The organism is Streptosporangium becharense (assembly GCF_014204985.1).
Lineage (GTDB): Bacteria > Actinomycetota > Actinomycetes > Streptosporangiales > Streptosporangiaceae > Streptosporangium > Streptosporangium becharense.
The window spans coordinates 3,610,277-3,666,510 of record NZ_JACHMP010000001.1 but is presented as its reverse complement, the minus strand read 5'-3'; the positions used below and the strand labels follow the sequence as shown (position 1 = coordinate 3,666,510).

General features: G+C 70.5%; 55 protein-coding genes (2 of these 55 running past the window's edge). 20 read left to right on the top strand and 35 right to left on the bottom strand.

Translation table 11 applies throughout. From position 1 onward, the window contains the following. On the top strand, positions 1-101 hold the final stretch of the coding sequence (locus F4562_RS15900) for a hypothetical protein (protein WP_184537222.1). 523 nt of this gene lie to the left of the window's left edge; only the last 101 of its 624 coding nucleotides appear in the window; its start codon lies beyond the left edge, outside the window; its stop codon occupies positions 99-101. Positions 102-545: 444 nt separating this feature from the next. Here F4562_RS15900 and F4562_RS15895 read toward each other — a convergent pair whose 3' ends face one another. The 3 genes from F4562_RS15895 to F4562_RS15885 all read right to left on the bottom strand — a co-directional run bounded on the left by F4562_RS15895 (position 546) and on the right by F4562_RS15885 (position 1,976). After that, on the bottom strand, positions 546-1,010 hold the full coding sequence (locus F4562_RS15895; protein WP_184537223.1) for an SRPBCC family protein: 465 nt from the start codon (positions 1,008-1,010) through the stop codon (positions 546-548). A 316-nt stretch (positions 1,011-1,326) separates the two neighbouring features. Beyond that, the gene (locus F4562_RS15890; RefSeq protein ID WP_184537225.1) at positions 1,327-1,626 is read right to left on the bottom strand and encodes a hypothetical protein; all 300 of its coding nucleotides are present in this window, start codon (positions 1,624-1,626) and stop codon (positions 1,327-1,329) included. A 17-nt stretch (positions 1,627-1,643) separates the two neighbouring features. Beyond that, positions 1,644-1,976 (bottom strand): hypothetical protein, encoded by a 333-nt coding sequence (locus tag F4562_RS15885; RefSeq protein ID WP_184537227.1) that lies wholly within the window; start codon positions 1,974-1,976, stop codon positions 1,644-1,646. 361 nt (positions 1,977-2,337) lie between these two features. On the opposite strand from F4562_RS15885, the gene F4562_RS15880 reads away from it, so the two are divergent. Next, positions 2,338-2,964: a ClpP family protease gene (locus tag F4562_RS15880; protein ID WP_184537229.1), complete on the top strand. Its 627-nt coding sequence runs from the start codon at positions 2,338-2,340 to the stop codon at positions 2,962-2,964. Continuing rightward, complete coding sequence (locus F4562_RS15875; protein ID WP_184537231.1) at positions 2,961-3,551, top strand: ClpP family protease; 591 nt, start codon at positions 2,961-2,963, stop codon at positions 3,549-3,551. The genes F4562_RS15880 and F4562_RS15875 overlap by 4 nt, the downstream gene beginning before the upstream one ends. Positions 3,552-3,577: 26 nt before the next feature. Here the strand turns inward: F4562_RS15875 and F4562_RS15870 are convergent, their stop codons facing one another. The 4 genes from F4562_RS15870 to F4562_RS15855 form a co-directional block, all read right to left on the bottom strand. After that, a complete protein-coding gene (locus tag F4562_RS15870) occupies positions 3,578-3,934 on the bottom strand; it encodes a helix-turn-helix domain-containing protein (RefSeq protein WP_184537233.1) in 357 nt (118 codons plus the stop codon). Between the two features lie 390 nt (positions 3,935-4,324). Next, a complete protein-coding gene (locus F4562_RS15865) occupies positions 4,325-4,948 on the bottom strand; it encodes a DUF6461 domain-containing protein (protein ID WP_184537235.1) in 624 nt (207 codons plus the stop codon). A gap of 821 nt (positions 4,949-5,769) precedes the next feature. Continuing rightward, a complete protein-coding gene (locus F4562_RS15860; protein WP_184537237.1) occupies positions 5,770-6,177 on the bottom strand; it encodes a DUF4189 domain-containing protein in 408 nt (135 codons plus the stop codon). Positions 6,178-6,974: 797 nt separating this feature from the next. Beyond that, positions 6,975-7,943 (bottom strand): helix-turn-helix transcriptional regulator, encoded by a 969-nt coding sequence (locus F4562_RS15855; RefSeq protein WP_184537239.1) that lies wholly within the window; start codon positions 7,941-7,943, stop codon positions 6,975-6,977. A gap of 63 nt (positions 7,944-8,006) precedes the next feature. On the opposite strand from F4562_RS15855, the gene F4562_RS15850 reads away from it, so the two are divergent. Further along, complete coding sequence (locus F4562_RS15850) at positions 8,007-8,393, top strand: VOC family protein (protein WP_184537241.1); 387 nt, start codon at positions 8,007-8,009, stop codon at positions 8,391-8,393. Between the two features lie 162 nt (positions 8,394-8,555). Here the strand turns inward: F4562_RS15850 and F4562_RS15845 are convergent, their stop codons facing one another. The 15 genes from F4562_RS15845 to F4562_RS15775 all read right to left on the bottom strand — a co-directional run bounded on the left by F4562_RS15845 (position 8,556) and on the right by F4562_RS15775 (position 27,728). Further along, positions 8,556-8,762: a hypothetical protein gene (locus F4562_RS15845; protein ID WP_184537243.1), complete on the bottom strand. Its 207-nt coding sequence runs from the start codon at positions 8,760-8,762 to the stop codon at positions 8,556-8,558. Between the two features lie 116 nt (positions 8,763-8,878). Then, positions 8,879-9,289, bottom strand: a complete 411-nt coding sequence (locus tag F4562_RS15840) for a DUF3592 domain-containing protein (RefSeq protein WP_184537244.1) — start codon at positions 9,287-9,289, stop codon at positions 8,879-8,881. A gap of 762 nt (positions 9,290-10,051) precedes the next feature. After that, entirely contained in the window at positions 10,052-10,255 is a 204-nt protein-coding gene (locus F4562_RS15835) for a hypothetical protein (protein WP_184537246.1), read from the bottom strand. 130 nt (positions 10,256-10,385) lie between these two features. Continuing rightward, positions 10,386-10,907, bottom strand: a complete 522-nt coding sequence (locus tag F4562_RS15830) for a GNAT family N-acetyltransferase (RefSeq protein WP_311733786.1) — start codon at positions 10,905-10,907, stop codon at positions 10,386-10,388. A 270-nt stretch (positions 10,908-11,177) separates the two neighbouring features. Continuing rightward, positions 11,178-12,062 carry a hypothetical protein gene (locus tag F4562_RS15825; protein ID WP_184537250.1) on the bottom strand — a complete coding sequence of 295 codons (885 nt, stop codon included), beginning with the start codon at positions 12,060-12,062 and terminating at the stop codon, positions 11,178-11,180. A gap of 177 nt (positions 12,063-12,239) precedes the next feature. Then, positions 12,240-13,385 (bottom strand): alpha/beta hydrolase family protein, encoded by a 1,146-nt coding sequence (locus tag F4562_RS15820; RefSeq protein WP_246473445.1) that lies wholly within the window; start codon positions 13,383-13,385, stop codon positions 12,240-12,242. A 204-nt stretch (positions 13,386-13,589) separates the two neighbouring features. Then, complete coding sequence (locus F4562_RS15815; protein WP_184537252.1) at positions 13,590-16,130, bottom strand: ATP-binding protein; 2,541 nt, start codon at positions 16,128-16,130, stop codon at positions 13,590-13,592. A 138-nt stretch (positions 16,131-16,268) separates the two neighbouring features. Further along, on the bottom strand, positions 16,269-18,452 hold the full coding sequence (locus F4562_RS15810; RefSeq protein ID WP_184537254.1) for a peptidase domain-containing ABC transporter: 2,184 nt from the start codon (positions 18,450-18,452) through the stop codon (positions 16,269-16,271). After that, on the bottom strand, positions 18,449-19,546 hold the full coding sequence (locus F4562_RS15805) for a TIGR04500 family putative peptide maturation system protein (RefSeq protein ID WP_184537256.1): 1,098 nt from the start codon (positions 19,544-19,546) through the stop codon (positions 18,449-18,451). Before F4562_RS15805 ends, F4562_RS15810 begins: the two co-directional genes overlap by 4 nt. Beyond that, complete coding sequence (locus F4562_RS15800) at positions 19,536-20,537, bottom strand: MvdC/MvdD family ATP grasp protein (RefSeq protein WP_184537258.1); 1,002 nt, start codon at positions 20,535-20,537, stop codon at positions 19,536-19,538. The genes F4562_RS15805 and F4562_RS15800 overlap by 11 nt, the downstream gene beginning before the upstream one ends. A 160-nt stretch (positions 20,538-20,697) precedes the next feature. Further along, positions 20,698-20,889: a hypothetical protein gene (locus F4562_RS15795; RefSeq protein WP_184537260.1), complete on the bottom strand. Its 192-nt coding sequence runs from the start codon at positions 20,887-20,889 to the stop codon at positions 20,698-20,700. Positions 20,890-21,324: 435 nt separating this feature from the next. Further along, positions 21,325-24,606: an ATP-binding protein gene (locus F4562_RS15790; protein ID WP_184854776.1), complete on the bottom strand. Its 3,282-nt coding sequence runs from the start codon at positions 24,604-24,606 to the stop codon at positions 21,325-21,327. A gap of 138 nt (positions 24,607-24,744) precedes the next feature. Next, positions 24,745-25,308, bottom strand: a complete 564-nt coding sequence (locus tag F4562_RS15785) for a hypothetical protein (RefSeq protein ID WP_184537264.1) — start codon at positions 25,306-25,308, stop codon at positions 24,745-24,747. Positions 25,309-25,437: 129 nt separating this feature from the next. Further along, positions 25,438-27,015, bottom strand: a complete 1,578-nt coding sequence (locus F4562_RS36345) for a sensor histidine kinase (RefSeq protein WP_221206068.1) — start codon at positions 27,013-27,015, stop codon at positions 25,438-25,440. Beyond that, the gene (locus F4562_RS15775) at positions 27,012-27,728 is read right to left on the bottom strand and encodes a response regulator transcription factor (protein WP_184537266.1); all 717 of its coding nucleotides are present in this window, start codon (positions 27,726-27,728) and stop codon (positions 27,012-27,014) included. The genes F4562_RS36345 and F4562_RS15775 overlap by 4 nt, the downstream gene beginning before the upstream one ends. Positions 27,729-27,873: 145 nt before the next feature. Between F4562_RS15775 and F4562_RS15770 the strand changes: the two genes are divergently transcribed. From F4562_RS15770 to F4562_RS15760, 3 genes are all read left to right on the top strand, one after another. Beyond that, complete coding sequence (locus tag F4562_RS15770; protein ID WP_184537268.1) at positions 27,874-28,440, top strand: hypothetical protein; 567 nt, start codon at positions 27,874-27,876, stop codon at positions 28,438-28,440. Between the two features lie 107 nt (positions 28,441-28,547). Beyond that, positions 28,548-29,708: an acyltransferase family protein gene (locus F4562_RS15765; RefSeq protein WP_184537270.1), complete on the top strand. Its 1,161-nt coding sequence runs from the start codon at positions 28,548-28,550 to the stop codon at positions 29,706-29,708. Between the two features lie 34 nt (positions 29,709-29,742). Beyond that, complete coding sequence (locus F4562_RS15760) at positions 29,743-30,294, top strand: hypothetical protein (protein WP_184537272.1); 552 nt, start codon at positions 29,743-29,745, stop codon at positions 30,292-30,294. A 25-nt stretch (positions 30,295-30,319) separates the two neighbouring features. On the opposite strand, the gene F4562_RS15755 is transcribed toward F4562_RS15760, so the two are convergent. After that, positions 30,320-30,487 (bottom strand): hypothetical protein, encoded by a 168-nt coding sequence (locus F4562_RS15755; RefSeq protein ID WP_184537274.1) that lies wholly within the window; start codon positions 30,485-30,487, stop codon positions 30,320-30,322. Positions 30,488-30,697: 210 nt separating this feature from the next. On the opposite strand from F4562_RS15755, the gene F4562_RS15750 reads away from it, so the two are divergent. The 4 genes from F4562_RS15750 (at position 30,698) to F4562_RS15735 (ending at position 34,455) form a co-directional block, all read left to right on the top strand. Continuing rightward, positions 30,698-31,609 carry an SRPBCC family protein gene (locus tag F4562_RS15750; protein ID WP_221206070.1) on the top strand — a complete coding sequence of 304 codons (912 nt, stop codon included), beginning with the start codon at positions 30,698-30,700 and terminating at the stop codon, positions 31,607-31,609. Beyond that, a complete protein-coding gene (locus tag F4562_RS36340; RefSeq protein WP_184537277.1) occupies positions 31,606-32,775 on the top strand; it encodes a zinc-dependent alcohol dehydrogenase in 1,170 nt (389 codons plus the stop codon). Before F4562_RS15750 ends, F4562_RS36340 begins: the two co-directional genes overlap by 4 nt. A 277-nt stretch (positions 32,776-33,052) precedes the next feature. Continuing rightward, positions 33,053-33,574 carry a COG4315 family predicted lipoprotein gene (locus tag F4562_RS15740; RefSeq protein WP_221206071.1) on the top strand — a complete coding sequence of 174 codons (522 nt, stop codon included), beginning with the start codon at positions 33,053-33,055 and terminating at the stop codon, positions 33,572-33,574. 101 nt (positions 33,575-33,675) lie between these two features. Continuing rightward, on the top strand, positions 33,676-34,455 hold the full coding sequence (locus F4562_RS15735) for an endonuclease/exonuclease/phosphatase family protein (protein WP_221206073.1): 780 nt from the start codon (positions 33,676-33,678) through the stop codon (positions 34,453-34,455). Between the two features lie 210 nt (positions 34,456-34,665). Here F4562_RS15735 and F4562_RS15730 read toward each other — a convergent pair whose 3' ends face one another. Next, positions 34,666-34,974, bottom strand: a complete 309-nt coding sequence (locus tag F4562_RS15730) for a 4a-hydroxytetrahydrobiopterin dehydratase (RefSeq protein WP_184537281.1) — start codon at positions 34,972-34,974, stop codon at positions 34,666-34,668. Positions 34,975-34,993: 19 nt separating this feature from the next. Continuing rightward, a complete protein-coding gene (locus F4562_RS15725; protein WP_184537282.1) occupies positions 34,994-36,220 on the bottom strand; it encodes an NsdA family TPR-like regulatory protein in 1,227 nt (408 codons plus the stop codon). A gap of 418 nt (positions 36,221-36,638) precedes the next feature. On the opposite strand from F4562_RS15725, the gene F4562_RS15720 reads away from it, so the two are divergent. From F4562_RS15720 to F4562_RS15705, 4 genes are all read left to right on the top strand, one after another. Then, a complete protein-coding gene (locus F4562_RS15720; protein WP_184537284.1) occupies positions 36,639-36,968 on the top strand; it encodes a hypothetical protein in 330 nt (109 codons plus the stop codon). Next, entirely contained in the window at positions 36,952-37,335 is a 384-nt protein-coding gene (locus tag F4562_RS15715; protein ID WP_184537287.1) for a hypothetical protein, read from the top strand. Before F4562_RS15720 ends, F4562_RS15715 begins: the two co-directional genes overlap by 17 nt. A gap of 2 nt (positions 37,336-37,337) precedes the next feature. Next, on the top strand, positions 37,338-37,649 hold the full coding sequence (locus tag F4562_RS15710; protein WP_184537289.1) for a hypothetical protein: 312 nt from the start codon (positions 37,338-37,340) through the stop codon (positions 37,647-37,649). A gap of 280 nt (positions 37,650-37,929) precedes the next feature. After that, positions 37,930-39,342 carry an erythromycin esterase family protein gene (locus tag F4562_RS15705; RefSeq protein WP_184537291.1) on the top strand — a complete coding sequence of 471 codons (1,413 nt, stop codon included), beginning with the start codon at positions 37,930-37,932 and terminating at the stop codon, positions 39,340-39,342. 67 nt (positions 39,343-39,409) lie between these two features. Here the strand turns inward: F4562_RS15705 and F4562_RS15700 are convergent, their stop codons facing one another. Beyond that, positions 39,410-41,578 (bottom strand): WD40 repeat domain-containing protein, encoded by a 2,169-nt coding sequence (locus tag F4562_RS15700; RefSeq protein ID WP_184537293.1) that lies wholly within the window; start codon positions 41,576-41,578, stop codon positions 39,410-39,412. Between the two features lie 278 nt (positions 41,579-41,856). Here F4562_RS15700 and F4562_RS36335 point away from each other — a divergent pair, with 278 nt between their 5' ends. Beyond that, positions 41,857-42,879 carry a TRM11 family SAM-dependent methyltransferase gene (locus F4562_RS36335; RefSeq protein ID WP_221206076.1) on the top strand — a complete coding sequence of 341 codons (1,023 nt, stop codon included), beginning with the start codon at positions 41,857-41,859 and terminating at the stop codon, positions 42,877-42,879. 66 nt (positions 42,880-42,945) lie between these two features. Here F4562_RS36335 and F4562_RS36330 read toward each other — a convergent pair whose 3' ends face one another. The 6 genes from F4562_RS36330 to F4562_RS15665 all read right to left on the bottom strand — a co-directional run bounded on the left by F4562_RS36330 (position 42,946) and on the right by F4562_RS15665 (position 50,469). Then, positions 42,946-45,354, bottom strand: a complete 2,409-nt coding sequence (locus tag F4562_RS36330; RefSeq protein ID WP_311733787.1) for a GH1 family beta-glucosidase — start codon at positions 45,352-45,354, stop codon at positions 42,946-42,948. A 67-nt stretch (positions 45,355-45,421) separates the two neighbouring features. Next, the gene (locus F4562_RS15685; RefSeq protein ID WP_184537299.1) at positions 45,422-46,054 is read right to left on the bottom strand and encodes a TetR/AcrR family transcriptional regulator; all 633 of its coding nucleotides are present in this window, start codon (positions 46,052-46,054) and stop codon (positions 45,422-45,424) included. Between the two features lie 193 nt (positions 46,055-46,247). Next, positions 46,248-47,045 carry a DUF4097 family beta strand repeat-containing protein gene (locus F4562_RS15680; RefSeq protein ID WP_184537301.1) on the bottom strand — a complete coding sequence of 266 codons (798 nt, stop codon included), beginning with the start codon at positions 47,043-47,045 and terminating at the stop codon, positions 46,248-46,250. 6 nt (positions 47,046-47,051) lie between these two features. Next, positions 47,052-47,693 carry a response regulator gene (locus tag F4562_RS15675; RefSeq protein WP_184537302.1) on the bottom strand — a complete coding sequence of 214 codons (642 nt, stop codon included), beginning with the start codon at positions 47,691-47,693 and terminating at the stop codon, positions 47,052-47,054. Next, positions 47,684-48,922 (bottom strand): sensor histidine kinase, encoded by a 1,239-nt coding sequence (locus F4562_RS15670; protein WP_184537304.1) that lies wholly within the window; start codon positions 48,920-48,922, stop codon positions 47,684-47,686. Before F4562_RS15670 ends, F4562_RS15675 begins: the two co-directional genes overlap by 10 nt. A 98-nt stretch (positions 48,923-49,020) precedes the next feature. Then, positions 49,021-50,469: an MFS transporter gene (locus tag F4562_RS15665; RefSeq protein ID WP_184537306.1), complete on the bottom strand. Its 1,449-nt coding sequence runs from the start codon at positions 50,467-50,469 to the stop codon at positions 49,021-49,023. Positions 50,470-50,593: 124 nt separating this feature from the next. Between F4562_RS15665 and F4562_RS15660 the strand changes: the two genes are divergently transcribed. Further along, positions 50,594-51,487 (top strand): SDR family oxidoreductase, encoded by an 894-nt coding sequence (locus tag F4562_RS15660; protein ID WP_184537308.1) that lies wholly within the window; start codon positions 50,594-50,596, stop codon positions 51,485-51,487. A 159-nt stretch (positions 51,488-51,646) separates the two neighbouring features. Further along, positions 51,647-52,618 (top strand): asparaginase, encoded by a 972-nt coding sequence (locus tag F4562_RS15655; RefSeq protein ID WP_184537309.1) that lies wholly within the window; start codon positions 51,647-51,649, stop codon positions 52,616-52,618. Between the two features lie 202 nt (positions 52,619-52,820). Here the strand turns inward: F4562_RS15655 and F4562_RS15650 are convergent, their stop codons facing one another. Then, entirely contained in the window at positions 52,821-53,348 is a 528-nt protein-coding gene (locus F4562_RS15650; RefSeq protein ID WP_184537311.1) for a hypothetical protein, read from the bottom strand. A 237-nt stretch (positions 53,349-53,585) separates the two neighbouring features. Further along, a complete protein-coding gene (locus F4562_RS15645) occupies positions 53,586-54,095 on the bottom strand; it encodes a VOC family protein (RefSeq protein ID WP_184537313.1) in 510 nt (169 codons plus the stop codon). Between the two features lie 73 nt (positions 54,096-54,168). On the opposite strand from F4562_RS15645, the gene F4562_RS15640 reads away from it, so the two are divergent. Both F4562_RS15640 and F4562_RS15635 read left to right on the top strand, forming a co-directional pair. Then, on the top strand, positions 54,169-54,651 hold the full coding sequence (locus F4562_RS15640) for a MarR family winged helix-turn-helix transcriptional regulator (protein WP_184537315.1): 483 nt from the start codon (positions 54,169-54,171) through the stop codon (positions 54,649-54,651). A 287-nt stretch (positions 54,652-54,938) separates the two neighbouring features. After that, positions 54,939-55,160 (top strand): hypothetical protein, encoded by a 222-nt coding sequence (locus F4562_RS15635; RefSeq protein WP_184537317.1) that lies wholly within the window; start codon positions 54,939-54,941, stop codon positions 55,158-55,160. On the opposite strand, the gene F4562_RS15630 is transcribed toward F4562_RS15635, so the two are convergent. Continuing rightward, positions 55,129-56,234: the 3' portion of an ROK family transcriptional regulator gene (locus F4562_RS15630; RefSeq protein WP_184537319.1), read on the bottom strand. The gene runs 76 nt beyond the window's last position; 1,106 of the gene's 1,182 nt are visible here — the last part of the coding sequence; the start codon falls outside the window, past its right edge; its stop codon occupies positions 55,129-55,131. The genes F4562_RS15635 and F4562_RS15630 overlap by 32 nt on opposite strands.

The window sequence follows — 56,234 nt, the reverse complement described above, 5'->3', positions numbered from 1 at the left end:
ACACCGACATGGGCAACGGTCGAGGAGCGGAGAAGAGGATCGTCGGCCAGGCGAAGAAGATGGCGAAGAAGGTGTGTGAGCTGCCCGGGGTGTGCAGGTAAACCGCTCGTTTCGGCAGGAGGCTCAGTGGCACCGGGGAGGCGCTGGGCGAGGTGAGCCTGGTCGGGGCCCCACCGTGCCCGGCCGGCACAGCAGCTCGTGAGCGGCGGCGTGGCGCTGGAGTCAGCGAGGTCACTCGGTACGGCGGATGCGGCGGTCGGCGTGGCAGCCCGGTGCTGCCACCGTTCCGGCTCCCGGCCCCCGGGCCGCACACCCGGACGGAGGGAGTGGCCGTCTCGGAGCCCCCGTCCGAGTGGGCATCGAGGAATCCTGGAATGACGATGTCGACATGGGCCGGGTCTTCGACCAGCCGCTCCCTGCGCAGGCCATCCACGAACTGACGGACCTGCCATCCAAGGTGCAGTGAACCGACCGGCGGATCTGAAGAGATCGAACCCGGCATGTCCGCCGAAAAGCTTCAGGTGCAACAACGAAGAGCCCCTCACTCAGCCGCGAGAACGGTTTTCGGCCACCTGTTTGATGTAATCATTCCGGGCCCGAATCAAATCAGACATGCAGCGGCGGAGGGAAAACATTTCAGCGATCCTCCCGAGGGGGCCAAGAGGTGCGGCAAGTTCAATGATGTCACCCACTGTCGTACCGCCACGGCCGTCCGATTCAAAGTAGTGAGCGTGGCGCCAGTACTTGAACGGGCCTGACACCTGCTCGTCAACGAAATATTCAGGTCGATCGTAAGCGCTGATCATAGACGTCATCCGCCAGCGGATGCCGAAGTGCCGCGCCCGCCATGTAACGGTATCGCCCATCTTCAAGGCGCCAGCGGTCACACCGCCGACTGGCTCCTCGGAAGAACCCGCCATTGACGCGGCGTGAACATCTACGTCCAATGAGATGTCGAAGACTCGTTCCGGCGGCGCCATGACATGCGTGACGGTCTCGGATCTCGGCATTCCTCAATCCTAGGGAAGGGTGCTCCGACGGAACATCAAGGGGTGCTTTCTGCCGTACTCGAATAGGTATCGGACGGGAAAACATAAACCGCATCAGCAACGCTGATCCTGCCCGTCCCGATCGGTTCGACCTGGACCGACGGACACGGTCGGTCCGCCTGGAACGGTATGGGACTGCGGTGAACTGCGGCCCGGGCCGAGATGAAGCAGGATCGAGGGCTGATGCTCTTCTCCCCGTAGAGCAGGATGCTGCCCTCATCGATCGTGAGGGATACGGACATCGCGGCGCGTGCCCCAGATCCTCGGATGGGCTGATTCAGATATGTGTGACCGAGTAGTAGAACCAGTAGGCGAGAAGCGCCATCAGGCCCACGCTGCCGATGAAGACTCCCAATGCGATTCCAAAGAATCTGCTGCCCGGTCCCTGAAATTTCAGGAAGGCTCCGATGAACGCCCCGAGCGCAGGAAGTCCGACCAGGATCAGCGCGGGAACGAGCAGTTGCCGTAGCCCGTGCTCGCTCACCTCGATCACGATGCGACGAACCGGCATGGCCATGAGGATCATGCTCAATAGAAGGAGGATGGAAGCGAAGGTTCTGTAGTCGCGCTTGTCCATGCCTGAAGTACCGGCGGTCATAGTGTCTGGATGCTGACATCACCATGGCGCGGCGTCAAGATCAACCACCAGTTGAGCATGGGTGACGCGGTAGGAGCAAAGGGCATATCAGCGTGGAAAGTGCATGGATCACGCCTCGTAGGGCGGCTGACCTGGGCGTTGGGTCGGCCGCGAGTGACCGTGGTCGCCCCCTCATCGCCCTGGCTGATGACACGACGATCAGAGTCGATCCCCAGGTCAGATGCGGCCGGTCCGGTAGTCAAAGTACACGGTGAGGCTTGGCAACCGGCATCCTCGGTGATCTCGTTATGCATGACCACGTCGTTGTACGGGCCGATCTGCGATTCCATCAGGGCGTTGTCGAGCGCGTCGCCGACGGTGCCGATGAAGGCGTCGATTCCGGCCGAGGCCTTCAGCGAGCACCTATGCCTGCTGACAGGCAGTGTTGCGACAACGCCTTGAATCCAAGAGAGTTTCCTTCAAGAAAACGCATGCCGGTATGAACCGAGGCCTGTCGACTGGATCGAACGGGCTGCGCGCCTTTGATCACGACGGGATCAAGACCGAGACTCCCGCCGCGCGCTCGCCCCACTCGATTCCCGACCGCAATGCTACGAATCGGGCCGGAAACCGGGTTCCCTCTGCTCAGAGCAGATCTGCCCCAAGCGGATCGTGTCGATGCCGGCCCGGATCGCCTCACATGATGGACGCATGAGCGGAGAATCGAATCTTCCACTGTTCAACGCGCGGATAAGGCGCGAGCTCTACGACCAGCGTGTTCTCGTTCTCGACGGCCCTCTCAATGATGACAACGGGACACTGCTGGCCACACAGCTGATAGCACTCGCCACGCAGGACGCGTCGACGGACATCGCATTGTGGATTCACTCGCCGGGCGGGTCGGTTCCCTCGATGCTTGCGATCCGCGACATCATTCGACTCGTTCCCTGTGACGTATCGACCCTCGTGCTGGGCATCGCTTACAGCGCCGGGCAATTCCTGCTGTCATCGGGGGCCCGAGGGAAGCGCCGGGCCCTGCCGCACGCACGTGTCCTGATGCACCAGGGCTCGGCGGGAATCGGTGGCACTGCGGTCGACATCGAACTGCAGGCCGGCGACCTTAGGCATACTCGCGACACGGTGCTCGGTCTTATCTCCGAGGACACGGGGCAGCCCGTCGAGCGCATATTCGAGGATTCTCTGCACGATCGTTGGTACACGGCACAAGAGGCACTGGACTACGGCTTCATAGATGCAATCGTGCAAAATTTCGACGAAATCGCGCCGCACAATCGCCCACGGCTCGGATTCGGCGTCACCGAAGGAGTCGGTCAGTGACCACATATACGATTCCGAACGTCATCACTCAGAACTCTCGCGGCGAGCGGATCATGGATGTCTACTCGCACCTGCTCACCGAGCGAATCATCTATCTGGGCACCGCAATCGACGCGGGCGTCGCGAACGCGCTCATCGCGCAGCTGATTTTTCTGGAGTCGGACAACCCCGACGCCGGAATACAGTTCTACATCAACTGCGAAGGTGGGGATCCGAGCGCGATGCTCGCGATATATGACACCATGCGCTATATCCGCCCGCGGGTTTCGACGACCTGCGTCGGACAGGCCGTCGCGGTGGGTGCCGTCCTTCTCGCCGCGGGTGCCGAAGGAAAACGTGCCGCTCTCCCGCACGCACGAGTGATCCTGCACCAACCAGCTGCTCAGGGGCGTGGAACGATCCCCGATCTCATCTTGCAAGCCGACGAGGTCGTCCGTGTCCGAGCAGACATCGAGCGCATACTGTCACGGCACACCGGCCAGACGATCGAGACCCTACGCGCCGACACCGATCACGATCGCGTGTTCACCGCGACCGCGGCCTTGGAGTACGGACTCCTCGATCAGATCATCGAGGAGCGTTCATAGGCAGTGAACAATCCCGACCAGCCGCGTTACGCGGCCAGGGCATACGCCGCCGAGCAGGTAGCACCTCTCGACGTGCTGCTCTGAGCAGACCGCAAGCTCTCGGCGACGGCAAGTGTCAGATCGACCAGGGTCACATCCAGCGCACCGGCGACCGCAGCGATCATTTCGCTCGACGGCTCTTTGAGGCCTCGTTCCATCTCGGAGAGATACTGCGGCGAGACTCCGGCGCGACGTGCCGTCTCGCTCAACTTCTCGCCCCGCTCGTGACGAAGGCCTCTGAGACACTCACCGAGCGCGTGCCGCCACAGCGGCTCGCGAGCCGGAGACGGCTTGGAGTCGGTCCGATCGATCGCTGGACGTAGCGGCGGGACAGAAGAGGCCATGCCTCACCTTAGGTAGATGGCGCGTTCGAGTTCGGCCGGATCCGCGCAGAGCGGAATCGTCCCCCGTCCACCCGCGCACGGCGATGCGCATCCTCCGGCACGGCCAGATCCCGGTCACGATGAACCTCTACAGCGCGGTCTCGTCCGAGGAGACGCGAAGGTGTTCAAGAAGCTCGGTGACCGGCTGGATTCGTAGCCGTTGCTGTATTTCCGTGCTGTACGGCTCTCAAATTCCTCCCAACGCAAGCAGGCCCAGGAAAGACGATCACGTCTGACCTGGGCTTCTTCGCAGTTGAGGGGGTTCACGAGTGGTCCTGACCTGCGAACGAGTCAGGAAATCGTTGATCGCTTCCCAGAATGAAGATGATCCTTTCCCAGTCAGCCCTGCATTCAAGGCATGGGTGGATGCCAGGTGGGGTCGCTGAGGCGCGAGTGCCGCGCCTGGAACCAGTCAGTGGCGATGTCGGTTTCGGTGATCCGTCCGATCAGCGCCAAGGCGGAGCTGACGCTCTCATCTGCCTCCACGGGGTCGACATCGTCATCGGTGATCTGGAAGCGCAGCCCCTCCATCAGGTGGTCGAGGGCGTGTGGATCGTCGCCGGACCTCCGATCAGGCTTGGACGCGAAGGAGACGATCATGCGCCCGTCGCGGGCGTACTTGAAGTACTCCCTGCCGTGGATGTCCATGCTGAAGCTGAGGGCCTGACGACCGCCCTGGGTGATGGACAGCAGGGACGCGTCATCGTCGAAGAGCGCTGGCACGATGGCGATCCAGTCGTTGACCTCGGCCACCCAGCGGGAGCCGTCGTCGAGGTGGTGGTCGAGGATCTCGCTCAGGTAGCAGGAGGTGCGGGTGGCGAGGTCAAGGTGGAAGGCCGGGGCGAGGGTGTCGAGGTCCGCGCCCTTGATCCACAGGGCGTTGAATCCCAGCGCCCACAGGTCCATCTCGGCATCGAGCCCTTCGGTGAAGATCGTCGAGACCAGAAGGTCGTACAGGTAGGTCCGTGACTGCATGGCCACCTCTCCGAGAGAGGGGCGTCCCGCAAGACGCCCCTTTCTGGGTCTTCTTAGACCTCATGAAGTCCGCCCGACCAGGACTGGGAGACAGCGGTGGACGGTTCTGGACGGTCGTGTCCTCACTTGCAAACAGAAGGTCAGGGGTTCGATTCCCCTCATCGGCTCGCATGAGAAAGGCCCCCGAACAGGCATCCTGCCGTCAGGAGCCTTCTGCTTGTCCAGACAATCCAGCCTTCCACGCGCTTGCCCTCGATCGCGATGGTCGTCCCCGTAATCCGGATCTGAGGCGCGTCCAGGTCGACGTCGGCCCACCGCAGGTAGAGCAGTTCCCCGCGACGGACGCCCGTACAGGCCGCCAGCCGGAGGAACGCCGACAATCCGGTGCTCGCTGACCACGTCGAAGAACTTCCGAAGGTGGGCGGAGTTCACACGAGGCCGAGTTCGTTCGTCTCGACGCGGGGCGGCTTCGTCCGCGCCACCGGATTGTCCGGAAGGCTCTCCCCGACGGTGACCGTGTCCCCGAGAGCCTTCCGGAGCACCGCGTGAACGTGCTTGACCGTGTTGGAGGAGAAGGCACCGCCGTTCCGTCTCCCGTCGGTCAGCGGCTCCCGATAGAACTCGGTGAGGTCGCCGACCGCAGGGCCTGAAACCGTGGCTTGTCGATCCGGGGCACAATACGGAGATCATCACCCGGTAGCCGTTGGGTGTACGCGGCTTAATCTCGACCGTGTGCCCCTCGACCCACTCGGCGAGGTATTCGGCGACCGTGATCACGTTCCGGTCGACGTACTCACCCCGTCAGGTGTTCACGCATCGAGCTAGCGGTATCGTTTGGTGCACTGGTAGACGATCCAGCGGCCGCCGCCGGCGTTGGCGATAGCGTTCCTTTTCGCTTTGGCGGGTGTACTCCCCCGGCCACCCCAATAGACGTTTTTCCTGGAGTTGTAGGCGACAGCACCACAACCGTTGACGAAGGTGGTGAGGACCTTGCAGCTGGAGTGGCCGCATTCCCTCAGTGCCCGCCGCTTGGCGGTCGCCTCTGTTCTGTAGTCCCAAGACCTGCCGATATCGCCGTCCCGCGACACGGCGATGGCGCCGTAATAGTAACGTGCTGCACTTTCCCCCGTCGTGGCGGCGGTAGCTACTGCGGGGGACACCGCGGCCAGCACCCCGGTCGCCATGAAGGCGCAAGCGGCGATGGCAGTGAGCTTCTTGCCTAGCTGCATGGTGTTTCCCCTTCGTGTCGTCCAAGCGGACGGCGGCGTCGTGCTGATGAGGAGAGTCTGCAGTGTGCCACTTGCAGACCACTTAAACCGATAAATGGTCAAAGGAGAGCTCGGCCGTGGCCCGTCAAGATGCCGACGGCCGCCACTCCGCTACTACGACCTGACCAGGCACGGAAGGCGAGTCCTGGCAGAGGAGACCGTACGGCTCGCCCGCCTGGCCGCCACCGCGCAGTGCCGGCTCCGCCTCCAGCCCGGAACGGGGATGTGATGGACGCCTACGAGCGGCACTGCCGCTGGGCGTGGAACTGCTGTCGAGGTGGATACTCCCTCTGGCTTACGGGCTCGGCACATGGAGCATCATGGCGACCAGGCGGCAGTCGTGCAACCGATATGATCTTGAGGATGCCGACGCGTCATGACCGGAGGCGGGCGTCGATGTCCCCGTTCCTGACGCCGTCCCACTACGTTTCTTCATCTCGAAGGTAGAACTGGAAGTAGCCGGCGTAGAGGAAGAAACGCCGGACCCCGACCGGGGACGAGTGCATGGTCCGCAACGGTACTGGGTCAACGAGATCTCGCTGACGCCGTTGCTGACAACGTCCCTGGACGCCGGTGGGCATCCCCAGGAAATGATCATGAGGCGACTGTCTCTGAGCAGGTGTTCCTGTCGGCGGTGGACGTCGGTGGACGATCTCGAACCGGCTACGGACCAGAAGGTCAGGGGTTCGAGTCGTCCCGGCCGCGTAGCAGGTCAAAGGCCCTCCGGGATGCTTAAGTTCTAGAGGTCGGCGCAACGCCTACTGGGGGGACCGGCCGCCCCCGTTGTCCTCGAACAGTTCCCGGGTGCGGCGCAGCAGAGCCTCCCGGGCATCGTCCGGGGAGAGTATTCGTAGTGGGGTACCCAGGCCGAGGAGGTACTGGGCGAGCTGGTCGGCGTCGTTGGCGCCGATTTCGACGATGGTGGCATCGGGCCCGTCCGGGTGATGGGTGCCGATCGTCGGTGGAACCAGCCGCAGGGCCTGGTCCATGGGGTGCGGGAGCCGGACTCTCCCATAGAGGGGGTACACGACGCTCGCGATGCCTTGGGAGACGAGGAGGGCCGGGTCGGGCGGGTCGACGAGTTCGACCGGCTGTCCGCTCGGCTGTACCTGCACCACACGGTCGGCCCGGAACGTCCGCCACTGGTCCCGGGCCACGTCCCGGGCGACGAAATACCAGCGGAGGCCCGTGTGTACCAGGCGGTAGGGGTCGACGTCCCGGACACTGGCCTTGCCCGCATGGTCGCGGTACGACAGACGGGTGCGCTCACCACGGCGACAGGCGGCGGCCAGTTCCAGCAGCATGCCGGAGGAGATCTGACGGCCCTCGGGTCTGGGAGTGTGCACGAAGCTGGCGTCCATCTCACCCAGCCGGTCCGCGATCCGAGGCGGTAGGACCTGCCGCAGTTTCAGCAGCGCCGACACTGCTGCCTGGTCGCTGCCGAGGACGCCGCTGAGCGCGGCCTCGCGTAGTGCGACGGCCACGGCGAGCGCCTCCTCGTCGTCGAGGATCAGCGGCGGCACCCGGGTACCGCCGCCGAGGCGGTAACCGCCCCAGGGCCCGGGGTCGGACTCGATGCAGTAGCCGAGTTCCCGCAGCCGGGCGACGTCCCGCCGCACCGTGCGTTCGGTGACCGCCATCCGCTCGGCCAGCTCGCGGCAGGTCCAGGTCGGCCGTGCGGACAGCAGCGAGACCAGTCGAAGCAGGCGGGCGGAAGTGCTGACCACATCTTGTAGTGTTCCTCATGACCAGGACCGGATCTGTCCTGGTCTCGTCCTAGTGTCCCTCCCATGAGTACCGGAACCACAACCGCACCGGCGATCCGTTTGCTGTCCGTCGACTTCGACTGCCCGGACCCCGCCGATCTGGCCCGTTTCTACGGCGAGGCTCTCGGCCTGCCCGTCGTCTATTCCAGCGACGACTTCGTCCTGCTCGGCCAGGAGGGTTCACCGGGACTGGGTTTCATCCGGGTTGCCGACTACCGGCGGCCGACCTGGCCGGACCCTTCCCAGGGGAAGCAGGCGCACATGGAACTGGGCGTCGACGACTTGGAGGCAGCTCAGGCACGGATGCTGGCTCTGGGCGCCGTGGAGCCTCCGACCCAACCACATCCCGAGCAGCGGAGGGTCTTGCTGGATCCCGCCGGCCACCCGTTCTGCATCTCCACGCAGGGTTGAGCGTCATCGGCCGACGATGACCACGGCCACGTTACGCCTGGATGGCGGGCCGTGTGATCGGACTGATGAGCTGGGCTTTTTCGTGTTCTGGTCCAGTCGTCGACGTCCGGTCGTCGTCGGTGGGAGCTCCCCCTGGACGCGGACACTGATTTCGGACGTCTCTCAGGTCGGGAAGTGCCGTACGGCGTGCTCGACGGCGTAGTCCACCCCGGGTTGCCATGTCCTGGTCACCCCTGGCGGTGACGACCCGGAGAGGCGGGTCCACACGGTCCCTGCGGTGGCGGTGGCGGTGGCGGGGACGGTGACGGCGACGGGGACAGGGACGGTCCGCTCGGCGGCCGGCAGCGGCGACGGCGGGTGGACGGTCATGCTCGGGGGCTCCTCGGCGTACGGCGAAGGCCCGGCCGGAAACCTCGTCTCCGGCCGGGCCTTCAGCTGATGAGCGGGGACGGGACCCGGCAGTCGCGCGAGTCCGGCACCCGTCCTCACAACAGGGAGCTGACTCCGACGATCAGGCAGACCACCAGGATGATCACCCCGATGGTCAGGAACAGCACGCCGTGGAGTACGCCCCTGCCGCCCACCCCGTCCAGACGGGCCCGCTGGGGTCGCTCGGGGTCGTAGACCACCATGACCTGCTGGCCCGGACGGGCCGGCGCCGGGTTGGAGCCCAGATCCGACTCGGTCTCCACAACGAAACCCTGCACCGTCTGGAACTGCATCGTGGGGTAGAACACGCCGTCGTTACCGCTGGACCTGCGCAGTCCCACGACGACGCCCGGCACACGCACCCCGTGCCGCCGCAGATACCGCGCCGCAGTGAGCATACGGACGCCGCTCACGGCGAACACCGCTCCGAACAGGATTCCAAACCATGGCACGGTGTTCACATCCACCGTCGCCTCCTTCTCGTCTCGTTCAAGGGTCGCCGTCGCGATCCCGTCCGAGGGCCCGCGCCGATCCGCTCCGGTTTCCGTGGCGGTTCCGATTCCTCGCCTCGGTGGTGCCGACGTGCCCGTGTCCGCATAGGGCCGTCCGGGATCCGCCCGCACGCCCCGGAGAACGCGGCACCGGTTTCCCCGCCGCGAAACCGCCGACTCCCGGTTCGACGCCCGATCTCGAACTTTGGTTCGGGAGCCGTTCCTCCATTCGCCCTTCCGTATCGGACGCGCTCCGGTTCCGGATCCGCGACCCCTTCAGCCTCCTGGTCCGCGCGGCCGCGCCCGCCGGTCGGCCCCCTGACCCGCAGCTGTTCACGGCGCCTCGATGAGAACCTTCCAGAGGACCGGTGTCGGGGGCTCCGGCCGCAGATGCGGCCTGGGGTCGGCCATGGCCGAGGCTGCACTCGGGCCGCCCACCGCGCCGCGCTCATGCCGCACCTACCGACGCACCGCGCCGGGGCCGCACCACCGCCCTGACAGTACGTGACTTCCTGAACGTTTCCGAGGGTGCGTCAGCAATTAAGATGATCTTTAGAGGGGACGATATCACCTGAAAGTGACCGGCTAATATGAATCGCTATACGCCTTAATCTAATCGTTGGTTTGTTTGTTGTTACCGGCACCTTGCTCATGTTCGCAGGCGTAGCCATGGCCATGGTTTACGGACCACCTCTCCTGTACTCCGATGAGGGGGCCTTCTATCCCATGCACTATGTGTTAGCCGATATGAGCAAACCTGCTCTCCTCGTCATCACAGGGGTCGGCATGATGTTGGGCGGGATCGCAGTCGCGATCACCGGCCGGAAGGATGCCGCCGGCGGGGGTGCTCGGCTCTGAGGTGATCACCCGGGCGAGCTTCAGAACTTCTGACAGAATGACGCGGCACAGCGTCACCGCGGTCCTTCCGGTGCCCTGGGCCATCCTCGATCATCGGTGCCTTGGGCCGGCCCTCAGCCCGGGGAGGGCGACCTGGACGCCGGCCTCAGCCCGGGGAGGATGACCCGGACGCCGGCCTCGGCAGCGGGATGCCGCTGCCGAGGCGGCGGGACGGTTACCGCCGGGCCGGCGGTGTCGCGTGGTATCGGGCCGTGTTCTGCCCGGGATCGGCGTCCGCCCGCCGGAAACCGGCCTTTTCCAGGACCCGGATCGAGGACGGGTTCGACGGTTCCACGTTGGCGTAGACCGTGTGGACGCCCGGTGCGGTGAAGGCGTACTCGGTCAGGGCACGTGTGGCCTCGGGGGCGTAGCCGCGTCCCCGCCGGGAGGGGACGATGCCGTACCCGATCTCCAGGGTGCCGTCGCCGGGCGGCCAGAACAGGCCGATCGATCCGACCACCAGACCGCTGTCGCGTTCGATGATCTGACGGTGGCCGTAACGGTCCAGCCATGCGGGGTGCTCGGCGAACAGGCCGGCGATGACGTGATCACCTTCGGCGGGGAAGTCCTCGGCCCAGTGCGCCGGCCGAGCGCCCTCCAGGACGGCGGCGACCTCGCCGGGGGTCCACGACCGCAGGACGAGACGGTCGGTGGTCAGATCGGCATCGGTCACCGGGAAGGAATCGGTGTCGGTCACCGAGAGAGAATCGGCATCGGTCACCGGAAAGGAAGAAGACATGGAGACTCCTGGTCGTTCGAACGACCCGGTCGGCGCTCTAGGCTCGCGCGGACCGGACAAGGGAATGCTGAAGACGGCTACCGGCAGCCATATTCATCAACCTCCCTCGTCATGAAGTGACCAGACGTCCCTCGCCGCCGTGAGGCTAGCGGCCCTGTCACCGTGCGGGCAAGCCGGTTTCGGTGCTCCTCGCTCAGCGGCCACAGGTGTCATCCGCCTGCCGGCACCTCACGTGTTTCCGGCGTCCTCCGGAATGGGCGTGTTGCGCGTGCGGATGTACTCCAGCAGATCGGCCTCGTCGATGACCTCGTCGGCGGGCGGGGCGGTGATGACGGGCTGGAATCCCCAGTCGGTGTAGCGCGTGTCGCTCCGCTTGACCAGCGGATCTTTGCCCGCTCCCGCGGTGTCAGTGGTGATCAGGCGCTTGGGCAGCCCGTCACGGTCGGTGCTGAGCTGCCAGGAGACCTTCCCCTTGCTCTTGTCACCGATGGGCCGGCCCGAGGTCCAGTTGATGAGGGCGTCTTTGGAAACCTTGTTCAGCTCCTGGTAGCTCATGGTGCCCCGGTAGAGGAAACCGCCGGAGACGGGCTTGCGTGTCGAGCGTTTCAGCACGCCCTTCAGCATGGACGGGTCGTACACGTCGATCGGCTGCAGGCTGGCGTCCCGGGCCATGTCCCGGCCCATGCGTCCCCTGTGCTTGTTCGGGAAGCGGATCCACTTCTTGCCGTCGGGAACCGGCCCGGGATAGTGGTCGCCGTCGTCGTACACGTCGTCACCGACGCGGATCACGCGGCGGGGGTCCGGCTTCCCGGCCGGGCCTGCTTCGGCTCTCGGCCGGGGAAGGTCCCACCAGGTGAAATCCGCGGCGACCGGGCCCGATGGGGCGAGCTGGAGGCTGCCGCTGATCCGGGTTCCGCTCCCGGAGACCGTCGACTTCTCACCGAAGAAGTAGCGGTTGGTCTCGGAGATCCGGACACCGTGCTCGTTTCGGAGCTGTCGCTTGAGCGCGCGTACCGGATCGGGGACGCCTGCCTGCGCGGCGGTGGCGGGGCTCGGAGCAACCGGTACGGACGCGATCAGTACGGCGATCGCCAGGGCAGCCCGTCGTCTCATGGGGCACGTGTCCTTTTAGTTGAGCTTTTGTGAGGCATTCCCGGGAAAGGTGAGGCTCAACGGAGATGGTAACGAGCGCGTTCTCTCAGAGGCCCCGCCCGGTCGAGGTGATCGGACGGGACCCCGTCGGCTTTCTCCGGCCGTCTCAGGAACGGCACGCGGTGATGACGGCGGGCCTCACTTCCAGAGCTTGACCTCGGGGAAGGCCGCGGAGGGCCCGTCCAGCAGCGGCTGTTCGCGCCCGCGCAGGTGCCGATCCATGAAGGCGGCCACGTAGGCCCGGGTGATCTCCAGATCCCTGGCCGACTGCTTGGTCAGCAGCGGATAGTCCGTGAAGGAGACGTGGTCGCCGCCCTTCACCGTGAACCAGCGCTTCCAGTCGGTCATGCGGGCCCAGTCGCGGCCCCAGGTGAAGTCCTGGCCGTCCGGCTCGTGCACCTCGCCCGCACCCATCAGCATGAACGGTCGTGCCAGCCCCTTGTCGGGGACGGGCACGAAGAAGGTGCCGTCCATGTTGATTCCGGCGCGTACGCGCGGGTCCTTCAGCATCGTCCACGGCGTGCTCGAACCGCCCAGCGAGTGCCCGGCCATACCGATGCGTGAGCGGTCGATGAGTCTGGCGCCCTTCCACACCGGGTGCCGTCCGAGGAGCCGGTCGAGCACGAACGACACGTCCGCCTGCCGTCCCCTGACCGCCTTGTCGCCGAACTCCCAGGCGTCGGCTTCCTGTTCCTTGCAGGCCGCGCAGCCGGCCAGCCGGCCGCCGGGCAGGCTTGTGCCGTACGACTCGTGAACGTGGTCGATGCCGACGACCACGTAACCCCGGCTGGCCAGTTCCTCCGCGAGGCTGGTCAGCGATGATCGCGACATCGTGAACCCGGGCGAGAGCACCACCAGCGGCAGCGTGCCCTTGCGTCCGGCCGGACGGGCCTCGACGACGGCGTGGGTCCTGGTGCCGCTGACCACCTCGCTCGGGACATCGGTGACCTTCTGGCCCTCCAGGAATGCCTTGGCCTCTTCGTCGGTCATGTACTGCGCGGGCCGGCCGGCACCCTTCGCGGCGGGGTACCACAGCGAGACCATGAGCTGTCTGGTCTTCTCCGTGGCCACCCAGGGGTCGGGGCGGCTGCGGTCGACCAGGTGCAGGCTGACCGTCCCCACCGGGTGGGATCCGGTCGGCGCGGGCAGCGTCAGGCTCTTGTCCGGGACGGTCCCGGTTCGCGGCGGGCTCGCGGCCTGGGCCGGCACGGTCGCGAGGAGAGCGAGCATGCTCGCGGTGACGGCGCCCGCGACGCCGACACCACGCATGATCTTGATTTTCATGCCGTCCATGCTCTCGATCCCGTCGGGGCCACGCTTCGGTCGAACGTCCAGCTTCAGGTGCGACTTCCGGAGAGCCGGGTCCGCCCTGGGAAGCAGTGGCGTGATCACGAAGACGGCCGGTACGGCCGCCATCGCGTGCCGATTCCCGGGGGAGTGTGCGGGAGACCCTCAGTCCGGGGCCGGGCGGCTCTCGTGCGTCCGGCCTCAACGCGGCACGCAGGCGGAGACTCGGTCGTGCCGTAGGGGGTGGAGTGTCCAGCCGACGGGGACGCCGGGAGCGGTGAGCGTCCAGTCGCCGGGGGCATCGGGAGCGGGGGCATCGGGAGCGATGAGCGGGCGGGCGGCCGACGCGTGGGCGGCCGGTTCGCGGTCCGCTTTCGCGTGGTCGACGGCCTGCCCGGCCTCCGTCCTGGTCTGCCGAGCGTCGATGAGGTGCCCGCTCTCCGTCCTGGTCTGCCGGGCTTCGACGAGATGCCCGGCCTCCGTCAGGGTTCGAACTCGCCGTGACGCCAGATCGGCACGGGTTTCGGGATCACCGCCGCAAGCGTCGTGGGCCGCGATGGCCCGGTCCCACCAGATGACGGCCTCGTCATGGGCCAGGCGCAGGCTCGCCTGTTCGGCTGCCGCCCGTGCCCAGCGAATGGCCTCGTGGCGGGCGCCCGGTCCGGCCTCGACGGCATGATGGGCGATGACCGCCACGTCGGTGTCTGGCCGGGAGGACAGGGCGATCATCGCGGCACGATGGATCTCGGCCTTGCGCGGTGGCGTGACGGCACCGATGATCGTCTCCCTGACCAGGCCGTGGGCGAAGGTCATGCGGCCGGCGTGGGAGACGAGCAGCCCGGCCTGGGCTGCTCGGTCCAGCGCGTCGTAGGCCGAATCGTCGTCGAGCTCGGCGACGAGCGCGGGGTCGAAGTCCGGACCTGTCAGTGCGGCGATCTCCAGCACCTCGCCGACCCGCGATCCCAGGGCAGTGAGTCGTTGACGGATGAGCTCCGCCACCGTGTCGGGCACCGCGGTGAACACCGTGTCGGGCACTGCGGTGGATGCCGTGTCGGGCACCGCGGTGGGCACTGCGGCGGAGGACGCGGGGGGTGCCGCGCCGATCACTGTGCCCGGCTTCCGACCTCGGGCGAGCAGGAACAGGCTTTCGCGGAGGAAGAAGGGGTTCCCCCCGGTGCGTCCGGTCAGCCGGCGCGCGGTCGGCTCGTCCACCGTGATCCCCAGATCGGCGGCGAGGGCCTGCACCGCCTCGGCCCCCAGACCACCGAGGTGAATCCGGACCAGGTCGTAGCGGGCCAGGCGGCTCAGGAGATCCTCCACCGGATGCGTGGTCGCGCATGGGGAGATGGAGTCGCGGAAAGCGGTGACGATGGTCACGCGGGGGCTGCCGGGCAGGGCACGGGCGAGTATGAAGACATCCCTCAGCAAGTCGACGGACGCCGGGTCGGCGCGGTGCAGGTCGTCCAGGATGACGACGACGGGTTGCTCACGCGCGGCCGTGACCAGCCACTGGGCCACCGCCCGGTTACGGCGCGGCGACACCGTTTCCACGGACTGCGAAGGCTCCATGGGGTGTGAAGGTTCCACGGGATGAGGCTCCATGGACTGTGAAGGTTTCACGAACTGTGAAGGTTCCATGGAGTGCGGCTGCGGCTGGTCGTCCAGGAGACCACGCAGCGCGGAGCGGTCCGGTGGCGGGCAGTGCCGCTGCAGCTCTTGCAGGACCTGCACCCACGGCCACAACGGCGGTGTCTCGCGGGTGTCATCGCACCCGCCCCACAGCACCAGATGGCCGAACCCGGCACAGTGATCGCGAAAAGCCGTCAGCAGGGACGTCTTGCCGATGCCCGGCTCCCCGCTCACTGCCGCGACGGCCAGACCGCTGTTCGTCGTCAGCATGTTCCTCAGCTCCGCCAGCTGCGTCTCCCGCCCCCGGAGCGGCTGCCGCCCCCGAACAGCCGTCGGGGCGTCCAGCACAGCGGTGGTGGTGACGGGCCCCAGCGAGTCGACCTGCCGGAGGATGGCGTCCTCCATCGTCCGCAGCTCCGAGCCGGGGTTCCCCCTCAGCCGACCGGCCAGGGCGTTTCCGGCGCCGCGTAGGACGGCCAGCGCCTCCGCCTGCCGGCCGGTGCGGTACAACGCGAGCGCCAGCAGGCACCACAGTCGTTCCCGGGAGGGGTTCGCCGCCGTCTCCCCTTCCAGATCGGGGATCACCGCCTGTGGCCGGCCCAGATCCAGCAACGCCTGCGCCCGCCGCTCCACCGCCACCGCCCGCTGCTCCCACAGCCGCCTCACCTCGGCGACGGCCCACGTCTCGTCACAGAACTCCCCGTACGGAGAACCCCGCCACAGCCTCAGGGCCTCCTCCAGGCAAGACAGCGCCTCCGCCGCCGGGCGGGACTCCGAGCGGTCCACCAGTTCGCCGAACCGCAGGGCGTCCACCTCCGTCGCCGCCAGTGCGTACCCGGGAAGCCGCCCCACCAGCAACCGCGACCGGGTACGCGGGCCACGATCCGGCTCGATCACCCGGCGCAGGTTCGACACGTACGACTGCAACGTCGCCGTCGCGGACGCCGGAGGCGCGCCGTCGTACACGTCATCGATCAACCGGTCCGCCGACACCACGGAACCGCCCTCCACCAGCAACCTGGCCAGCACCGCCCGCTGGCGAGGCCCGCCGAGGTTGACCGGTGTGCCCGCGTCGTCACGGACCTCCAGGGGACCGAGGACTCGGAACTCCATCTGAACCGCCTACCGTTCCGAGGCGGCGGAAACGATGGCGGCGTACCGGCCGATGCGCATGTGCGTCCTCCAGTGGGGGGTTCCTCCTCGACCCCCACCCAACAGGGAAGGACTTGCACACAGCTGGTATCACACTGGTCAGGATCCGCCTCGGAGACTCACCCGCCCTCCCGGGCCAGGGGCCGGTGGAACGGCGGGACCGGCCGCCTGGTACTGGTGGCGGACCAGGCCGGCGTAGTGGCGGCCGTAGGCGATCAGCTCGTGGTGGGTACCGGCTTCGACCATCTGACCGCGGTGGAGCACGACGATCAGGTCGGCGTCCTGGATGGTCGACAACCGGTGGGCGATGATGATCTGTGTCTGCCCGAGCCGGAGCAGGTTGCGCCGGATGCGTTCTTCGGTGACCGCGTCCAGGCTGGCGGTCGACTCGTCCAGCAGGAGGATCCGGGGGCGGCGGGCCAGCGCGCGGGCGATGGCCAGGCGCTGGCGCTGCCCGCCGGACAGGCGTGAGCCGCCCTCGCCGACGTCGGTGTCGTAGCCCTGGGGCAGGCGCACGATCTCGTCGTGGATCTCGGCCAGGCGGGCGGCGTGCTCGACGGCCTGCCGGCTCAGTGAGGAGAACCCGGAGATGTTGGCCATGACGGTGCCGGCGAACAGGTGCGGCTGCTGGGTGACGATGCCCACCTGCTGGCGCAGCCACCGCAGGTCGAGCTCCTCCAGCGGGACGCCGTCGAAATAGATCTGCCCGGCGGACGGCTCCACCAGCCCGACCAGCGCGCGCCCGAGGGTGGTCTTGCCGGAGCCGGACGCGCCGACGATCGCCACCCGGGCACCGGGCGGGATGCGCAGGGAGATGTTCCGCAGCACCGGGGTGCGGGCGTCGTAGCCGCTGCTGAGCCCGGTGACGGTGATGGCGCCGCGCAGCCCGCCCTCCAGCCGGATCCCGCCTGTCCGCTCCGGAGCCGTGCCCAGCAGGTCGGCGATCCGCCCGACGTGCGCGGCGGCGAGCTGGAGCTGGTAGACGATGCCGAGCAGCGATGCCAGCGGCGCGGTCGCGGCGATGGCGAGGGAGACCAGGGCGAGTTGGTCACCCAGCGTCGCACCGCCGCCGGCGGTGGCGAACACCGCGACGAGCAGGCCCAGGTGCAACGCGCTCTGCAGAGCGCCGCTGGCGGCCTGCACCCCGGCCACGTGCCGGTCGCGGGCCGCCCCGGTGCTCAGCTCCTCGTCGTGGTGCGTACGCCAGCGGGCGACGGCGGCGGCCTCGCCGCCGGAGGCTTTGATCGCCTCGATGCCGGAGAGGCTGTCGACCAGGGTGGACTGGGTGGTGGCGTTGGTGTGCAGTGCGGCGAAGGCCAGATGCGTTCCGCGGCCGGCGGTGACCAGCACCACGACCGCCTGGACGGCCGCGGCCGCGAGTGTCAGCAACGCCAGCTGAGGCGAGGCCACGAACAGCAACGTCAGGTACGACACGGCGGTGAACAGGTCGAACAGAAAGGCCAGCGACTGCTCGGTGAGCAGGTCACGCAGCATGGCCACCCCGCTGAGCCTGCTCAACAGGTCACCCCTTGACCGGCGCTGGAAGAACCGGTACGGCAGGGACAGCGTGTGGCCGACGAGTTTGCGCATCACCTCGGCCGCGACCGACGTCTGCAGCCGGATCATCGCCCAGGCGCGGGCCCATGTCATCAGCGCCTGGGTGACCACCACGCAGCAGACGGCCGTCACGAGAGTCGTCACGTCCAACTCCACCGGCCGGTCCACCACGAGCTTGGTGAACAGCGGGACGACCAGCCCGAGCAGTTGCACGCCCAGCGAGGCCAGCAGCACGGCGGCGATCAGTCCCCGGTTGGCCAGTGCGGGCGCGATCAGCGGGCGCAGGATCCGCCAGGGCCGGGGCCTGACGGCGGGGGTGAGGCCGGTGGGGGCGTCGGCGAGCAGTACCGTGCCGGAGTACCCGGTCCGGAACTGCCGCTGCGACAGCCGCCGCCGTCCCCGCGCCGGGTCCAGCACGATGACGACGCGGGGGGTGGCGCGTTCGACCACGACGAAGTGGTTGTTCTCCCACATCGCGACGAACGGAACGGGCAGGGTGGGCACGGTGTCCAGCGGGGCTCGGCAGGCGCGCAGCCGCAGTCCGAAGCGGGCCCCGGCCGCGATCATCTCGCGCAGGCTGACTCCGTCGACGCCCTCGGCGAGATGCTCGCGCACCTCGGCCAGGCTGGTGCGGCGCCCCAGGGCACCGAGCACCATGGACAGGCAGGCGGCGCCGCAGTCGCTGCGGGCCAGCTGCATGCGCAGCGGCACTCGCCTTCTTCTCACAGCCAGAACCACCTGATGTCCGCGGCGCGGCGCCGCTCGTCCAGCCACGCCTGGAACGCCGCGTCCCGCGCCGCGTTGAGCACTTCGGGCGCCTCGGGGTCCGGCGGGACGACCTCGTAGACGACCCCGGCCAGATGGCCGCCGTCGTGGGGGACCGGTCCGATCGCCGTCCCCGCGGACACGGTCTGCAGCGGCTCCGGCAGGTGGGGGGTGAGCGTCGCGGTGGCCTGCAGGCGCACTCCTCGTCCCTTGCCGCCGGGCACGGTCGGATGGTCGGCTCCGACCATGGGCAGCAACGCCGCGGTGACCCGGTTCGCGAACTCCGTCACCGGTCCGTCGAGCAGGGCGGCCAGCGTCTCCGGTCGGGCTCCGGTCACCCACACGGCCCGGCGCATGGTGAACTCCTCCGGGTGCTCGGCGAGGTAACGTCGGGCCGGGTCACCGGCGAAGCGCTCGCGGATCCGGGTGATGCGCGCCTGTATCTTGGCGTGGCCCCAGAGCGCCTCCTCGGACATGCCGGTCTTGGCAAGCCAGTCCAATGTCTGCGCGCGGGTGGTGAGCCCGCGCCGCCGCCGGAACTCGTCGGCGGCCTGTCGCGTCTCGGCGTCGGTCGGCGGGCGAGGGTCGTTCTCCATCTCGTTGAGGAGGATGCGGTGGTCCACCAGCTGCTCGTGGATTCGCGGGTCGCGGGTGCCGAGGGATCGGATGGCCGACAGCGCGGCCGCGATCGACAGTCCGACCCCGTCGACGCTCAGGATGTTCGCGGCGGCCCAATGGGTGGAGTGGTCGACCAGCCAGGGGATGCCGTCGTCCACCTCGGCCGAGAGTGCGACGGTTCCCCCCTCGGGGTGCTCCAGCAGCAGGTCGTAACCGACCCGGGTCGTCCCCGGCGGGTCGTCGACCGCGAGCTGGACGCGCAGCCACGGCCGCTGGGCGCCCCAGTCCCGCACGCTCCGGTGCGCGTCGTCCACCCTGTCCTGTGCGGTGGGTAGGCCGCGCAGGAGCGCGACCGCGTCGGCGAGATCCGCCGCGAACACGGCGGGAACGGCAGCGGGGCCGGTCGCGGAGGGAAGCGTGCTCTGGTCAGTGGACATCGATGGGCTCCTGGGGGTCGGGACGTAGGGTGGCGTCGGCGAGCCAGTCGGCGATCGCATCGCTGATCGGCATGCCGGTCAGCAACTCGACGAAGGCCCACTGCCCGTTGACGTTGAGCTCCAGGAAGACGTACCGGCCGTCCGGCGTCACGATGAAGTCCAGCGCGCCGAAGGTCAGGCCGAGCTCCGCGACCAGGCGGACGCAGCGCTCGGCGACGTCGGGAGGCAGGTCGTAGGCGGAGTAGCCGACCTTGGGATCGTCGTAGTGCCGCCAGTCGACGGAGGTCAGCCGGGAGACCTGCGAATCGATGCGGGCGGCGAACACCCGCTCGCCGACGACGGTCACCCGCAGCTCGTATGCCTTGGGCACGTTGGGCTGCAGCATCGCCGGGCCGTACCGCATCCGGTGCCGGCCGGTCAGCCGCCGCCGCGGCACCACCGTGGTGTAGAGGTGACGGACCTCACCGTCCAACGTGAACGTCGGGTGGTCCAGCGTCTTGGTGATCAGACGGCCGCCGGCCCGGTTCCAGGCCGGGACGAGCTCGTCCGGGTCGTTCGTCACGACCGTGTCGGTCACGGTGAACCCGAGTTCGGTGGCCCGGTACAGGTGCAGCAGCTTGTTGTCGATCGCCACGGCGTGCTGTGGCAGCGCCGGCATCCACCGCGCTCCCACCATCAGGTCGTACGCACCGGTGAGCGCATGCTTGGCCACATTCTCGGCGAACTCCCGCTGCGACGGCTCACCCACCTCGGGGGCGGACGGCGTGCCGGGGCGGCGGTGCCAGACCGCGGTGACCTTCGACAGGTCGTGTGTCTCGCCCCGGTAGGTCAGCGTCTGCCGCCAGCGGCCGTCGACGAGGCCGGTGGTGAGGGTGGAGGCCCCGGGGTAGTCGGCCTCGTCCCACCACAGCAGTGGCACGCCACGCTCCCGCAGCTTCGGCAGCACGGTGCGCACCGAGTCGTCGAGGGCGCTGCTGATGATCAGTAACACGGTCGGGTGCTCCTTCCTCGTGACGGGGTGGGGAGCCGGTGCCCGCGGACGCCGGCTCCCCGCTGTTCGTCCTGTGACGGTGGCCAGGCTCGGCCGTGTCTGGTCCGCCCGCCATTGTCAGGACCCGGTCGCGGTCATCGCGGCCGGGTCACCGCCGAGGTCAGCTGCCGAGACGGTCGCAGGTCTTGCCGTTGTTCAGGGAGCTGCAGAGCCAGGGCGTCCCGGGCTGCATGGAAGCCTGGATCTCGTCGCTGGCCTGGACGACGTCGAAACCGGCGACGGCCTCCAGCTCCTCGCCGGCGAGCTCGGAGACGCCCGCGGGAAGGTCCTCGATCTTGAGAATGTCACGCATGACATATCCCCCATCTGGTTGTCCAGGGCCGCGATCTACGGCCCTGGGCAGATCCTGGCAATCGCCACTTGAAACTCCCTTTGCCGCTCTTGGTCCGCCTGGTTCTTGGTTCGCCCGTCCGCCCCGGGCGGGGTAAGGGGTCGGTGTGACCTCGGTCGATCGGGTCGCTTCGGTCGCGACGGCGGAGGGGACGTGCCCGGGGCCGTGTTCGGCGGTGCCGCGGTAGGCGCGTGACATCCGGTGAGCCGACCTCGACGCCGGTCGTCAGGGGCTGTTGTCCGGAGCTTTCCCGTGACGCCTGCCGGCGGCGCTGATGATCTTCCCGCGCGGACGCGGGCTGGGTTCGGCGATGGGAAGCCGGGTCGCCGTTCCCGTCATAGAGACGTGGTCGCCGTTCCCGTCATAGAGACGTGTCGGTGTGCGGTGGTACGCCCGTCACGCAGACGTGTCGGCGTGCGGTGGTACGCCCGCCGTGGCCCGGTCCCGCCACCAGGTCAGCCCGTTGCGGTCGGCCAGCCGCTCCAGTACCGCGAGGTGGTGTCGTGCCGTGCCCGGATCGCCGGTGGCGGTGGCGAGCAGGGCCAGGTACCAGTCGACCGGTCCCACGCCCATCACTCCCGACCAGGCGGAGACACGGCCGCTGTAGGGCAGCAGCGTCGCGTAGCTCGACCGGCAGGCGGGCACCTGGCCGAGGGCCGCCTGGGCCGCGGCCTGCAGGCAGCTGGTGTTCAGCCACGACCAGTCCTTGGGCGGGGCCCGCCAGCCGTCGTGGGCCAGCTTGCGCGCGTCGGCCGCCCGGCCCTGAGCGCACAGCTGCAGGATCCGGGCGTCGCGGCCCATCGAGGGATGGAAAGCGGCGACGGCGTCGATGAACGGCCCGGCCTGCGCGATCGAGCCCCGGTGGTAGTGCAGCATGACCCGCCCCATGGCGATCAGGCCGTCGGCGTGCCACATGTCGATCCGGCCGGCCTGGCGTCTGGCCTCGTCGTACATGCGGTCGGCGTCGTCGAACCGGCCGCCCAGGCCCAGGCGGACCGCGCGCCACATGGTGTGCTGGAAACGGGGCCAGGGCAGCGGGAGCCGTTCCAGGATCGTGTCGCAGCGCGCGGCGGCCTGGTCGGCGCCTTCGACGTCGAAGGTCTCCAGCCTGGCGTTGGTGGCCAGCAGTTGCGCGAGCAGTTCGAATCCGGGCGTCTCGGCCCGCAGTGCCAGGGCGTGGAGCTCGTCGGTGATGGCTCGCATCTCCTCGATGTGCAGCGGCTGGGGCAGGGCCAGGTGGCGGGCGTTGAGCATTCCCATCAGCAGCAGCGGGTCGTCCAGGCGGCGGGCCATCTGCACGGCCTGGGCGGACAGGGAGTCGCACAGCGGGTTGCCGGTGCCGTCGTACAGTTCCTGGGCCAGGCCGCCGAGCAGCCGGGCGCGTTCGGGGCTGTCGGCGGTCGGCAGCGTCCGCAGGCAGGTCTCGAAGCGGTGCACCAGCCGCAGCTCCACCGCCTCGTAGGGGTCGCGGAGGGTCCATTTCGCGGGGGCGTCGAGCGCGGTCAGCGCGCGGGCGGTCAGTTCCGGGCCGGCTTCGGCCCGGTCGGCGGCGCGGACGGCCTCGGCGCGGGCCCGCCGGGCCCCGAACAGGTCCCCGGCGTCGAGCAGAGCGCGGACCTGGCGCAGCAGCAGCTCCACGTGGTCGAGCGGATCGCCGGAGCAGGCGCCGTGCGCGTCGATCGCCCGGCCCCACCACCGGGCCGCCTCGGCGAAGGCCATGCGCAGGCTCGCCTGCTCGGCCGCGGCCCGGGCCCAGCGCGCCGCCTCGCGGTAGGCCACCGGGCCGGCCTCGACCGCGTGATGCGCGATCGCCGCGACGTCGCTGCCGGGCCGGCAGGCCAGCGCGGTCATCACGTCGCGGTGGAACGCCGCCTTCCTGAGCGGCGGGATGTCCCCGAGCAGGGTCTCCCGGACCAGGTCGTGCGCGAAGGCCATCCGGTGGCCCCGCGCGACGACCAGCCCGGCCTGCGCCGCCTGGTCCAGCGGGTCGTCCACCTCGCCCCGGCTGACCTCCGCGACGACCGCGGGGTCGAAGGCCCGGCCGATCACGGCGGCGGCCTTCAGGACGTCACCGGTCTCCGGCGGGAGCACGCCGATCCGCCGGCGGATCAGATCCGCCACCGCTTCGGGGACCGCGTCCAGCGTCCGGCCCTGGGCGAGCAGTCGTACGCTCTCGCGGACGAAGAACGGGTTGCCGCCGGTGCGCGCGGTCAGCCGGTCGGCTGTCGGCTCGTCCAGGTCCGTGCCCATCTCCGCTGCGATGGCCCGTACGGTGTCGGCCCCCAGACCGGTGAGGCGGATCCGGAGCAGTTCATATCGCGTGACGCGGCCCAGCAGTTCTTCCACGGTGAGGCCGCCCGTACCGTCGCGGAGCATGTCACCGGAGGCCGCGGCGCCGGCGAACACCGCGTCCCGGAAGGCCGTGACCAGGGTGAGGGGGGTGGGCTCCGCCGCGCCTCCCGCGCGCATGACCACGTCCCTGAGCAGTTCGAGCGAGGCGGGGTCGGCCCAGTGCAGGTCATCCAGGATGATCAGCAGTGGCCGGGTGCGCGCGGCCGTGGCGAGCCACCGGGCGATGGCCTGGTTGCGGCGGAGTTTCGCCGCCTCCGTGGAACCGGTGGGTGTCTCCTCGTCGAGGAGACCGGCCAGCGCCGGCCGGTCGGGTGGCGGGCAGACGAGGGCGAGTGCGTGCAGCACCTGGAGCCATGGCCACAGCGGCGGGGCCCCCTGCGTCTCATGGCACCCCCCGGAGAGGACGAGGTAGCCCAGATCGTCACAGTGGCGGTGCAGGGCCTCAAGCAGGAACGTCTTGCCGATGCCCGGCTCGCCGCTCACCGCGGCGATGGCGACGCCGTGCCGGTCTGTCCGATCCAGCAGCGTCTTCAGTTCTGTGAACTCCCGCCGCCTGCCGCCGGTGACGGGGGTCACCGGCGGGCGTGCGGTGGCCTGCCGGAGGATGTCGTTCTCCAACGCCCGCAACTCGGGCCCGGGGTCCAGTCCGAGCTGCTCGACGAGGATGTCTTTGGCCTGGCGTATCACGGACAGGGCGTCGTCCCGGCGGCCGGTGCGGTACAGCGCCACGGCGAGCAGGCACCACAGACGCTCCCGCAGCGGGTGTTCCGCCGTCTCGGTCCTGAGATCGCCGATCACGGACTGCGGGCGGCCGAGGTCCAGCAGCGCCTGGGCACGCCGCTCGATCACCACCAGGCGAAGTTCGCGGAGCCGGTTCGCCTCGGTGATCGCCCAGGGCTCGTCGGCGAACTCCCCGTACGGCGAACCACGCCAGAGCCCGAGTGCCTCGTCCAGGGAGACCAGTGCGTTCCCCGGCGAAACCGACTTCGAGCCGTCCACCAGCCCGGTGAAGCGGATCGCGTCGACGTTCGTCGTGGCCAGCATGTATCCGGACGACTTGGAGAGGAGAAGGCGGGGAGGGGTGCGCGGTGCCCACTCCGGCTCGATGACGCGTCGCAGATTCGATATGTACGAGTGCAGCGTGGCCCGGGTCCCTCCGGGAGGCGTGTCGCCGTACAGGTCCGCGATGAGCGTATCCGTGGAGACGACGGCTCCCCGCGCCGCCAGAAGCCGGGCCAGGACGGCACGCGGGCGCTGCCCGCCCAGCTCGACGGGGAGTCCGTCATCGCCGCGTACCTCGACGGGGCCGAGAATCCGGAACTCCACCCTGCTACCACCTATGGACGTAGCCGCTGCCGTGAGACGGCTCATCAGTGTACGGTAAGCACCTTTCGTGCCCTGATCGAAAGATCTCACCGGTAGTCGCACCTCGAAGGTGGACGTGCCCGCTGCCCGTCCGAGTGGTCAGGACGCCGCGGGAGTCGGTGTGGCGGTGGAATCCTGCCCGGGAGTGGTCGCGCCGGGGGTCGCGGGCGCCGAGGGCGTGAGGGTGGGCTGCCCGGGGTGTCCGCCGACGCGGTGGCGGTCTCCGCCGCGGCCGTTGCCTCGGTAGTGGTGACCGTCTCGGTAACCGTGACCGCCGCGGCCGTCGCGGGCACTGCCCCGGTCGTCGTGGCCGCCGCGACCACCGTGGGCGCTGCGGGCCCGGTCGTCGCCATGGTGGTGACGGCCGCCGATGACGGCGGCGCCGACGGCGACCCCCCCGGCCCCCAGGATGATCCCCAGCAGGAGTGTCGCGGCGGTGGCCAGAAGTGGCACCCGCCGGTTCCACCAGCGCGTTCCCGCCGGGCGGAACCGCCCCAGAACGGGTCGGCCCGCCGTGTCGGCTGGGCCCTCCGCGGCCGAGGCCGTGCCGGGCGGGCCTTCGATGGTGGGGGTCGTGTCGGAGGGGGCGGCGCCGGTCGGGGTCGCGGTGGGTTCGGTGGGGGTGCCGTCGGTGGGGTTCGGCTTCGGTGCCTCGTCGTTCATCGCTGCTTCCCGTGTGGTGAATCGTGGCTGGGGAGGTCATGGGCTGTGGGAGGTGAGGAGGACGTGCCTCTGTTTCCGCCGCCACTGATCAGAATCGGTTGCGCGGTTAAGCAACGACGGTGTCTGTCGTTAAGAATTCGATGAGAGACGGCTCTGCGCACCTTGTCCCGGGTGCGCGGTCACCGCCGGGGACGGTCCCGGATCTCCCAGGCGGGGCAGGCGGATGGTGACTCGCGTGCCGTGAGGGTGGTGCGGTTCGGCGGTGACGTCGCCGCCGTGCTGGGCCGCGGTCTGCGCGACGATGGCCAGCCCGAGCCCGGAGCCCGGCATCGATCGGGCCGCCTGTGCGCGGTAGAACCGGTCGAAGACGTGGGGCAGGTCGGCCGGGTCGATGCCGGGCCCTTCGTCGGTGATGGTCAACCGGATGCCGGTGGCTTCGTCAGGGCCCAGGACGGTGCGCACGGTGGCGTCCGGCGGGCTCCACTTGGCGGCGTTGTCCAGCACGTTGAGCACCATGCGTTCCAGCTCGCCCGGGCGGCCCCGCACGCGGACCGGCTGCAGATCCGTCGTGAACCGCAGTCCTGGGGCACGCATCCGGACCCGGCTGATCGCCGCGTTCACCACGTCGGCCAGGTCCACCGGTTCCGGCGCCTCGCGGGTGGTCTCCTCCCGGGCCAGCTCGACCAGCTCAGTGGTCAGGGTGGCCAGCTCCCTGACCTGTGCCTCCAGGTCGCACAGCAGTTTGGCGCGTTCCTCCGGCGGCAGCCGGTGAGCCAGCTCGGGTTGCCGCTCGACGGCGAGAAGCAGTTCGACGTTGGTGCGGATGCTGGTCAACGGGGTGCGCAGCTCGTGGCCGGCGTCCTCGACGAGGGCACGTTGTGCCCGCCGGGCCTCGTCGATGGCCGCCAGCAGCGTGTTCACCGACCGGGCCAGCCGGGCCACCTCGTCGTCTCCGCTGACCGGGATCGCCTCGCCGAGGTTCATGGTGACGGTCAGGTGTTCGACCGTCTCGGTCAACTGCCCGACGGGTGCCAGACCCGCCCTGGCCACAGCCCGTCCCAGCAGCGCCGCGCCGGCGACGCCGACGGCGCAGGCGAGGACCAGCAGGAGGCTGAACCGGGTCATGGTGCGCGTCATGTCCTCGACGTCGAGGGCGATCTGCACGGCGCCGCCGCCCGCAGCCGGAACGCTCAGCATCTGGTAGTGGTCACGGCCGATGACGACCTGCTCCTGGTGACGCGCGGACTGACCGGTGGCGACCCGGCGGGCTCCGGCGGTGACCGGCAGCGGGCCGGCGGCGTCGCTGACAACGGTCGCGGTCCGGTCCAGGAGCTGCCAGCGCGGTCCCAGGCCCTCCGGCCGGCGGCGGCCACCGTCCGTCCGGGGCCGGTCGTCGCCGGGACGGGCGGCGTGCGGCGGCACCGGCGCCGTGCTCCACAGCTGCGGTTGCGCGGCGATCGTGCGCGCACCGGTCTCCAACTGAATCATGATCATGCGGTGCGTGTCGCGGCGGACGGTGACCCAGGCGAACACGCTGACGGCGACCATCCCGACGGCCACGGCGGCGGTGACCAGCAGTGTGAGCCGGGCGCGCAGGGTGTGCCGCCGCCACCACCGCACCACCGCGGGGCGCCTGTCCGTCGCAGGAGGGCTGTCCGCTGTGGAGTGCTCGTCCGCCGCGGGACGCGGGGTGCCGGGGACGCTCACAGGGGGTCCTCACGCAGTGCGAACCCCACACCGCGAACGGTGTGCAGCAGCCGCGGCTCGCCTTCGGCCTCCAGCTTGCGGCGTAGATAACCGAGGTAGACGTGCACGCTGTTGGAGGTCTCGCCGAAGTCGTATCCCCACACCTGCTCGAACAGCACCGCCCGCGTCAGCACCTGCCGCGGATGCCGCAGGAAGACCTCCAGGATGGCGAACTCCGTACGGGTCAGCCGCAGCGGCCGGTCGCCCCGCCACACCTCGCGGGTGCGCGTGTCGAGACGCAGGTCCGCGAAGGCGAGTAGTTTCTCCCCGGTGGCGGGCTCCGCGACGGGTGCCGAGCCGGGCAGCGGCGCCAGCAGGGAGCGGCGCAGCAGCGCCCGCAACCGGGCCAGCAGCTCCTGCAGCGCGAACGGTTTGACCAGGTAGTCGTCGGCGCCCGCGTCCAGCCCGGCCACCCGGTCGCCGACGCTGTCGCGTGCCGTGAGCATCAACACCGGTACGAACACTCCGTCGGCACGCAACTGCCGGCATGTCTGCAGACCGTCCAGCCGCGGCATGCTCACATCGAGGATCATCGCGTCGGGTTCCCGTGCCCGGACGGCGTCCAGCGCCGCCTGCCCGTCTCCGGCGATCTCCACCTCGTGCCCCTCGAACCGCAACGTGCGCGCCAGCGAATCCCGCACCGCCGCGTCGTCGTCCACCACCAGAATCCGCATCCACCCCTCCGGTTCCAGCTTGTCCGGACACATGCATGGCAGCCGCCTGATCCGAATAAGAAAACCAGAAGAAACACCCAGGCCAGTTGACCTTTCCCCGGGCCCGGTCCCACCCCGTTCCAAGCGGGCCGCCTAGCGTGCGGCCATGCGGACAGACTCGCGTGCGCGTACGACGGCGGCCGTTCTGGTCCTGCTGGCGCTCCTGGTGGTGGCGGTGGCCGTGTTCGGCGCCGCCGGGGACTACGTGGTGTTCGACCGGCCCATCCAGCTGGGAACCGTGGCCGTGGCCCTGGTCGTCGGTGCCGGATGGTGCGTCTTCACGACGCGTCTGCGCCGGGCCGCCGCAGCCGTCGTTCTCGTGCTGGGGTGGATGGCCGGGATCGTGTACATCCACTTCTCCTCCTTCGGCGAGTACGAACACCTGCCCAATCCGGCGAACACCGGGGTGGAGGCGGGGCTGCTGCTGCGCAACGACTTCGCCGGGCCGCACATCTGGATGATCGTCATGCGCGGGGACGAGGGCCTGCTGACCCGCGAGCGGACTCTGGCCTGCGTCAACACTGACTCGGGAGGGCCGCCAGAGATGACCTGGGCCGACTCCGCGCACCTGAGAGCGGGCGAACTGGTGATCGCTGTGGATCCGGCGACGGGACGGCCGACGGCGCCGATCGACAGCCCGTACCCGTGCGACAGTCCCGAGATATCGTTCTGAGCACCCCGTGCCCGTGCCCGTGACCCGGGGCCCGCGTTCCGGGTTTCCCGTACCCGTGTGACGGTGCCCGGTCCGGGGAGCTGGGCTTATCCCATAAAGTCGGGCGAATGTCCCCCACCTCTTCCCGCCTGGCCTGGTTGGACGCCCTGCGGGGACCCGCCGCGCTGGCCGTCGTACTGCACCACTCCGGCTGGACCTTCCTCCCGGGGGTCTGGGCGGAGGTGGACCGCAGGATCGACGTCGGTACCTGGGGCGTCTTCGTGTTCTTCCTGGTCAGCGGCTACATCATCCCCGCATCCCTGGAACGACGCGGTGATCTGCGGGCTTTCTGGGCCGGCCGGGCCTTCCGGCTGCTCCCCCTGTTGCTCACCGCGGTCGGCCTGGCGTTCCTCCTCGCTTACGGTGGCGTGTTCGACCTCCACCCGGGCCTGGGCCTGCGCCCGGCGCCGCTCGTCGCACTCGGCAACGTGACGATGCTGCAGGAACTGCTCGGGGTGCCCGCCGTCATCGACGTGATGTGGACGCTCTCCTACGAGATGGCGTTCTACCTGCTGGCGGTCGGGTTGTTCGCCGTGCGGCAGGCGCACCGGTCGGCGGGGGTCGCGGTGGTCCTGGCGTTGTCGTCCGTGCCTGCCGGGTTCCTGCTCCCGCGTGCGGTCATCGGGGGCCGCGCGGACCTGGTCGCCGCGGTCCTCGGTGTCGCGGCCGTCGTGGTCGTCGTGGTGTCGGCGCGGGCGGGTGGCCGGGTGCGCACGGTCGCCGCGGTGACCGGTGGTCTCCTCGGTCTGGCACTGGTCGTCCTGGGCAGCCGGATCGGCGCGTGGCAGGGGCTGATCATCCTGGCCACCATGTTCGCCGGTACGGCCGTGTACCGCGCCGAACAGGGGACGATCCGGTGGCGTACCGCCGTCGCCGCCGTGCTGACGGTCCTGGCCTGCGGGGTGTTCGCCAAGGACGACCCCGGCTGGGGACCAGCGGTCCTGCTGGCCGCGGGTTTCTTCGCGACCGCGTTCGCGCTGCGGCGCCGGTCGTTCCCCCGGTGGCTCGCCCACCTCGGGGTGATCAGCTTCTCCCTCTACCTGCTGCACCCCCTCCTGCTGCGGGTGAGCCCGAACCTGCCGCTGCTCCTCCTCGTCCTGGTGCCGCTCAGTCACCTGACCCACCGTCTGGTCGAGCTCCCCGCCCAGCGCCTCGGCCGCCGGCTGGTCAGGCGCTCCGCGGCGGAACCCACGCTGGGCGGGTCGCACGACCGGTCGGCGGTGGGTTAACCGTTACGCCCGCCTCCATGGGATGGTGCGGCTTATGGGTAGATCATTGAAGGCAGCGCACGTCCTCCTGGTGGCCGCGTTCGCCGCCGGCGTCTCCGGCTGCTCGGGAGAGGGCGGTTCGTCCGCCGCGACCCCGACCGCCGCCGCGTCCTCGGCGACCGTCACGGCCCCGCCGGCCCCGGCCGCTCCGACGGTTTCGGAGAGCGCGACCGAGACGGAGACCGCGGCCCCGGCCGTCACCCCCTCGACCGTGCCCGCGGACCCCACAGCGGGGGCGTCCGGAGAGGGGGACGGGGCCGGGGACACGGGGCCCGCCGTCCAGCTGGTCGGAACGCTCAGCGCGACGCTGACGGAGCCGGGCTGGATCACGGTCCAGCTCGACGGGGGCGACGCCCAGCCGGTCATGCTCAACCGGGACGCGCCGGTGCTGGACGTCCAGGGGACGATCTGCGACAAGGGCAAGGTTCCGCACAAGTGCACCGTGGCGCAGCTGGAGAAGGCGCTCAGAGCGGGTAAGGCGCCGTACGCCAAGGTGACGCTGAGAGGCGGGGTGGCCGTCCGGGTCGAGGAGCTCGTCAGGGAGTGACGCCGCCCCGGGGGGTGTGGGCGGGTCAGAAGGTGAAACCCTCGCCGGGAAGCTCGGCCCCCTGTGTCCTCTCCAGCTCGGCCCTCAGGTCCGGCATCAGGCGTTCGAGGGCCTCATGCCATTCACGGTGACGTCCGGGGTGCTCCACCATGGCTCCACATGTCCTGCACGTGGGCGGCTGGGTCTGCGTCATGCCGAGATCCCTTCGCAGTGGGTGATCAGCAGCAATACCTGCCCTGTGGTGCCGGTCTGGAACCGTGTTCCGGCACCCGGCTGTGACTGGATTCCGCCGCGCACCCAGAAAGCATGCTATAGAGCGCATATCGGTAACTAGTGTCATAACGGGACATACGGGTACGGCCTGGGGTACTCGGAGGTCCATATGAGCGAAGAACACGATGGCATGACGAACCGTCTCGCCCGCGCGCTGGGCTGGGCCAGCCTCGGCCTGGGTGCGGCGCAGGTCGCCGCGCCGGGGGCCGTCGGCCGGCTCGCCGGCATCGGCGACTCGGCCCCGGTCCGCGGCACGGTGGTGCTGGTGGGGGCACGTGAGCTCTTCCACGCGATGCTCCTGCTGGGCAGCCGCGTCCCCGCTCCGTGGGTGTGGACGCGCGTCGCGGGCGACATCCTGGATCTGACGATGCTCGGCCGGGCGGTCGCCACACGCGCCGGCCGGCGGCGCCTGCGCGTCGTCGCCGTCACGGGGGCGGTGGCCGGCATCGCGGCCGCCGACCTGTGGACGGCCCTTCGCGCGAGCCGGCGTGGCGTGGGCGGGCCGGACGAGCGCGCCGGGAACCTGTACGCGTCCATCACGGTCAACCGTCCCCGGCAGGAGGTCTACCGGTACTGGCGCGACATCGAGAACCTGCCCCGCTTCATGATCCACCTGGAGTCGGTGCGGGTGACCGGCGACGGGCACTCGCGCTGGAGGGTGAAGGCGCCGGCGAACCTGACCGTCGAGTGGGACGCGGAGATCGTCGAGGACCGGCCGGGCGAGATGCTCGCCTGGCGCTCCCTGCCGGGTTCCACCGTCGGCAGCGGCGGCCTCGTACGGTTCGCCGACGCTCCGGGCGGGCGTGGCACCGAGGTGCGGGTGGAACTCCGCTACGACGTCCCCGGCGGCAGGATCGGCCTCGCCGTCGCCAGGCTGCTGGGCGAGCACCCGGAGCAGCAGGTACGGGACGACCTGCGCCGGTTCAAGCAGATCGTGGAGACCGGTGAGGTGGTCCGCTCCGAGGGCAGTCCGGAGGGCACCCGCGCGTTCCGGCAGGTCACACAGCGTCCCGCCCAACCCGTGATGAGGGGGTTCCCGTGAAGGCCAACTGCTGGATGGGCCGGAACACGGTCGAGGTCCGGGAGGTCCCCGACCCCGCGATCCTGAACGCCCGCGACGCCGTCGTCCGCATCACCTCGACGGCCGTCTGCGGCTCCGACCTCCACCTGTACGACGGTTACGTCCCCACGATGAAGAAGGGCGACGTCATCGGCCACGAGTTCATGGGAGAGGTCGTGGAGGTGGGCCCCAAGGTGACGTCCCTGCGGGCCGGCGACCGGGTGGTCGTCCCCTTCCCGATCGCCTGCGGCGACTGCGGCGCCTGCGCGCACGGCATGTACTCGGTGTGCGAGAACTCCAACCCCAACGCGGGGCTGGCCGAGAAGTTCATGGGCCACTCGCCGGCCGGCATCTTCGGCTACTCGCACATGCTCGGCGGCTACCCGGGCGGTCAGGCGGAGTACGCGCGGGTGCCCTTCGCCGACGTGGGACCGATCAAGATCGAGGACGACCTGCCGGACGAGAAGGTGCTGTTCCTCTCCGACATCCTGCCCACCGGCTGGATGGGTGCGGAGATGTGCGACATCAAACCCGGCGACGTCGTCGCGGTCTGGGGGGCGGGGCCGGTCGGCCAGTTCGCCGTCGTCAGCGCACTCCTGCTGGGAGCGGAACGGGTCATCTGCATCGACCGCTTCCCGTACCGGCTGGGATACGCCGCGCGGGTGGGGGCGGAGACGCTGAACTACGAGGAGGCCGACGTCCTCGACGCGCTGCGGGACATGACCGCCGGTCGCGGTCCGGACGCGTGCATCGACGCCGTGGGCATGGAGGCGCACCACCCCACCACCGCCGTGCACGCCTACGACCGGGTCAAGCAGGCGACCCGGATGGAGACCGAGCGTCCGCACGCCCTGCGTGAGGCGATCATGGCCTGCCGCAACGGCGGGGTCGTCTCGGTGATCGGCGTCTACGGCGGCCTGCTCGACAAGTTCCCGATGGGTGCGCTGATGAACCGGTCGCTGACGCTGCGGGCCGGCCAGTGCCACGTCCAGCGGTACCTGAAGCCCCTGCTCGGCAGGATCCGCAACGGAGAGATCGACCCCAGCTTCGTGGTCAGCCACCGCATGACGCTGGACGACGCCCCGCGCGCCTACGAGATGTTCAAGAACAAGGAGGACGACTGCAACAAGGTCGTCCTGATCCCGTGATCGCGCGGTGGCACCTTGGACCACCGGACCGGCCGTCGCGGCTTCCCGGTTGTCCTGATTGCACTGATTGCCCCGGCTCCCCGGCCGCCGTGTCTCACCGGTCGCCGGTCATCAGCCGGTGAACGGCGACCGATGACCGGCGGCCGGTCGGAATCCGGTCGGAGCCCGGTCCCGGGGCGGTAAAGGCATCTCCAACCCGCCCGTGTCGGGATGACCGCCGGGCACGGGGGCGTGTCTCCTGTGCGGGAGTGTCATCCCTGCTTTCTGGAGGTCGGAGATGAGAAAGTCGCTCCACGTCGGTGTGCTCGCGCTCGGCCTGTTCGCGGCCGGTTGCGGGGGCGAACAGCAGCCGGGATCGACCGGGCCGGTCACCGCCGACCGGGTCGGCGCCTCACCCACCTCGTACGAGAGTCCCACCGCGTCGCCGACGGCGGCGGCCGAGGCCATGGTGGGCCTGGGGGAGACGAGCGTCGGAAAGGTCCTGGTGGGGGCGGACGGCCGCACGCTGTACCTCTTCGAGAAGGACAAGGGCGGGAAGTCCGCGTGTTCCGGTGACTGCGCGGCGGTGTGGCCGCCGTACGTCACGGACGGCAAGCCCGAGGCGGGTGAGGGCGTCAAGGAGGACCTGCTCGGCACCACCGAGCGGGAGGACGGCACGACGCAGGTGACCTACAACCGTCACCCGCTGTACTACTACGCCAAGGACACCAAGGCCGGTGACGTCACGGGCCACGACGTCGAGGGCTTCGGCGCCGAGTGGTACGCGGTGACCGCGGACGGCAAGAAGGCGCGGGGCTGAGCCCTCCGGCCCGGCGGCCGGACATCCCGCCGGACCCGCCGACCGGGCGCCTCCGCCGGTCGGTGGGATCACCATCTAGGCTCGTCCCCACGATGAAGATGATGACGTTCAACGTACTCAACGGTGGCGAGGACCGGTTCGATCGGATACGCGAGGTCGTCGCGGCGGAACGGCCCGACCTGCTCGTGCTCCAGGAGTGCGTCGGCTGGGAGGACGGGGAGAGGCTCCACGCCCTGGCCGAGGCGCTCGGGGTGCCCGCCGACGACGACCATCTGATCATGGGGCTCGCCAACCGGCGGGGGAGCGGCAAGCGGTACAACGTCTGCCTGGTGTCCCGGCCGCGGATCCTGAGCCGCCGGGTGCACACGCCGCCATGGATGGCCCACTGCCTCGTGGAGGCCGAGGTGGCGACCGCCGGAGACGGCCCGCCGCTGCTCGTCCTCGGCACGCATCTCGTCTGGAAGGACGAGGGGGCACGGCTGACCGAGGTGGACGAGATCCTCCGCGTCGTCCCCCCGGAGACGCTCGCCGAGCGCGACTGCGTGCTGCTCGGTGACCTCAACGCGCTCTCCCGGGACGACCCCTACCCCGCCGACCTGGGCGACCGGCTCATCGCGGCCGGCATCGGCAAGTTCGGCAGCCCGCCCCGGCTCGACGTGATGGACCGCCTGCACGAGGCCGGCTGGGCCGACGCCCTGCGGGCCGCGCCACGCTCACCGCACTGGGCCACCACGCCGCGCGAGCGGAACGGCGTGCGGGTCGACACGCGTACGGACTACGTGCTCCTCTCACCGCCGCTCGCCGCCAGACTCGCCTGGGCCGACGTGGTCGACGTCGGCACGGTCTCGGACCACCAGCCGGTCGTCGCCGTCGTGGAGTAGCGCCGGGCCCGGCGGCCGGTCGTGCGCCGTCACGAAGGACGAAGCCGAGGCGCCGCGGCAACGGCAAGGCGCATCGCTCCCGACCGCTGACCATGTCACCCGGGACGGGGAAGCCCGGCCGGCGGAACCGCTGCGCCGGGTGGCGAACGAGCGGCGGGCCCGGTTTCGGACGATGACCTGCCGCTGACTGATCACCGATCCGCTGCACACCTAAACTGCTTCGGCGTCGTGACCTGCAGCGATCGCATCAATGTGATGTGCAAGCTCGAAATCCTTGATCGTGAGACGGTTCCCGGCGTCATGAGTGGTGATCACGAAGCGGATCCGCTGCCAGGTGATGTGAACATCGGGATGGTGGCCGACCTCTCGAGCCTTGGCAGCGACGTACATCGCCATGTGCACGCACTCGTGGTAGGTCTGCTTGAACGTGCGGGCAAGGGTGTGGCCCTCGCGTTCCCATCCCGGTAGTCCGGCCAACTGAGTGGCGATCTCTTCTTCGGATAACGGCTGAGGGATCATCGGCATCTCCGGTGGCGGGTCAGGCGAACTGGGAGATGATCTCAGTTAACTCCCGACCGGACGCGGTACCCACCCAGGCCGTTGCTCGTCGCGGAATGGCCTTGAGCTCCTGACGCAGCCTCACCGATCCGGTGCCTTCGACGATCGAGGCGGTAGCTGACGCGATCTGGACGACCCGCTCAGGTTCGGGGAGAGCAGCCAGAGCACTTGCCTGGCGCGCCCAGAACACTCCATTGTCGCGTCGCGCCGATTCCGGCGCGGTGCCGAGAATCCGATCCCACAGTGCGATGGCCTCACGGTAGGCACCCAGCCGGAGGTACGCAGTCGCCCGCTGGACGTCGATGTATCCGAGAGTCCGGCGGCAGGCATTGCCCCACGGATGTTCGTCATCGACACGATCCACAAGATCGGCGGCCTGATCCAGAAGCCGGTCGACCAGATCCCTATTCTGCGCCGGCAGCATCGAATGGCCATGCGCTTGGTGGACCAGAGCGAGGATCCGCACCTTCGGACACAACTTGCTCTCGCCGGTCAGGGCCGCCTCGGCGTAATCGACAACCGTACGCCCGTCCTCCAAGTCGACCGCCAGCATCGCCTTGTTGGTGAGGGCGTAGCTGATGAGCTGCGGGTCCTGAGAGCGATGGGCCATATCCAGGGCCAGGCTCCGCCAGAGCCTGGAGCGGTTTAGGTTGAAGTCTCCGGCGTCCTGATACAGCCAACCGAGCAGGGCCGCATAGGCGACCCCAGCGCCCAGCAGCCCGCGGCGCACGGGCGCGTCGGCCACTTGAGCAAGTTCTTTGATGAGCTGAGCCTGGGTCGCAACGGTGGGGATGAGATGGCGAGGACCGAGCCACATGTCGGCTTTGTAGTGGCCGGGAAGCTGTTCGAGGAAGTACATGACGAGCTCCGGAGCTACGGGGCCATGGTGAGGCGGATAAGGCGTGGGGTCGATGGTACTTGTGTCCGTCTCTACGGTATTGCGGTCCTGCGGCTCCGCTGGGCCGAAGAGAACAGCCTCCTCAAGGCCAAACACCCGGCAATACAGCAGGCGGTAGGGATCCTTGGGTTGGTGCTCGCCGGCTTCCCATTTCTTGATGTTCCGGATGATGCTTTCGCGCGCGGGTAGGCGGCTCCGTGTCTCTCCGCCGATGGCTTTGACGAGTTCGCGCGCCAGATCGCGCTGTGACCAGTCACGCTCACGCCGTTCGGCTCGCAGTCGTGCGGCCCACGGGGGAACTTCGGTCATCGCAATGCACCTCTTCGCGGGGCTGGGGAACCACGCCTTCCCCCAGTTTCCCCCACCGTCACCTGTTCGTGTGCGGGCTTAACGCGTTGTGATGGCTACGTCTCCACAACCACGGAAACGTCGGAGCCCGCCACGGCATCGCACGCCGGGACGGGCCCCTTGATCAGGAATCGAGGTCCTGACCCATGGCCAAGGTTAGGGTTTTCCGCGTCCGTCGGGGAGCAGGTGCCCCACTGCCGCCGCTCGGCTGCCGATGGTGCGGTCACGCCCCCTGCACCCACGAGGTGCACACCCTCTCGCACCGGTACGAGGTCGCGGCGTGAGCCCGGCCCCGGGGCCGGGCGACGCCCCCATGAGCAGGTGCGGCGGTGTTCCCCCTTCCCAGACGGATGCCGCCGCGCCGTCCATCCCGCTGTCCGTGCGCCGTGCTGAGGAACTCGCCGCCGTGCTGGCCGACGTCTACGGCATCTCGGCCGACGTCCACGAACTCGCCTCCGGCCGCGCCATTCTGTCCGTCCACTACGGGCTGCCGGCCTACACCGACGGTGAGAAGTTCTGGTGGACCGGCCCCGAGCCCGGCGACTCCGGCAGCCCCGTGCTCAGCTCCGCACTGACGCTGCCCGTGGCCGCCGAGCAGCTCGCCGGGCACCACGCCATCCTGCGCGGCAGGGACGCCGCCGGCCTGCTGGGCGGCGAGCCGTCGCCGCCGGCCGACGTGGTCATGGCAGAGCATGTCATCCCGCGCTGACGCGACCGCGGCACTGGTCGCCAAGCAGGTGCAGGAGCACGCCCCCACCTGGTTCGTCATGTGGAGCCCCTGGCGCAGGCGGTTCGACGCCTGGGAGTGCAGCGCGCCGGATCGCTGCCGCACCGTCCATGGACGCACCGCGACCGAGCTGTGGAACCGCATGCGACAGGTGGACCTCGACCTCCGGCGGACCCTGCTCCGAGACGCCGCGCCGCCCGCTCCCGGTGAGGCCGGTCATCCGGGCCCGCCGGACCCCGTGGCCCCGGGACACGTTCCCGGCCCCCGCGGCCGGCTACCGAGCCGGCAGGAACACGTCCCGGGGCCGCCTTCACCCACCGAAGCTCCATCCGCCGAAGAAAGGACCTGACGGTGATCCCGCTGCCCGGTACCCCCGCAGGTGACCGGCTGAGGGCGGTGACCGACCGCTGGTCGGCCGCCGCCACCGCCCTGCGGCGCCTGCGCGTCGAACTCCACGATCACCGGATCCACCCGGAGATCGCATATGACATGGGGCCGCCGCGCCTGGTGATCGGGGACGCGCTGACCGTGTGGACCGACCGCGCGGGCACCGTCTTCTGCTGGAGCGCCGCCTACATGGAAGAACCCGCCGATCACGCCTCGGCGGACGACCTGCCTGAGGTCGCGCGCAGGCTCGCCGAACGGCTCGCTGCCGGACAGTGACGACACCATGAGCCGTGGCGATGCGGGGGGACTTCGTATCGCCGCGCCGCACACCCCGCTCGCTCCGACCCGGCGCGAAGGGAGGTACGGGCAGAGCGCACCCCCGGCGGGTCGGGGTAAGGCCCGCCCCACCCGGCCGCACCGGCCCACCTGACCCGAAAGACGCTGGTCAGCGTCATGGGAGGGGGTATCAGCGCGGCCGTAGCTTCGTCAGCGGGCGGATCTCACCGTGAGATCCGCCCTTTATCAAGTGGCGATACGCGCGTAAGAGGTGACCGATATGGCCAGGGAGCACAAACGCATCAGCCGACTGGGGCTGCCGGTGACGGCGGTGATCGCGGCGGGGGCGTTCCTCATCCCCGTGGCGGCTCAGGCAGCCCCTGTGGCGGCCCAGACGGGCCTCGTGACGGCCCGGGCCACCCCCGTGGCGGCCCAGGCGGCCCCGGTCGGCGAGGCCGGCGGAGGACAGGATCCGGTCCACGCGCTGGAGCAGGCGGCCCAGCCGCTGCGCTCGACCGAGCCCGGAGGGAACAGGGTCGACCTGCGAGCTCTGGGCTCGATGATCGGCGACGCCAAGGTGGTCGGTCTCGGCGAGGCCACCCACGGCTCGCACGAGTTCTTCACCATGAAGGAGCGGGTCTTCCGCCACCTCGTCAAGGAGAAGGGCTTCACCACCTTCGCCCTGGAGCTGGGCTGGCCCGCGGGAGTCCAGATCGACGACTACCTCCAGACCGGCAAGGGGGACGCGCGGAAGATCGCGAAAGAGGCGCTGGCCGGCACGCCGTGGGATCGGGAGGAGTTCGTGCACCTCATCGAGTGGATGCGGGACCACAACCGCCGCCACCCCGGCCGCACGGTCCACTTCATCGGCAACGACATCGCCGCCCCCAAGCTGGGCGACGACTTCTTCGGCCGCGTGACCGACTACGTGCGACGCGATCACCCGGAGTCGCTGCCACGCGTCACGGAGCTCTACACCGGTCTGCGTCCGATCGACGACGTGTTCGCCTACCTGGGCAAGCCCCTGGCGGAACGGCAGAAGCTCGCCGCCAACGCACAGGAGGCCCTGAAGCTGATCAACGGCCAGAAGGGCACGGACGACGAGTTCGAGCTCGCGGTTCAGAACGCCCGGTCCATCTCCCAGACGGCCACGTTCCTCGCCTTCGACTTCACCGACAAGGCCGCGCTGCCCGCCGCGCAGCGCTACCGCGACCAGGTGATGGCCGACAACACCGTCTGGTGGCAGCGGCGTACCGGCGAGAAGGTACTGGTGTCGGCGCAGAACAGCCATGTCGGGTACGTGGCCAGTGATCCCGCGCTGTACCCTAAGACCCAAGGGTCGTACCTGCGCGACGCACTGGGGGGGAAGTATCTCCCCATCGGCTTCACCTTCGACCGGGGTTCCTTCCTGTCGAAGGACACGGCTATCGGCGGTGACTGGAAGAAGTTCACCGTGGACGCGGCCGGGCCCGGTACGAACGAGCACACCCTCGACAGGGTCCGTCACCGGGACTACTACCTCGACATCCGCAGGGCACCGGCCGCGGCGCGCGCCTGGCTGAACGTCGCCCGCCCCACGCGCAACATCGGCACGCAGTACCCGTACCCGCTCGACGACGTCGCGATCGCCCGTTCCTTCGATGTCCTCATCCACCTCCACGACATCCGGGAGGCCCGCATGCCGAAACCGTGACGGTCCTTCCCGCCCCTTCCAGGCGATGATGCGCTGGAAGGTGATGCCGGGGCGGCGGCTGCAGTCGCTACTCCCGTCCCGGCGGGGCGGCGTCCTGGAGTTCGAGGACGTAGGGCCGGCCGTTCAGCTGCCCCACCACGATCCTGAGCGTTTCACCGGTCGGCACGTGGCACGCCACGACCGGTTGGTCGCCCACCCAGTCCGCGATCCGCTGCCCGGTTTCCAGGTCCCACAGGCGGACGGTGCCGTCGAGGTCGCCGCCGCTGACGGCGTGTCGCCCGTCGGGGGTCACCGCCACCGTCCGCACCCAGTGCCGGTGGCCGGTGAACGTGGCGTGCTGCCGGCCGGTTTCCAGGTCCCACACGCGGATGGTGCCGTCGCCGCCGCCGCTGACGGCACGACGACCGTCGGGGGTCACCGCCACCGACGTCACCTCGCTGTCATGGCCGGTCAGTACGGTCTGGCGCTGCCGGGTCTCCAGGTCCCATACGCACATGGCGCCGTCGCTGCCGCCGCTGATGACGTGTCGCCCGTCGGGGGTCACCGTCAGCGCCGTCACCCAGTCGTGGTGGCCGGTGAGTGTGGTGTGCAGGCGCCGGGTCTCCAGGTCCCACACGCGGATGGTGCCGTCGCCGTCGCCGCTGACGGCACGACGTCCGTCGGGGGTCACCGCCATCGCCCGCACGCCGAAGTGGTGGCCGGTCAGCACGGCCAGCTGCCGCTGGGTCTCCAGGTCCCACACCCGGACCGTGCCGTCGCCGTCGCCGCTGACGGCACGTCGCCCGTCGGGGGTCACCGCGACCGTTCGCACGCCGAAGTGGTGGCCGGTCAGCACGGCCAGTTGCCGCTGGGTCTCCAGGTCCCACACCCGGACCGTGCCGTCGCCGCCGCCGCTGACGGCACGACGACCGTCGCGGGTCGCCGCCAGCGCCGACATCTCGTCGTCGGTACTGGCCAGCACGGCCTGCTGCCGCCCGGTCCGCAGGTCCCAGACCCGGACGGTCCCGTTGCCCCCGCTGACGACGCGTCCGTCAGGGGACACGGCCACCGACAGCACGTCGTCGTCGCCTCCGGCCAGGACGGTCAGCTGCCGCCGGGTCTCCAGGTCCCATACGCGGACGGTGCCGTCACGGCCGCCGCTGACGGCATGGCGTCCGTCGGGGGTCACCGCCACCGCCCGCACGCCGCCGTCGTGGCCGGTCAGCACGGCCTGGCACCGCCCGGTGGCCAGGTCCCACACCCGGACCGTGCCGTCGTCACCGCCGCTGACGACGTGGCGTCCGTCGGGGGTCACCGCCACCGACATCACCAGGTCGTCGTGGCCGGTCAGGACGGCCCGGCACCGCCGGGTCCCCAGGTCCCACACCCAGATCCTCCCGTCGCCGTCACCGCTGACGGCGTGGCGTCCGTCGGGGGTCGCCGCCACCGACCACACCCTCCAGCCGTCGTGGCCCTCCCACTCGGTCACCTGCCCGGTGGTGAAGTCCCACAGCCGGAACACGCCGTTGTCGTCACCGCTGATGACGTGTCGCCCGTCGGAGGTCACCGCCAGCGACCACACCCCACCGTCGTGGCCGGTCAGCTCGGCCACCAGCCGCCTGCTGTCGAGGTCCCACACCCGGACCGTGCCGCCGTGGTCACCGCTGACGATGTGGCTGCCGTCGGGGGTCACCGCCACCGCCCGCACCCCGTCGTCGTGGCCGGGAAGCACGGCGTGCTGCCGGCCGGTGTCGAGATCCCAGACCCACACCGTCAAGAAGCCCCCGCTGACCACCCGGCGCCCGTCCGCCGTCACCGCCACCGGCCGACGCGTCCACTGGTCGCGGCCGGTGAGCGTGTCCCCCAGATCCTCCGTGGTGGTCACGAGCGCGAAGCCCACCGGGGCCAGACACGGCCGGGGAAGGTCGTTGGGGGTGTTCCGCGACGCCCACGCGGCGATGGCGGGATCGGGGTGGCGGTGGAGCCGGTTGACCAGCTGGACCCGTACCCGGTCGGGATCGGCGGTGACCACGCGGGCCGACATCCGCAAGGCGGCCAGGACGTGCGGGGACAGGGTGTCGCGCGCGTGCCGGTAGTCGGCCGCCAGGTCGTCGAACCGCCCGTGGCGCAGGCGCGCGCGGATCCACGACACGTCGGTCAGGAGGGCGTGGAGCTCGTCGTACCGGCCGGCCGCGGCGAGGCGGGCGGCGAGCGCGGGGTCCGGGGCGGGGCACCCGGTCGGTGGCCTGAACGGCATGGGGGCTCCTCCGTGTCGCGACGATAGATCGTCTTCGCTGCTATCCTCCGTGCCATGACGTTCTTCTACCGACGTTAAGACGCCGTCGGCGAGGCGAGGAGCCCCCGTCGCCGACGATGCGGGACGGCGTAGCGCCGCCCCGGGTCTTGACGTGGGAGAAGAACGGTCATCATGCGCGTTCGCGTGATCTTTCTCACCGCCCCGCGTCCCGGCGCCTTCGTCGTCCCGTGACGGCGGCGCGCCTGGTGGCGCGGTGCGTCCGTGGGCTGGAGCCCACGGTGGCCGCTGAGATCCTTCAGCTCGGCCTCGGCACCATCACCCGGCTCGGCCATCGTGAAGTGCACTTCTGCACGCGGCGGCCGGAACCCCGGACGGTCCGGTTGCGGACCGCCGACGACGTGTTCCTGCTCGCCGCGCGGTCACCGGACGTCGGCCCGGCCAGGGCGGACGTCGCCGGACTCGCCGGACTCGCCGCGGTGGCCGACACGGAGACGCTGCTGCGGCACCGGCAGGACTGCGGCGGCTCCGGCGAACTCACCGGAGTGGAGGTGTCGGCGTCCTTCCTGGGGAGGCGCAACTTCAACCGGTACGACGCCGAGGACGCCGTCGGCCTGGCCCTGTCGCGGAGGCTGGGGGTCGGCTACCACCCGCGGCGGGGGGGAAGCGCGCCTCCGGCGGGCCACAGCGCCTGGCGGCTGACCCTGGACGGCACGCGGGCGACGCTCATGCTGAGGATCGCCGACCGGCCCCTGCACCGGCGTGCCTACAAGCTGCGGACGATCCCCGGCACCCTGCATCCCCCGGTGGCCGCGGCCATGGCCGGTCTGGCCGACATCCGGCCGGAGCACCGGGTCCTCGACCCCTGCTGTGGCGCGGGCACCCTGCTCGTCGAGGCCGGTGCCCTCCAGCCGGAAGCCCGCCTCCACGGGTTCGACCTGGACCCGGACGCGCTGCGGGCGGCCCGCGCGAACGCGGCGGGCTCGCCGGCCGTCACCCTGCGGCCGGCCGACGCGGGCGATCTGCCGCTGCCCGACGGCAGTGTCGACCGCGTCGTGTGCAACCCGCCGTGGGGCGCTCAGGTCGACGCGCGCGGCCTGCTCGGCGCGGCCCCCTCCCGGTGGTGGGGGGAGCTGCGGCGGGTGCTCGTCCCCGACGGGATGGCCGTGGTGCTGATCCCGGACGCCGACGACCTGGCCACCGCCATCCGGCAGCGGCTGACCCCCGTTCACCTTCAGCAGGTCAGGCTCTCCGGCGCCAGGTCGTACATCATCCGGCTCATGGTGCGGCAGCGGGACCGCTGAGTGAGTTCATGGTGCGGCAGCGGGCCGCTGACGAGCCGGCCGCCGGCCCGCCCTCGGCGGCGACCGTTACGTGGACTGCCTGACGACCAGTTCCGTGGGGAGCGTCGCCGAGGAGGCGGGCCCGCCGTCGAGGCGGCGCAGCAGCAGGCGCACCGCCGCGCGCGCCTGCTCGGCCCGCGGGGTGCGCACCGTGGTGAGCGGAGGCACCGAGTACGAGGCGGCCTCGATGTCGTCGAAGCCGACGACCGCGACGTCGTCCGGCACTCGGCGTCCCGCCTCGCGCAGCGCCTGCAGGGCACCGAGCGCCATCGGGTCGCCGGTGGCGAAGACGGCGTCCAGGTCCGGGTGGTCGTGCAGCAGCCGACGCGTCGCCTCCGCTCCGGACGCGAGGGTGTGGTCGCCGACGGCGACGACCGGCTGCCGCCCGGCCTCCCGCAGGGTCTCGCGGTATCCCCGGAGGCGGTCCTGCACGGCGGTCACGTCCGGCGGTCCGGAGAGGGCGGCGATCCCACGCCGTCCCCGGCCGAGCAGGTGCCTGACCGCCGCCGCGGCGCCGCCCGCGTTGTCGACGTCGATATACGGTGTGCGGTTCGCCACCGCGGGCCGGCCCAGGGAAACGGCCGGGACGTTCGCCCCGGCCAGCAGGTCGGGCAGCGGGTCGGCGCCGTACGCGGACACCAGCACGACCCCGTCCACGTGCCCGGAGGTGACGTACCGCTCCACCCGGCGCCGGCTTCCGGCGGTGCCGGCGAGCATGAGCGTGACGTGCCTGCCCGCCTCCTCCAGCTCCCGCACGGCCGAGCGGACCGTCGCCGCGAACAGGGGGTCGTCGGCCGGCCCGCCGGGCGGTTCGGAGACGACCAGCGCGACCGCGTCGGTGCGCCGGGTCACCAGGCTGCGGGCGGCCGAGTTGGGGACGTAGCCGAGCTCGGTGACGGCCTTCATGACGATCTCACGGAACTCGTCGCTGACCGCTCCCTCACCGTTGATCACCCGGGAGACGGTCGATCTCGACACGCCCGCGCGGGCGGCGACCGCCTCCAGGGTGGGCCGCCTGGTCCTCTCGCGGCGCAGCCCGTTGCACCGGATGACCTCGCGGTACCACAGGGCACTGTCCTTGGGCAGCCGCCGCTGCGTCTCGAAGTCGACGTGCACGAGCCCGAAGCGCTTGCGGTAGCCCTCACCCCACTCGAAGTTGTCCATCAGCGACCAGGCCAGGAAGCCGCGCAGGTCGGCACCGGCCTCGATCGCCTCATGCGCGGCGCGCAGGTGGTTGTCGAAGAAGGCCGTCCGGTCGGGGTCGTGCACCCGGTCGCCGGTCACGACGTCGTCGAACGCGGCGCCGTTCTCGGTGACGAGCAGACCGACCTCGGGGTAGTCGCGGGAGAGCCGGACGAGCAGCCGGGACAGGCCGGTCGGCACGATCGGCCAGCCCATGGCGGTCGTCGGCGCGTGGGCACCGCTGAACATGACGTCCTCGGTACCGGGATAGGCGGGGTTGGGTGGTTCGCCCGGTTCGGCGCGCACCACGCACGGGGTGTAGTAGTTGATCCCGAGCAGGTCGACCGGCTGGTTGATCGTTGCGAGGTCGCCGTCGCGGACGTGGCCGAGACCGGCGGTCCGCTCCACGATCGCCAGCACCGGCTCGGGATACTCCCCCCGCAGGGCCGGGTCGAGGAACTGCCGGTTGAGCAGGCAGTCGACCCGGTCGACCGCCTCGGCGTCCGCGGCGGACGGTGTGAGGTCCGGGTCGCCGACCTGGCCGGGGGTCATCACCGGGGCGAGGTTCAGGGTCAGTGCGATCTGCCGGGCGCCTCCGTCGCGCAGGACCCGCGCACCCAGCCCGTGGGCGAGCAGCAGGTGGTGCGAGGCCCGGAAGGCGTCGGCCGCCGACGTGCGGCCCGGCGCGTGCACACCCATCCCGTAGCCGAGGAAGGCGGCCACCCAGGGTTCGTTGACCGTCACCCAGGTGCCGACCCTGTCACCGAGGCGCCGGTGCACGATCCGCGCGTAGTCGGCGAACCGGTGGGCCGTGTCGCGTTCGGCCCAGCCGCCGCGGTCCTCCAGCTCCTGGGGCAGGTCCCAGTGGTAGAGCGTGACGTACGGGACGACGTCGGCGGCGAGCAGCTCGTCGACCAGCCGGTCGTAGAAGTCGAGCCCGGCGGCGTTGACGGCGCCCGAACCCGACGGCTGGACGCGGGGCCAGGCCACCGAGAACCGGTAGGCGCCGAGGCCGAGCTCCGCCATCAGGCGGACGTCGTCGGCGTGACGGCGGTAGTGGTCGCAGGCCACGTCGCCGGTGTGACCGCCCGCCACCCTGCCCGGCGTGCGGCAGAAGGTGTCCCAGATGGAGACGCCCCGGCCGTCCTCGCGCGTGGCACCCTCGACCTGGTACGCGGCGGTTGCCGCACCCCAGACGAAGCCGTCGGGGAAGGCCAGGGTCTCGTCCCGTGCCGGGACGGTCGCTGCGGCCACTCGACGGCCCCCCTGTCGCTCGATCGCGTTGTGATCGGCGACACAGTAACCCATACCGGTGCGGCGGTCAGCTTCCGGGCAGACCGAGCATGCGGTCGACCAGCTGGTGGAGATGGTTCTGGAGGCGGAACTGCGTGTCCGGGTCGTCGGCACCGCCTCCGCCGGCGCGGGCGAGCGCCTCGCCGTGCAGGAAGCCGTACACGCTCCAGATCAGCGTCCGCACCATCAGGTCCAGGTCCACCCGGTCGTCGACCAGCCCGGCCTGGGTGGCGGCGCGCAACGCGTCGCGGGTGAGGTTGATGAGGGGGATCGCGTAGGCGCGCTCCAGGTCCGGGATGTCGGCGGCGTCGCCGAGCCAGCGGTGCAGCCATAGCGCGGGGACCTGCGGGTTGGCGAGGCAGAACCGCAGGTAGCCGTCCGTGAGCCGGTACATGGCGGCGGAGACGTCCCTGCGGGTGACGGCGGAGGGCAGGGAGCTGAGCGCGTTCTCCACGACGGCGCGTTCCCGCAGGTGGGCGTTTCCGACGACGGCGAGGTACAGGCCGAGCTTGTCCCCGAACCACTGCTGTATCCGGGCCGGGTCGTGCCCGGCGGCCTCCGCGACGCCCTGCAACGACGTGCCGTCGTAGCCGAACGCGGCGAACAGTCGCGTCGCGACCTCGATGACCGCTTCGCGGTGCCGGTCGTCATCGGGAACCATGAGTCCGATTCAAGCCGCCTGATCAGGTGAAGGTGGTCAAGCGGTGGTCTCCCGGGAGGAAAAGCTGTGTGCGGCCCGCCGCACCGGGCCCGCCGCACCGGGGTCACCCGCCGCACCGGGCCCGCCGCACGGAGCCCCGCACCGGGCCCGCCACACCCGGGGGCCGTGCCGGGCCGGGAGCCCGCGTCGGAAGTCAGAACAGGTAGGGCGTGATCCGCGACTCGCCCTCGCCGGTCAGCGCGGTGATCCGGTGCTCGGCGGCGGGGTCGGACGGCACCCCGACGGTGGTGAACCGGGCCTTGGCCTGGATGTTGTACTTCTCGCTCTCGGGCACCCTCACCTCCACGTCCCCGGCGGTCCGTACCACGCTCTTGACGTCGCTGGGCGCCTCGGCGAAGTCCAGGGAGATGTCGCCCATGCCGGTCTCGACGTCGGCCTTGACGGAGCGCAGGCCGTTGCCCCACACCCCTCCCTTCTGGGAGCGCACCCACAGCGTGCCTCGCGTGTCGTTCACCAGGATCCCGCCCGTGGTGGTCGTGAGCCGCACGTCGCCCCGGACGTCGCGCACCGAGACGATCCCGGACCGGCCCGTCACCTCGACGTGGGTGTCCGCGGGCAGCGCCAGGGTGTAGGTGGTCTCGCAGACGTGCTCGTTCACGTGGGGGCAGGTGGCGTCGAGCCGGAGCGTCTGTCCCTCCCACCGCTCCGTGACCGAGGGCCGGTACCGGGGCCGGTCGCCGTACCACACGAGTGACTGCTCCGTGCGGAGCAGGCCGTCCGCGCCGGCGACGATGTGGACGTCGAGGTGGCCGGTGACGTCCACGACGATCTTCGGTGCAGTGAACGGCTTCGAGGAGCTTGAGGTCTCCTCCATCCGGGGAGGCTTGGTGGCGTCGACCCAGATGGACGCGGTGACGAAGCTCACGGAGAGTGCCGTGAGCATCGTGCCCGCGATGATCCAGACGGTCCGGGCTCTGCTACGCGTCGTCATGCTCACTCAGACTTTCAGGAATCGTAGGACGGCCAGCACCCGGCGGTGGTCCTTGTCGGCGCCGGAGAGGTCGAGCTTGGTGAAGATGTTGTTGATGTGCTTGCCGACCGCGCTCTCGGAGATGACCAGCGCCTCGGCGATGCCGGCGTTGGACCGGCCCTCCGCGATCAGCGACAGCACCTCGCGTTCCCGGCGGGTCAGCCGGTCCAGCGGGTCGCTGTGCCTGCGCAGCAGCAGCTGGGCGACCACCTCCGGGTCCAGGGCGGTGCCGCCCGCGGCGACCCTGCGCAGCGCGTCGAGGAACTCGGTGACGTCGGCCACCCGGTCCTTGAGCAGGTAGCCGATCCCGCTGGTCGCGGTGGACAGCAGTTGGGTGGCGTAACGTTCTTCGACGTACTGGGAGAGCACGAGGATGGCGAGCGTGGGCCGCTGCCGGCGCAGGACGAGCGCCGCGCGCAGCCCCTCGTCGGTGTGCGACGGCGGCATCCGGACGTCGGTGACGACGAGGTCGGGCTCGTGCTCGTCCACGGCGCGCAGCAACTCGCCGGCGTCGGCCGCCGCGGCCACGACGTGCATGCCCGCCGAACCGAGCAACCGGATGAGACCCTCTCGCAGCAGCACCGAATCCTCGGCCAGCACTACGCGCACGGCAACTCCACTCTGATCGTCGTCGGCCCGCCGACCGGGCTGTCGACGATCAGGATGCCGTCCACCGATCCGACCCGCTGAGCCAGCCCGCGCAGCCCGCTGCCCCGGCTCGGGTCCGCGCCGCCCAGCCCGTCGTCGAACACGGCCAGCTGGAGCCGGCCGTCGCGCCGGCCGACCGTGACCTCGGCCTCGGACGCCTGCGCGTGCTTGGCGATGTTGGTCAGCGCCTCCGACACGACGAAGAACGCCACCGCCTCCACCGTCGGGGAGACCCGTTCAGGCATGTCGACGTCGAGCCGTACGGGGAGCGGCGCCCGCGCGGCCAGCCCGGACAGCGCCGCGTCCAGCCCCTGGTCGTTGAGCACGGCCGGGTGCAGCCCGCGGACGAAGTCGCGCAGTTCCTTCAGCGCGAGCTTCGCCTCCTCGTGCGCCTGCACGATCACCTGGTGGGCGGGTTCGGGCAGGTCGGTGAGGGTGGCGCGGGCCATGCCGAGGTTCATCGCCAGCGACACCAGCCGCTGCTGGGTGCCGTCGTGCAGGTCCCGTTCGATCCGCCGGCGCTCGGCGTCGGCGGCGTCGACCACCTCGGCGCGGCTCTCCCGGAGGGTCTCCACCCGTCGCACCAGCTGGTCGCTGACGCTGGGGCCGAGCAGGGCCTCGGCGGCGATCACGTCCAGCAGGGTGAACCCGCGGGCCAGCCACGGCCCGATGACGAGCAGCACGCCGGAGACGAGGACGAACGCCGCGGTGTGCCAGGTTTCCCCGGCCGTCCAGGTCCGCACCGCGAACGCGGCGGTGACCAGGCCGCCCGACCAGACCCCGACGACCGTGACGGCCCCCATCCCGTTGATCAGCGGGGTCAGCAGGTGGTAGGAGAGCCGACGCCAGGCGCTCCAGGTGCGCGCCTCCTCGGCCAGCCGCCTGAGGGGGTTCCTGCTCAACCGGCGAGGCGGGACCGGGGGGATGTCGGTGCCGAGGAAGGCGGAGAAGCGGGACCGCTGCAGCCGGGTGAGCAGTCGCACGACCCCGAAGAGCAGCAGCAGAGCCACCACCGGGACCACCACGGTCCACACCAGCATCACCGCCGCGGCCACCAGCCCCAGGATCACCGCCGCTCCCGGCAACGCGACCGCCAGGCCCGTCACCAGGTGCGCGGTGCGGAGCCAGGTCCGCGCCGACCAGTGGGCGCTGATCCTCTCCCAGGGGGTGGTCAACTCGGTGGAGGTCATCCCCCCACGGTAGAGATCACGGCGTTCCCGGGCACATGGCCGAGGTATCCCGAAAAAAGGTGGGGAAAACCCCACCTTTTCCTCTCGGACGGCGGGCCCTACTCCAGTGCGGAGCCGGGGTGGGCCGGCGCCGGTTCCGGGGCGGTGTCGCGGGGCAGGGCGGCGACGGCGGCGACGATCAGCGCGGGCAGCGCCAGGGACCACAGGAAGGCCGCCCGGTACCCGTCGGTGAGCGCCTGCGTGCCGGTCGCCCCGCCGGTCACCCCGCCGGTCGCCCCGCCGGTCACTGAGGCGGCGACCGCGCTGAGCACCGCCAGGCCCAGCGGCCCGCCGAGCTGGAAGGAGGTGTTCAGCAGGCCGGAGGCCAGCCCCTGGTCCTCGTCCGGCACCCCGCTGGTCGACACGATCATCGAGGGGGCGAACATCAGCCCGGCGCCCAGCCCGCTGATCAGCAGGCCGGGCAGCGCACCGGTCCACACGGCGCCGGACGGGGCCAGCCCGAGGAGGAGCAGCCCGAGCGCGGTGGCCGCAGCCCCCGCGGTGATCATCAGCCGCACCCCGAACCGCGCCACCAGCGCTCCCGCCCGCCCCGACACGACGACGATGATCGCAGTGACCGGCGCGAAGGCCAGCCCGGTCTCCAGGGGGGACATGCCGGCCACGTTCTGCAGCGAGAGCGTCGTGAAGTACTGCGTCACCAGGGCCGCCGCGGCGGACAGCGCGCAGATCAGGTTGCCGTACCGCACGGTGGGCGTGGCCAGCAGGGACGCTTTCACCACCGGTTCGGCCACCCGCCGCTCCACGACCGCGAACGCCGCCAGGGTGGCCGCCGAGGCACCCGCCATCACCCAGACCGCCGCCGTCGGGCCCTCCGCGGCACGGGTGACCGCCGCGACGAGCAGGACCACACCTCCGGTCAGCAGTACGGCGCCGGCCAGGTCGAGACGGCCCGTCCGGTCGGGCCGGTGACCGCCGACGATCCGGATCACCACCAGGATCACCACGATCCCCACGGGAATGTTGATCATGAAGATGGCCCGCCAGTGCACCAGGTCGGTCAGCAGTCCGCCGACCAGGGCGGCGCCGGTCGCCCCGGCCGAGCCCACGGCGCCCCACGCGCCGAGTGCCCGGTTGCGCACCTCGCCTTCGGCGAAGGCGGTGGTGAGCAGCGCGAGGGCCGTGGGCGAGACCAGGGCGCCGCCGACCCCCTGCAGGGCACGTGCGGCGAACAGGGTCACCGGGCCGGTGGCCAGCCCGGCCAGCGCCGACGCCACCGTGAAGACCACGAGCCCCGCGACGAGGATGCGCCGGTGCCCGAACAGGTCGCCGGCGCGCCCCGCGGTGATCATGAACCCGCCGTACGCCAGGCCGTACGTGGTGACCACCCACTGCAGGTCGGCGGGGGCGATGCCCAGGTCGGCGCGGATCGACGGCAGGGCGACGGTCACCACCACCAGGTCGAGGACGAGCATGACCTGGGCGGCGCAGAGGGCGGTCAGGAGTAACGCCGGCCGTCGCGACGCCGGATGCGCGGTGTTCGTGGACATGGAAGCCTCTCCCATTAGTAAACGACCATTCGTTTACTAATCTAGGATGGATCGGCTACCGTTATCAAACGGTCGTTCACTAATGCGGAGTGCGCCGGGCCGCTTCCGGCGCCGGAGGAGAACCATGCAGGCAACAGAAGCCGTCGCCCTCGTCGCGGGCGGCACCCGTGGCGCCGGCCGCGGCATCGCCGTCGAGCTCGGCGCGGCGGGCATGACCGTGTACGTCACCGGTCGCAGCACCCGCGAGGCCCCGTCGGACCTCGGCAGGTCCGAGACCATCGAGGAGACCGCCGAACTGGTCGGCGCGCGGGGCGGCACCGGGATCGCCGTCCGCTGTGACCACTCCGACCCGGAGCAGGTACGCGCGCTCGTCGAACGGATCCACGCCGACCACGGAAGGCTCGACCTGCTCGTCAACGACGTGTGGGGCGGTGACCAGCTCGCCCAGTGGGACAAGCCGTTGTGGGAGCACGACCTGGCGGGCGGCCTGCGCCTGCTGCACCGGGCCGTGGACACCCACATCATCACCAGCCACTTCGCCCTGCCGCTGATGATCGCCCAGGGGGGCGGGCTGGTCGTCGAGATCACCGACGGCACCGAACGCTGGGTCGACGAACTGCTGGGCGGTTACCGCGGCTCCTTCTTCTACGACCTGGCCAAACACGCCGTCATCCGGCTCGCCCGCAACCAGGCCGCCGAACTGAGGCCGCACGGCGTGGCGGCGGTCGCGCTGACCCCGGGATTCCTGCGCTCGGAGGCCATGCTGGACCACTTCGGCGTCACCGAGGAGAACTGGCGTGCCGGCGCGGACAAGGATCCGCACTTCGCGGCCTCGGAGACGCCCGCCTACATCGGCCGGGCCGTGGCCGCGCTCGCCGCCGACCCGGAGATCATGGCCAAGAGCGGCGGGTCGTACAGCACCGGTGAACTGGCCGCGGAGTACGGCTTCACCGACCTCGACGGCTCACGCCCCGACTTCCTGACCTACTACCGGGAGTTCCTCGGCCGGAACAGTTGACGGACAACATGTAACCCCTTAGGGGTTAGTCATGGGTTATAAATAGGAGGTGCCCGTTCCCGGGCACGCCCGCTGGAGCCCGGACCGGGACGCGGCCGAGAGGCGGCCGGGACACCCGGGAGACGGGCGCGTCCGCGGCTCGGAGAGGGGAACTCGTTCGTGAAGCGTGTGCTGCTGCTGGCGACCGGTGACACCATCGCCTACTCCCACGGGCCCGGCCGCTCGTCCGTCGCCTCCGGGGCGGAGCTTCTGCGGACCGTCCCCGCCGGAGCCCTCACGGCGGACGTCGTCGTGGAGGACGTGCCGGCGGAGCCGAGCTGGGACATGTCACCCTCCACGATGCTGGCACTGGCCCGCAGGGCACGCTCGGCCCTGCTGGGGGACGGGTTCGACGGCGTCGTGATCACACACGGCACCGACGCGCTGGAGGAGACCGCCTACCTCGTCGACCTGCTCGCGGGCGGGGCGGCCGAGCGCGGCGGAATCGTGCTGACCGGGGCCATCCGTTCCCTGGACGAGCTGTCCGGCGACGGCCCCCGCAACCTGGCCGCCTCCGTCACCGTCGCCGCCGACGGGGTGATGCGCGGCGCCGGGGCCGTCGTCTGCGTCAACGACGAGGTCCACGCGGCCCGCTGGGTCACCGAGGTCGACGCCGCGAGCGTCGCGGCCTTCTCGTCGGCCCCTTTCCCCCCGCTGGGCAGGGTGATCGGCGGCCGGGTCCAGACGCTCGCCGCCCCGCCGCCCCGGCCGCCCATGACGGCGGGGGAACCCGCGTCGGACGTCGCCCTGATCAAGACCTACCCGGGGATGGACTCCGTCCTGCTCACCGCGGTCGTGGACGCCGGAGCCCAGGGGATCGTGCTGGAGGGCACCGGCATGGGCAACGTGCCCGTCAGTCTCCTGTCGACGATCGCCGAGCTCACGGAGTGGGGGATCCCGGTCGTCGTCGCGTCCAGGTGCCGCACCCCGGCGACCCCGCTGGAGGACCTGCCCCCGGGCACGGGCCTGGCCGCCACGGTGGGGGCGATCGGCGCCCGCGGCCTGGCGCCGGCCAAGGCCCGCTGCGCGTTGATGGTGGCCCTGGCGACGGGCGGGGTGGACGCCGTCCGCGACTGGTTCGTGAGGCTCTGACGTCCCGGCCTGACTGCGGGGAATCTCGGACAGCACAAAATCTCTGAAAAAGGTGAGTACTTCGTCGTCGGGTGGGCACGTGGAGGGAGCCCGTGGTCCGGCGGAGGGCTGGGGAGGCCTCCGCCGGACCACTCCTCACCTCGCGCGGCTCGCCTCACGCGGCCCTGCCGCACGGATCGGCACCGGGGTCGCGCGGCCCGGCTCACACCGCGTAGGCGGTCCGCCAGTCACCGCAACGGGACGGGGTGGAGGAGACCGGGGAACTGACGCACACCCTGGTCTCCACGCGTGTCACGCCCTTCCTCTCGTAGGAGAACTCCGCGGTCTCACCGGGCCGGCAGACGCGGTCGACCACCACCTCGGGGGCGTCGTGCCCGGCTTCGGGGGCGTAGGTGAGCCGCACCTCCAGGTGTGCGCACGTGCCACCGCGCTTCGCGGCCCGGGTGTCCCGGTTGGACAGCCGGCCGGAGATCTCCAGCCGGCCGGGCGGCGTTCCGCCGGCCGCGGTGATCCGGCCGGAGACCGAGGCCGTGCCGTTCGCGGAGCTCTGCGGCCCCAGGGACGTGGTCGAGGCGGCGGCCGTGGGACTCGCGGCCGACGCGTCCGCCGGGACGGCCGAGGTGGCGGAGGCGGCGGTCAGAGCCGCGGGCGGGGAGGCGATGGCGAGCGCGCTCACGGTGGCGGTCACGGCGACGGTGACGGCGATCAGTCCCCGCGTGAACGGCTGCATGGGCGCTCTCTCCTCTACGGCACCCCGGGCCGGCTCGATGCCGGCGTCGGTGGCGGGGCGTATGAGCATGAAAGCGTCGTGCGCTTGCAAAGCCCCTACACGGCGCTTGTCGCGAGCCGGAAACCGAGGTGAGGAGGGGCGGCCACCCGACTCGGACCGTCGCCGCACGGCCCCGCGCCAGCCGCCGGGCCGGAGTCGATCAGTCCCGGTCGGCGGTCGGCCGCCGGCCGGGAGTGATCAGGCGGGGATCGAGACCCCGAGGCCGCCGCGGGTCTCGGCGCCGTAGCGTTCCTGCTCCGCGGCGATGTCGAGCGGCCTGATGGAGGAGCGTGCCCTCAGCAGTTCCTCGGTGAGGAGGGCGGCCGGAACCAGCCACGACACCTCGAACTCCAGCCCGTCGGGATCCTTGGCGTACAGGGCCTTGGTGGTGGAGTGGTCGGAGGCGCCGACCAGGGCGTCGAGCTCGGTGAGCTTGCGGGCGACGCGTTCAAGTTCGGCCAGGGTGTCGACCTCCCAGGCCAGGTGGTACAGCCCGACGGTCGAACGCCCGGCGCCGGAGGGGCCGGCCTGCGGGCCGAGCTGGAACAGGCCCAGGTCGTGGTCGTTGGTGGAGCCCGCGGCCTGGAGGAACGCGGCGCCGGGGCCGCTCATGACGACCGTGAAACCCAGGGCCTCCCGGTAGAACGCGACGCTGCGCTCCACGTCGCGCACGAAGAGGACCGCGTGGTTGAGCCGCTGGACCGGCATGGTTCCCCCTTGAAAACTTGAGAGTTCAAGTAGATTACCTCCGTTTGCTTGAGAGTTCAAGTAAGGTGGGGCCGTGACACGATGGCTGGACGACGACGAGCAGCGCACCTGGCGCGCGTTCCTGGCCGCCTCCCAGCGCATCCAGGAGGAGCTCGACCGGCAGCTGCTGCACGACTCCGGCATGCCGCACGCCTACTACGTCGTGCTGGTCAGGCTGTCCGAGGCGCCGGGGCGGACACTGCGGATGAGTGAGCTGGCGACGCAGGTCGACTCCTCGCAGAGCCGCCTGTCGCACGCGGTGAAACGCCTGGAGGAGCGCGGCTGGGTGCGTCGCGAGCCCTGTGCGGCCGACCGGCGCGTGAGCTGGGCGGTCCTCACCGACGAGGGGTTCGAGGTGCTCGCCGCCGCGGCCCCCGGCCACGTGGGGGCGGTACGGCGAAGCCTGTTCGACCGCCTGGACTCCGAGCAGGTACGGCGGCTCGCCGAGATCTGCGCCGCGATCCTCGGCGGGGACGGGGCGCCGACCGGGGAGGGCGGACCTGCGAGCGGGCGGTGAGCACGCCCTCGGACCGGTGAGAGCGAGCCCGGAGGCCGGTGAGCACGGGCCTGCGAGCGGTCGGTGAGCACGGCCCCGGACCGGTGAGAGCGGGCCTGCCGTCGGGCGGTGAGCACGGCCCCGGAGACCGGTGAGGACGGGTTCCGGGCGCCGGTGAATGCGAGTCCGGTGGACCGAGGCGAGCGGGTTCCGGCCGGTCACCGGTGGCGCGCGGCGCTCCCCGCGGATTGTCGGTGGCACACCGTACCGTTGGCCGCGGCCATTGGACTCAACGGGGGGATACGAGCATGGCGGATGTTTCCCGGACCGCGCCGGGCATCGACTACGAGGCGAACCGGATGCTCTTCCGGATCGTCCACGAGATCGCGGTGAGACACGCGGGGGCGAGCGTGCCCGAGGTGATGGCGGCGCTGCGCCTGCGCCTGGTCGGCGTCCCCGGCCTGGACGACCACGGGATGCGCCGGATCGCCGAGGAGATCAGCGTGGGCCGGGATCCGTCCGGGCTGTAGCCACGTGGCTCCACGGGTCGGCGACGACCCGGTGGATGACCTGGCCGGCGGCGCCGAGGGTCGCGGCGTCGCCGCCGAGCCGTGAGACGGCCAGGTCGGGCACGCTGCGGCGCATCGCGGCCAGCCGGTCGGTCATCGTCTGGTGCACCGGCCGGCGCAGCCACGGGAACAGCGGGGCGAAGACCCCGCCCAGCACGATCGTCCCGGGGTCGGTCAGGTGCACCGCGGAGGTGAGGGCGACGCCGAGCGCCTGGCCGGCGCGCCGGCAGGCCCGCAGCGCGTCCTCGTCGCCCGCCTCCAGGCGCTCCAGCAGCACGGGCACGCCCTCGGCCATCCCGTCCAGCCCGGCGGCCCGCAGCAGGGCGTCCTGACCCGCGTACTGCTCCAGGCAGCCCCGGCCGCCGCAGCGGCACTCGGGACCGTCGGGGACGACCACCACGTGTCCCAGCTCCCCGGCGAGCCCCCGGGCGCCGCGGAAGAGGGTGCCGCCCACCACCAGGCCCGCGCCGATGCCGATCTCTCCCGACACGTGCAGGAAGTCGTCGGGTGCCGAGCCGAACCAGAGCTCGCCCAGCGCGGCCAGGTTGGCCTCGTTGTCCACCTCGACGGGGAAGTCGAGCAACTCGGCCACGCGGACGTCGCGCCAGCCGAGGTTCGGGGCCGTGTGCACCAGCCCGCCGTCCACCAGGCCCGGCACCGCGAGGGTGGTGCCGGCGATGACGAGACCCGCCAGACGCGCTTCATCCACAGCCTTGTGGGCAAGTCTCCCCAGGTGGGAAAGGGTTTCCACAGGGGAGGCCGCACGGTTGTCCACAGCCTGTGCATAGCGGAGCCGCACGGCGAGGGTGAGGTCGACCACGCATGCGGACAGGTGGTTCACATTGACTTCGAGGCCGAGCGCGGCGACGCGCGCACCGCTGAGGGCGACGGCCGTCCCCGGCCGTCCCCGCTCGCCGTCCCTGAGCGTGCCGGACTCGGCGACCATGCCCGCCTGGAGCAGGTCACCGACCATCTTCGACACCGTCGTCTTGGTCAGCCCGGTGATCTCGGCCAGCGCGGCACGGGTGACCGGCC

What these genes read in the sequence shown, in the direction of transcription:
- F4562_RS15760 (WP_184537272.1), top strand. Translation starts at nt 29,743, where the DNA reads ATGGGTAGATCATTGAAGGCAGCGCACGTCCTCCTGGTGGCCGCGTTC.
- F4562_RS15735 (WP_221206073.1), top strand. Translation starts at nt 33,676, where the DNA reads ATGACGTTCAACGTACTCAACGGTGGCGAGGACCGGTTCGATCGGATA.
- F4562_RS15680 (WP_184537301.1), bottom strand. Translation starts at nt 47,045, where the DNA reads ATGACGACGCGTAGCAGAGCCCGGACCGTCTGGATCATCGCGGGCACG.
- F4562_RS15885 (WP_184537227.1), bottom strand. Translation starts at nt 1,976, where the DNA reads ATGGAATCGCAGATCGGCCCGTACAACGACGTGGTCATGCATAACGAG.
- F4562_RS15730 (WP_184537281.1), bottom strand. Translation starts at nt 34,974, where the DNA reads ATGATCCCTCAGCCGTTATCCGAAGAAGAGATCGCCACTCAGTTGGCC.
- F4562_RS15820 (WP_246473445.1), bottom strand. Translation starts at nt 13,385, where the DNA reads ATGAAAATCAAGATCATGCGTGGTGTCGGCGTCGCGGGCGCCGTCACC.
- F4562_RS15700 (WP_184537293.1), bottom strand. Translation starts at nt 41,578, where the DNA reads ATGCCGTTCAGGCCACCGACCGGGTGCCCCGCCCCGGACCCCGCGCTC.
- F4562_RS15770 (WP_184537268.1), top strand. Translation starts at nt 27,874, where the DNA reads ATGCGGACAGACTCGCGTGCGCGTACGACGGCGGCCGTTCTGGTCCTG.
- F4562_RS15755 (WP_184537274.1), bottom strand. Translation starts at nt 30,487, where the DNA reads ATGACGCAGACCCAGCCGCCCACGTGCAGGACATGTGGAGCCATGGTG.
- F4562_RS15665 (WP_184537306.1), bottom strand. Translation starts at nt 50,469, where the DNA reads ATGTCCACGAACACCGCGCATCCGGCGTCGCGACGGCCGGCGTTACTC.
- F4562_RS15650 (WP_184537311.1), bottom strand. Translation starts at nt 53,348, where the DNA reads ATGCAGCCGTTCACGCGGGGACTGATCGCCGTCACCGTCGCCGTGACC.
- F4562_RS15850 (WP_184537241.1), top strand. Translation starts at nt 8,007, where the DNA reads ATGAGTACCGGAACCACAACCGCACCGGCGATCCGTTTGCTGTCCGTC.
- F4562_RS15645 (WP_184537313.1), bottom strand. Translation starts at nt 54,095, where the DNA reads ATGCCGGTCCAGCGGCTCAACCACGCGGTCCTCTTCGTGCGCGACGTG.
- F4562_RS15725 (WP_184537282.1), bottom strand. Translation starts at nt 36,220, where the DNA reads ATGACCGAAGTTCCCCCGTGGGCCGCACGACTGCGAGCCGAACGGCGT.
- F4562_RS15865 (WP_184537235.1), bottom strand. Translation starts at nt 4,948, where the DNA reads ATGCAGTCACGGACCTACCTGTACGACCTTCTGGTCTCGACGATCTTC.
- F4562_RS15750 (WP_221206070.1), top strand. Translation starts at nt 30,698, where the DNA reads ATGACGAACCGTCTCGCCCGCGCGCTGGGCTGGGCCAGCCTCGGCCTG.
- F4562_RS15825 (WP_184537250.1), bottom strand. Translation starts at nt 12,062, where the DNA reads ATGAGACGACGGGCTGCCCTGGCGATCGCCGTACTGATCGCGTCCGTA.
- F4562_RS15890 (WP_184537225.1), bottom strand. Translation starts at nt 1,626, where the DNA reads ATGGACAAGCGCGACTACAGAACCTTCGCTTCCATCCTCCTTCTATTG.
- F4562_RS15845 (WP_184537243.1), bottom strand. Translation starts at nt 8,762, where the DNA reads ATGACCGTCCACCCGCCGTCGCCGCTGCCGGCCGCCGAGCGGACCGTC.
- F4562_RS15795 (WP_184537260.1), bottom strand. Translation starts at nt 20,889, where the DNA reads ATGCGTGACATTCTCAAGATCGAGGACCTTCCCGCGGGCGTCTCCGAG.
- F4562_RS15670 (WP_184537304.1), bottom strand. Translation starts at nt 48,922, where the DNA reads ATGACCTCCACCGAGTTGACCACCCCCTGGGAGAGGATCAGCGCCCAC.
- F4562_RS15635 (WP_184537317.1), top strand. Translation starts at nt 54,939, where the DNA reads ATGGCGGATGTTTCCCGGACCGCGCCGGGCATCGACTACGAGGCGAAC.
- F4562_RS15870 (WP_184537233.1), bottom strand. Translation starts at nt 3,934, where the DNA reads ATGGCCTCTTCTGTCCCGCCGCTACGTCCAGCGATCGATCGGACCGAC.
- F4562_RS15685 (WP_184537299.1), bottom strand. Translation starts at nt 46,054, where the DNA reads ATGGTTCCCGATGACGACCGGCACCGCGAAGCGGTCATCGAGGTCGCG.
- F4562_RS15775 (WP_184537266.1), bottom strand. Translation starts at nt 27,728, where the DNA reads ATGCGGATTCTGGTGGTGGACGACGACGCGGCGGTGCGGGATTCGCTG.
- F4562_RS15660 (WP_184537308.1), top strand. Translation starts at nt 50,594, where the DNA reads ATGCAGGCAACAGAAGCCGTCGCCCTCGTCGCGGGCGGCACCCGTGGC.
- F4562_RS15815 (WP_184537252.1), bottom strand. Translation starts at nt 16,130, where the DNA reads ATGGAGTTCCGAGTCCTCGGTCCCCTGGAGGTCCGTGACGACGCGGGC.
- F4562_RS15715 (WP_184537287.1), top strand. Translation starts at nt 36,952, where the DNA reads ATGTCATCCCGCGCTGACGCGACCGCGGCACTGGTCGCCAAGCAGGTG.
- F4562_RS15705 (WP_184537291.1), top strand. Translation starts at nt 37,930, where the DNA reads ATGGCCAGGGAGCACAAACGCATCAGCCGACTGGGGCTGCCGGTGACG.
- F4562_RS15740 (WP_221206071.1), top strand. Translation starts at nt 33,053, where the DNA reads ATGAGAAAGTCGCTCCACGTCGGTGTGCTCGCGCTCGGCCTGTTCGCG.
- F4562_RS15860 (WP_184537237.1), bottom strand. Translation starts at nt 6,177, where the DNA reads ATGCAGCTAGGCAAGAAGCTCACTGCCATCGCCGCTTGCGCCTTCATG.
- F4562_RS15835 (WP_184537246.1), bottom strand. Translation starts at nt 10,255, where the DNA reads ATGGCCCAGGGCACCGGAAGGACCGCGGTGACGCTGTGCCGCGTCATT.
- F4562_RS15895 (WP_184537223.1), bottom strand. Translation starts at nt 1,010, where the DNA reads ATGCCGAGATCCGAGACCGTCACGCATGTCATGGCGCCGCCGGAACGA.
- F4562_RS15765 (WP_184537270.1), top strand. Translation starts at nt 28,548, where the DNA reads ATGTCCCCCACCTCTTCCCGCCTGGCCTGGTTGGACGCCCTGCGGGGA.
- F4562_RS15785 (WP_184537264.1), bottom strand. Translation starts at nt 25,308, where the DNA reads ATGAACGACGAGGCACCGAAGCCGAACCCCACCGACGGCACCCCCACC.
- F4562_RS15880 (WP_184537229.1), top strand. Translation starts at nt 2,338, where the DNA reads ATGAGCGGAGAATCGAATCTTCCACTGTTCAACGCGCGGATAAGGCGC.
- F4562_RS15805 (WP_184537256.1), bottom strand. Translation starts at nt 19,546, where the DNA reads ATGTCCACTGACCAGAGCACGCTTCCCTCCGCGACCGGCCCCGCTGCC.